The organism is Arthrobacter sp. Bi26 (assembly GCF_918697925.1).
In the GTDB taxonomy this organism is placed as follows: domain Bacteria; phylum Actinomycetota; class Actinomycetes; order Actinomycetales; family Micrococcaceae; genus Arthrobacter.
On record NZ_CAKKMF010000042.1, the window covers coordinates 1 to 40389 of the forward strand.

Sequence of the window (40389 nt, forward strand, 5' to 3'; positions counted from 1 at the left end):
GGGAAAGGGAAGGTTAACCCAAGGTGATAGGCCCAGCGAGCGGCGGCCATGGTGAGTGTCGTTTGTCCCACACGGGGCGCACCGAAGGTGAGCCGGCCGCAGGACCGCAATCGCCGCTTTGCAAAGGAGCGCACCGAACGTGAGCCGACCGCAAGGCCGACGCCGGTGCTTTGCGAAGGAGCGCATCGCCGACTGAGGCCGCCCGCGGCCGAAGGAGGTGTCTAAGCGACGGCAAAGCAGCGGTGGCGGGCGAAGCCCGGAAGAACTTGCGGGAGCGTCGCAGCGGGAACCGCGAAAAGTGCAGGAGCGTCGCAGTGGGAACCGCAGAACCTGCGGGAGCGTCGGTTTACAGCTCGGCCTTGCCCTGCCGCCAGTACCCCATGAACGCAACCTGCTTCCGGTCGATCCCCACGTCCCGCACAAGGTACCGGCGCAGCTCCTTGACGGTGCCCGCTTCGCCGGCAATCCAGGCGTAGAACGGCAGGGCGCCGGCGGGCTTGTCAGGGTTTTTGCTGGCTCCGATCGCCGCGGCGTCCATCCGGGCGGGGGTCTCCCAAAGGATGTCCCGGTCCACGTTGACGTCATCGGGCTCCGGCCCGGCCCCGCCGGCGGCGGCCTTGATGCCCACCCAGCCGGGTTCGGGAACAGCGGCGCGGACGGCTTCCTGCAGGAGTTCGCCGTGCGGGCGTGAGCGGCCAATCGAGGCGCCGCGTGCCAGCCAGGTGATTTCGACGTCCGCGTCCGACAACAGATCCAGGAAGTCGCCGGCCTCGGGGACTTCAAGGAACGCCTGCCCGCTCATGTACGACGGGAGGCTTTCCAGGATGGCGCTGATGGCCGGAACGGCGGTCTCGTCACCTGCAAGCAGTACCCGCTGGGCCAGGCCCGGCCGCCATTCGATGCCGGAGTAGGTCTCCGCCGTGACACAGTGCGCGGCCCGGTTGTTGGGTCCGATGATGGTGAGGGCGTCCCCCGGCTTGGCGTTCAGGGCCCAGTTCGCGGCGGGTCCGCCGTTGCCGGCGGCATCGAAGTGCAGCACGAAGTCGACGTCGATCTCCGGGTAGACGGCGTCGAGGCGTTCCTGCCGCACGGTGTAGGTGCGCATGGAGCCGCGGATCGCGGGATCCATGGCCAGCCATTCCTGGTACCAGCCGGACTGCTCCATCGCGAACACCGGCAGCGGCAGCGCCGTGCCGTCCCCGGCGAGGGACGGGATCATCAGCTTCACGCGTAGGTCCAGGGTTCCCCCGTGGACGCCGAAGTCACGCAGCGAGTACCCACCGAAGGTGACGCGGCGGAAATTGGGGCTGAGCTGCTGCACCGCGGCGACCGTCACGTCGAACGCCAGGGTCATCGGCTGGGTGGCCGGTTGGTCCCTGACCGCCGAAGGCGCGCGGCGTGCCCGCGCCTGGTTGAGGTCTACTGTCGTGCCGTCCGTTGCACTGCTGTTTGTTGCAGTGCTGCTAACTGCCCTCATGGGACCAACTCCAGGGTTGCTGTTTCGGCTTGTGGGAAATCGGTGTGGTGCCGGCCGAGCGGAATGATCAGCGGCGTGCCGGAAATGGGATCGGGCAGCACCCGCGAGTCCAGGCCGAAGACGTCACGGACCAGGTCCTCGGTGACCACGTCGGCGGCGGTGCCCTCGGCCACGATCCTGCCGGCCTTCATGGCGATCACGTGGTCCGCGTACCGGGCCGCCAGGTTCAGGTCGTGCAGGACGATTGCCACGGTGGTGCCGCGCTGCCGGTTCAGGTCGGTGACCAGGTCCAGGACCTCCACTTGGTGGGCCAGATCCAGGTAGGTGGTGGGCTCGTCGAGCAGGAGCACCTCGGTTTCCTGGGCAAGCGCCATCGCGATCCACACGCGCTGGCGTTGCCCGCCCGAGAGTTCGTCGACGTTCCGCTCGGAGAGTTCCAGCGTTTCGGTGGTTTCGAGCGCCCGCTGCACGGCTAGATCGTCGGCTGCGCTCCAGCTGCGGAAGAAGCCCTGGTGCGGGTAGCGGCCGCGGCCCACGAGGTCCCGGACCAGAATGCCGTCCGGGGCGGTGGGGTGCTGCGGGAGCAGGCCGAGGATGCGGGCGAGTTCCCTGGCAGGGCGGGAATGAATGTCCTTGCCGTCGAGGGTCACGGTACCGCGGGCTGGCTTCAGCAGCCTGGACAGGCCGCGCAGGAGCGTGGATTTTCCGCAGGCGTTGGCGCCCACGATCATCGTCACTTTGCCCTCGGGGATCTCCGCCGTGAGGTCTTCCACCACCCGGCGCTGGTCGTACTGCAGCGTCAGGTTCTTGGCGTTGAGAACTGCCATGTCAGGCGTCCTTTCGGTTGGCTGTGACCAGGAGCCACAGCAGGAACGGTGCACCGAGCGCGCCTGTGACCACGCCGACCGGAAGGACGGTGCCGTCCAGCAGCAGGGGGGCGATGTTGGCGGCAAAGTAGTCCGCGGCGAGGACAATCAGGGCGCCGACGAACGCGCCGGCCGGGAGACTCGACTTGCCGGTGAAGCGGCGCGCGATGGGCCCCGCCAGGAAAGCCACGAAGGCCACGGGCCCGGCTGCTGCCGTGGCGACGGCGGCCAGGGCGACGGCAGCGGCCACCACGCCGAGCCGGGTGATGCCAACCCGGATGCCGAGTCCGGCGGCGGCATCGTCACCCAGTTCCAGGATCCGGAGGGGGCCGGCGAGGACGGCGACGGCGGGCACCAGGGCCAGCAGCGCCAGGCCCAGCACGCCGGCGCGGTCCCAGCTGGCGGAGTTCAGGGATCCGTTCAGCCAGATCAGGACTTCGGCCGCGGTGCGGATGTCGGCCCGCGTCATGAGGAAATTGACCACGGCGTTCAGTGCCGCGGCGATGCCGATGCCGGCAAGGATCAGCCGGCCCCCGGCTGCGTTGCCACGGTTGCCGCCGCCTGATCCGAGGGAACCGCTCCGGGAGATTGTGTAGATCAGGACGGCTACTGCCATGGCCCCGCACAGCGCCGCGCCGGAAACGGCGGCGTCGGAGGCCCCGAAGACGACGATGGCGGTGACGGCGGCCGCACTGGCCCCGTAGCTGATGCCGATGACGTCGGGACTGGCCAGCGGGTTTCGCAGCATGGTCTGGAACAAGGTTCCCGAGAGCCCGAAGGCAACCCCGATCATGGTGCCGACGACTGCCCTCGGGAGCTTGTTCTCCATCACGATGAAGCTGGCGCCGGGGATTTTCCCGCCACCGGTGAGGTGGGCCGTGAGGATCCTGAAGAAGTCCGGGATGGTGACGGTGTAACTGCCCAGCAGGATGCTGACGGCGAGGAGCACCACGACGGCGAAGGCGAGGAGGGCCGTGCGGCTCATGAACCGGGCATTGCCTGCCAGTTGGCGCTCCGCGGGGGCGTTGTCTCCCAGCTCGTGCCTGACGTTGGCGAGGTCTGCCCTGCTCACAGCCCTGCCCCCTTCCCGCGGCGGACCAGCCACACGAAGACGGGCGCACCCACCAGGGCTGTCATGATGCCCGCGGGGACTTCGCCGGGCAGCAGGATGACACGGCCCACCACGTCCGAGAGCAGGAGCAGCACGGGCGCCAGGACCAGCGAGAAGAGCAGGATCCAGCGGTAGTCCGGGCCGGTCAGGAAGCGGACGGCGTGCGGAACCACCAGGCCGACGAATCCGATCGGGCCGGCCAGTGCCGTGGCCGAACCGCAAAGCAGCACAATGCCCAGCGCGGTGACGCCACGGGCCAGGCCGACGCGCTGGCCCAGGCCGCGGGCAATGTCGTCCCCGAGGGCGAGGCTGTTCAGGATCCGCCCGGTGAACAGGACGATCAGTGCCCCGGCGGCCAGGAACGGCAGCCCCGGCAGGACCACCGACCAGTCCCGGCCGGCGATCCCGCCGACCTGCCAGAAACGGAACCGGTCCAGGGTGTCCTGGCTGGAGACCAGGACGACGTTCATCAGCGAATACAGCCCCGCACTCAGGGCCGCGCCGGCCAGTGCCAGCTTGACCGGCGTCGCCCCGTCGCGTCCCATGGACGCGATCAGATAGACGACGATGGCGGCGGCTGCCGAGCCGATGAACGCGAACCAGATGTAGCCGGTCAGGGACGAAACGCCGAAGACGTAGATCCCGGTGACCACGGCGAGGGCGGCGCCGGCGTTGACGCCGATGATGCCGGGGTCGGCGAGCGGGTTGCGGGCCACCCCCTGCATGGCCGCGCCCGCCAGCCCGAGTGCGCCGCCGGCGAGCAGACCCAGCACGGTGCGCGGGATGCGGGCGTGGATGACGGCGTGGTTGCCGTCGGTGGGGTTGAACTGCGTCAGCGCCTGCCAGACCGTCCCGAAGGGAACCCCGCGGGCCCCGACAGCCAGCGACGCTGCACAAACCAGAACAAGTACGACGACGGCGGCCAGCAGCCAGGCGGCCTGCTTTGCGGGGGCTTTCTTCCCGGTGGGGGCCGGCGGTGCGCCGGGCGCACTGGCGGCGGGCGCCGTCGTCGTACTGTTCGTCATGGGGAGGGTGTTACTTCGCTGCGGTGACTTTGTCCGCTGCGGTGGCCAGTTGCGGCAGGAACGTATCCAGTGACCACGGCAGGCTCAGCGGCGAGGAAGCGGAGATGGACAGCGTCAGGGTGTTGTCCGAGTCGGCAACCAGGGCGCCGCTCTTGATGGCCGGGATCTGGCCCAGCAGCGGGTCGGCCTTGATGGCGCCGGTGGTGGCCGCATCCGGCACCCAGGTCACGAAGATATCCGAGTTGAGTTCGTTGGCCTTTTCGGCGGACCACGGGATGAAGAATTCCTTGGAACCCTTGGAGTTGTCCTCCACAACGGATGCGAGCTTCATGCCAATTTCGCTGAGGAAGCGCGGGCGGTTGTCGTTGGCCGTGTAGACGTTGACGCCGTCGCTCTTGTCCGGCTCCAGGTTGCCGTAGATGAAGGATTTTCCGGCGATCTGCGGGTACTTGGAGACCTTGTCCTTGATGGTGGCCTCGGTGTCGGAGACCAGCTTGGCGGCGTCGGCTTCCTTGCCGAGGGCCTTCCCGATGATGGTGGTGGAATCCTGCCAGGAGGTGCCATAGGCGACCTCCGGCTGGGCCACGACCGGTGCGATTTCGCTGAGCTTCTTGAAGTCCTCCTCCGTCAGGCCGGAGTAGGCGCCGAGGATGACGTCCGGATTGAGCTTGGCGATCTCGGTGAAGTTGATGCCGTCGGCCTCGGAGAACTGGACGGGGGCCTTCGCCGAGCCGAAGCCTGCGCCGAGCTTCTCCAGCGCGGCGTCCTTCCACGGTGTGGAGCCCTTGTCGTTGCCGCCCCATTCGTTCTCGGGGACGCCAACGGGAACCACTCCGAGGGCGATGGCAACGTCGTCGTTGACCCAGGAAACGGTAACCACGCGCCTGGGCTGTTCCTTGATGGTGGTCTCGCCGAAGAGGTGCTTGATGCTGACCGGGAAGGCGATGCTGACCGGCTCGCTGGGGGCGTCCGCCGCCGTCGAACTTGCCGGCCCGGTGGAGCAGGCGGTCAGGGTCAGCGCGACGGCGGCCAGAAGAACCGCGGCCCGCCCTGCGGTCTTGCGGAGGCGGCGGCCGGCCGGGCGGCCGGCGGAACGGGGGAAGACGGCGGAAGCCACGGAACTCCTTAGGTAAGTGATGCAAACCTAAGTAAGGCTAGCCTATCCTTTGAGCAATTAGGAAAGGTTTGAGTAACGTAATTGTCTCAATCGTTGGTGCGGCACCAGATCCAGCCGCCAAAAAGGCAACGCGGGGAGGGTTGTGTCAGCGCAGGACGATGTCCACGGGGTTCGCCTCGGACCGCCAGGAGCCCTCCATGCCTTGACGTGGGGCAATCACCGGGGCGGTCAGGACGCCGGAGCGGTTGGTGCGCTTGTCCCGCAGGATCTCCGTCACCGACCCCAGGTGCCGGGAGAGGTCAATCACGTTCTCCGGCGCGGCCAGCAGCAGCTGGAAGCCGAACTCGTGCAGCGCCTTGATGCCGGCGCCGGCGAATTCCTCGGAGGCGAGCACGAAGGCTTCGTCCATCATCACGGTGCCGTAGGTAGTGAAGCCCTGTTCGGCGATGCCCAGCTGGTAGCTCAGCGCCGCCGCCATAATGAACGCGGTGAAGCGCTGCCGCTCGCCGCCGGACATGGAGCCGGTGTCCGCGTGCATGTAGACCTCGGTCTTCTTCGCACCCTTCCCCGCCCCCTTGGGGCCGGCGCCCTGGGCACCGGTACCCTGCACGTCGCGGTGCTCCTTGCACTGGATGAACAGATGGCCGCGGACGTCCAGCACCTCGGCACGCCAGCGCCGGTCCTCGGGAGTCTGCGAGCCGAGCCGCTTCACGAGCGTTTCGAGCGACTTGTAGCGGGTGGTGAGCTCGGCGTCGGCGTCCGTCTCCGCCCCGGACACGGCGGCGGACGCCGCATTGACCGGCTTGCCCGGCCTGGTGTGCCGGACCTTGAGCGCGTTCTGAATGGCGTCCTTGAACTGCTTCGCCGTCGCCGGCAGCGTCTGTTTGATGTCGAGTTCCAGGAAGCTGCCCTCGTGGAAGTTGACCTCGGACAGGATCCCGTTCAGCGGCAGAATGCGGCTGGTGATGGCGCGGCGCTCCTCGTCCAGAAGGTGCAGCAGGGTGGAAAAGGATTCGTGGGTCCGCTGGTTGAAGAACTGCCGGAACTCGGCCTCCTGTGCGGGCAGCCCGTCGCTGACAATCGCGTGGTAACGGGATTCGAACTCCCCCGCGGCGCCGATTGACGTGCCGTGGTCCGCGGAAATCGCCGTGCCCCATTCGCGGACGAAGCCCTCGAAAATCCGGGTGAGGCGCTCCGAGGTGGCCTGCCCGCGGGACTCGGCCCCATGCAGTTCTGCAAGGAGCCGGGTGCGGACCTGGTTGGCGAGGTTGTCGAGCTCGTGCATCTCCAGGACGTCGCCGAAACCGGTGAAGTACGGTTCCAGGGCGGCGACGCCGGCGTCCGACGGCGGCGCCTGCCCCAGCCGGTTCCGTGCCGCGTCGAGCAGCGAATCAGCGGCGGTCATGCGCGCATCGAGGGCCTTGTACTCGCTCTGCAGCACGGCCGCGGCCTCAGTGCTGGACTGGTGCTTGTGCCGCGCGGCTTCGATGCTGGCGCGCAGCGGTTCGAGGTCCGCCTGTGCGGCGAGGGCATCCTTGAGGCGCTGCTCGATCCGGGCGAGCTCCTCCGCGGCCACCGCTGCCGAGACCTGCTCCCAGGGCCGGTGGTCGTCGGCCACACGGCGCAGGGCATCGAGCTGCCGGGTCATGCCCTGGTGTGACTCTTCCCGGGTTTGCGCCAGTTCGGCAGCCTTGGCAAGTTCCTGTTGCAGGTCCTCCACCTGGGCCGCCACGAGTTCAAGCTTGGCGGCGTTGTCGAACCCGAGGACGTAGTCCTGCCGTGACGTGAAGCGGTCATCCTTTTCCACCGTGTGGCGGTTGCGCTTGACCACGCCGCCCAGGCTCAGGCCCTTCTCCAGGCCGGCGAGCTGGTCCGGGTCTTCCACGCACGGGTAGGCGAAGTCGAGCGCAATCCGTTCGCGGAGCCAGGCACTGGCCTGCGCAAGCGCCTCCGAGTGGGGTCCGGCGTCGGTGAGGAAACTGAGCTTGGTCAGCAGATCGCCATCGGCCACGTCCTCGACGGCCAGCGCGCCGCCGGCCAGGGGCCGCGAGACGTCCACGGCACGCAGCGCACCGCGCACGGAGTGGTCGTTGAGGAACCGGGTGACTGCCGCGAAGTGCTCTCCCGGGACCAGCAGCGTGGTGGCCAGGCTCCGCAGCGCGCGCTCGGCGGCCGGGCGCCACTGTTCCTGGCCCTCGGCGAGGTCGATCAGCTCGCCGCCGAAGGGCATCTGCTCCTCGGGCACGCCTGTGGCGGCCGCAATGGCGCTGCGGTTTTCAATGCTCGACGGCGGCAGCAGCGACTTGCGCGTCTTCAGCGAGACAAGCTCCTGCTGGGCCGCGGCAAGTTCGCGCTTCCTGGTGGCGTGGCCGTCAAAGGCCTCGAAGCGCAGTTCCTTGAGCGCCTCGGAATCGTCCTGGAGCTCGGCCGAGCGTGCCGCGGCGTGCTCATGGGCCTGTTCCCAGCCGGCGGCCGACCACTGGAGTTCGAGCCCGGCGTCGGTCAGCGCCTTGCGGGTCGCTTCCTCCACCTCCTGCCGGAGCTTGAGCCCCACCCGGGCGTTCTCCCGGGACTGCTCTATCGCGGCAATCGCATTGCCGCCCTGGTTGTTGTACTCCCCCTCCAGCTGGCGCAGTTCCTTGGCGAAGCCATCGCGGACAGCACGTTCGGCGGCAAGGTCACTGGCCTTCGCCTGGGCGAGCTCTTTCAACCGGGCCAGGGTCTTCTCACGGACCGTGACAGCGAGCTGCTGCTTATAGGCCTCGAATTCCTCGCCGGACAGGTCCCGCAGCCGGTTCGCGTCCAGCAGCGCCTGCGCGTATTCCTTGTTCAGCCCGGGGACGGGAGCCAGCTGGTCACGCTGCTGCCGGACGTCCTCGAGGCGCTGCCGGATGGACATGAGGTTGCTGAATTCCTCCACGACGTCGTCCGCTGCGGCGAGTGTGGCGGGGGCATCGAGAACCTGGTCGCGGAAGAAAGTGTTGACGCTGCCGCCGAGTCCCTTGCCGGCCTGGATGACGCGCAGCAGCGGGAGGGCCTGATCCGAGTTGATGCCGAGAAGCCGGCGGAAGCGTTCGGCGAAGGCCTTGTGGACGTCGAAGATCTGGGCGTCCGGGAAGATCGCGTCGAGCGCGGACTTGGTGAACCGCTTCTCCGCGATGCCCTCGATCGCCGCGAGGTCCAGCGGCTTGTTGTCGATCACGTAGTACCGGCCGACGCTGGACTCCGTGCCGTTCTTGGGCAGGTCGAACAGCGCCGAGACCGTCACCCGGGTGCCGGCGGCGTTGTCGAAGGTGAGCGCGACGGCGGACCAGGTGGCGCCGGGGCGCTGGAACGCACTCGCCGAGCCCTCGCCCACGGCCTTGTCGCCCACCTTGCCGCGCATGTACGTGAACGTGGTGCGCTTGTCCTCGACAGCGCCTCCGGCCCGCTGCGCCGCGGCTTCGTTGGAGCGGGGACGGGCGTCGAAGACCCGAAGCATGGCGTCGAACAGCGTGGACTTCCCGACGCCCGAATTGCCGGTCAGCAGTGTGCCGTTGCGGTCCACGTGCATTGTGTGGGCGCCATGGAATGTGCCCCAGTTGACCACCTGGACGAGGACCAGGCGCATCTGGCCGGGGTTGGTGAGCTCGCCCATCGGCAGCATGGTTGCGATGCTCACTTGGCTCCTTCGTTCGTGGTTGCGGTGGACGCCGACGGCGATGCCGCCCCCGCCCCTTCGCCGGACGGCTCTGCTGCAAGCAGCAGGCCGTCCGGCTCCGACAGGCCCGATGCCACTCCCGGGGCGGCATCGGCGTCGTCGTCGCTGGTCGGGTCACCGGCGGGGGCGGCATCGGCGTCGTCGTCCGAGTCATCCTCCACAGTCGCAGGGGTGTCGGCGTCGAGCTCCAGCAGGGGTTCTGTTCCTGACTGGTCTGTGCTGGCCGCGACCAGGGCTTCGATTTGGGCCGGGATGTCGCCGATGTTTTCGAACGGGAGGGCCAGGGGGAGGGCATTGGAGATGGTGTAGACGTCGTCCAGGCCCGTGGTGAGGAGGAGTTGGCGGGCCAGGAGCTTGGTGATGGCGCGGTTGACGACGTCGGCATCGCGCAGGGCGTCCTGCTGGCCGGTGGGCTGATAGTGGGCCACGAGTTCGGCGATTTCCTCGCGCGTGATCGTGGGGTCCGTCTGGGCGGTGACGTGCCGGTCCAGGAGCAGGCGCAGGCGGAGCAGGACGATGGTTTCGACCCGGCTCAGTGCCCGCTGCTGGCGCAGGATGCTGGAACGGGTGCTGCCGCCGATCGCTTCGGGATCTACGGGGCGCAGGACGGCGACCTTACGTTCGTGGTCCAGCTGCAGCGTGAGGAAGAGTTCGGAGAGGCGGCTGCGCAGGATCAGCTGGTTGTCCAGGAGCGTGGTCCAGAGTTTTTCGTCGCGGCCGCCGTCGATGTACGGGCCCTTGAGCAGCTTCACGAGCGCCTGCCGGACTTTCATCGGGAGCACGCCGGTGTCGCCCGGGAAGAGGGCGGCGCCGTCGACGAACGTGTCCCGGGGGGTGACTGTGAAGGAGTCGCTCCGGACGCGGCCGCCGTCGTTGTCCGCTGGCGCTGGTGCGGGCTGCAGGTCCGTTGTCACGGTCTCTGTCACGGTCTCTTCAGTCATGGTCAATGTCGCGGTCTCTTCAGTCATGGTCAATCCTTCGCGAGCGTGACGACGGGCAGGTAGGCGGTGCGGGTGGTGCCGTCGATTTGTTCGAATTCGATGGGACCCCAGGCCCCGCGGTCGAAGCCGGCGCCTTCGTGCAGGGTCTGCGACAGCAGGGCCCGGATGGAGTTGATGTGGCGTTCCCCGGCCGGGAGCTGCGCCCATGCCTCGGTCAGGGTTGAGGCCCCTGCGAGCGCGGCGCGGATGGCTTCCGGTTTGGCCTTGGCGGTCCGGGGCGAGCGCGCACGGTCCGAGTCGGAGAACGCGATGGGATCGGCCAGCTTGGGCGGAGCCGCGAATTCGTCCGGGTCGAAGAGCTTGACCATGGCCAGGGACTCAAAGCCGGCACTGAACAACACCGGACCGCGGACCAGGCCGGGCCGTTCGCGCTCGTAGGGCAGGGAGCGGATGGCCTGCTCGGCCTCCCGCAGGACCTTGCGGAGCCGGACCGACTGCCGGAAGTCGTCACTTTGGACGTAGGTGTTGAGGCTCTCGCTGAGCTTGCCGTAAATCCTCTGGATCTGGCTGTGCTGGCTACGGAGTTCGGCCACGAGGTTCTTGAGGGTCTCGCGTTCGTCGTGGCTGAGCTCGTCCGCGAACTGCCGGCTCAGCACCTCGCCGATCGCCGACCGGAACCTCAGCTGCTGTTGCGGGTCCTCCAGGAACGCGGTGAAGGAGCGGAACGTCCGGCCTTCGGGGCTCTGCCGCAGCCGCTTGTCGGCCTCGAGCACCTGGGCCATGGTGGCGCCTTTGCTGAGGGATTCCTCGATGATCTGGTTCCGCAGCTCCCCCACGAGCTCTTCGATCCGGTCACGCATTTTCTTGTAGTCAGCGGGCAGGCTCGCGGCGAGATCGAGGATGTTGCCGGCGGCCTCCACAGCCTCGTCGTCGTCGAGCAGCCCGTCGAAGGCCCCGGAGCTGATGTCCTCCATCAGCTGGCGGCGCTCGTCGATCTCCTCTTCGAGGGATTCAATCCGTGCGCTCTGGTCCGGGTTGGTCTCGTTGGCGAGTTTCTCCACATCGCCGAGCAGTGTGCCGAGCCGGGAGCCGTTCAGGGTGGACCGCTCGCTCGAGAGGCTGTCCAGGAAAGCCAGGACGCGGGCAGCAGGCTCGGTGACTTCGTACACGATCTGGCCCGACTGGTTCCGGCGGGTCAGGAAGTTTTTGCGGGTCCACTCGTCCGCATATTTCTTTCCGGAAAGTGCGCCGTTGGCCGAGCCACTGTGCTGCTCTCCCGTGCCCGGGGCCTGCCGGCGGAGCTGCTCGAGGAAGGCGTCGACGTCGGCGTGGAACTGTTCCAGAGGCAGCTGGGCGCGGGTGCGGGTGAAGGAGGCCTGGAGCACGGCGATCACCCACGGCGCCGAGCGCGTCAGCGCCCAGGCAGGTCCTTTGGTGAGGAGCTCGAGGTCCCGGAGCCGGGCGCTGATGGCGTCGGCTGATGACACGGCGGAGCGGGACACGCACTCTCCTTCAGCTGCCAAGGATGGTTTGGGGTGGTACTGCGGGGCAGCGGATTCGAAAAACTGCCAGCTACAAGGTTAACGCAGGGCTCCGGCCGAATTTCATCGTTGTCTGCTCCCGGAAGTCGGCGCACACTTGAATGACCAGCTGAAAGGAGACCACCATGCGGAAGAGAACGATGTGGATCACGGGGGCAGCCTCTGCAGCGGTGGTGCTGGGGGGAGCGTCAATCGCGGTCGCGGCGACCCAGCAGGGCAGGGATCTCCAGGCCGAGCGCATGAGCGCCCTCGCAGTCAGCATTGGAAACCTTGAGTTGGGCGACGATTCCGACGGGCCGGCCCTCACCGACGCCGACCGCGCGATGGCAAGCAGCGCCGCCTTGGCGAAGGTAGGCCAGGGCAGTGTCACCGAAGTGGAGCGGGCCGACGACGGCGCGTCCGGCTATGAGGTGGAAGTGCGCCTGACTGACGGATCCGAGGTCGAAGTCGCCCTCGGCGCGGACTTCCAGGTCCTGAACCAGAGCGCCCCGGAACACGACGACGACGACGACTGAGCCGTCGACGGGTCCCGACAAGAACAACCGGCGTAACGCCTGATACTGGTGGGGCTGCCGCGACCGGGCCGTGACCTACGCCCGGGTAGCATTTCGATCCCGCATCAAGAGGCCGGGAACGTCCAAAGGACCCTAGTTCAGCACGTCTCCGGCACTCTACGCTCGGGCTACTGATTCAACCGAAGCAATGGTGCAGGGGGAAGAATGCAGTTCGACCTAAGCGCAGTGGAGACGGGCACGATGGTGGTGATCGGAACCCTCGTGTTCGCCCTGATGATCGGCGCCTTCATGATGGTGTCCGCGTTCGCGGCCATGGTTCTGGTCGGCGTGGGCCGGCTCGCCTGGTATCTCGTGGCCGGCGCGGTGGTTGGCCTGGTCCACGGCATCAACCACGGCTGGGACCGGCTGGTCCACCACGCCTCAACCGTGGAGTTGCCCGCCGATTTCCAGGTCGACTTCGGCACGGACCTCCGGCCCGACTATCCGGGCCAGGCCTCCCCTAGCACAGGCACTTACCCGCGAGTAGTATTGCGGGACAGCTGAAGGGTCCTCCACCCGCGGCGGATCCAGGGCTCAAGCCGGCCACCCGGTTAGAGGAGATGCCCCGTGAGCTCCGCCATTGAAGACCCCGCCACCGCATCCGACGTTCCAACACCAGGCACTGCTACACCCGGCGCCCCGGCGCAGGAGACCGCCGGGGCGCCGGACCACATCGGCCCCGACGCGACTGCCGCCGACGCCCGGGCCATTGCCGAGGCCGCCCGCGAGACCAGCTGGAACCAGCCCAGCTTCGCGAAGGGCCTCTACCTCGGCAGCTTCGATTTGAGCCTGATCCACCCGTGGCCCGAGGCCCCCGCTGACGACGTCGAACGCGGCGAAGCCTTCATGGCCCGGCTGACCGACTATTGCCGCACGATGTCCGGGCGCGACATCGAGCGCGATGACCGGATCCCCGACGACTATCTCAAGGGGCTTGCCGAGCTCGGCGCGTTCGGAATGAAGATTCCCCGCGAATACGGCGGGCTGGGCCTCACCCTCGTGTACTACGGCCGCGCACTGGCCCTGCTTGGCTCGGTTCACCCAAGCCTCGGCGCCCTGTTCTCCGCGCACCAGTCGATCGGCGTCCCCGAGCCGGTCAAGGTCTTCGGCACCCCGGCCCAGAAGCGGGAATATCTGCCCCGCTGCGCCGCAGGAGCCATCACCGCGTTCCTGCTGACCGAGCCTGACGTCGGCAGCGACCCGGCCCGGATGGGCAGCACGGCCGTCCTCTCCGACGACGGCGAGTCGTACGTCCTGGACGGCGTCAAGCTGTGGACCACCAACGGCGTCATCGCCGAACTCGTCGTGGTGATGGCCCTCGTGCCGCCGCACACCGATGCGGACGGCACCGCCCACAAAGGCGGCATTAGCGCGTTCGTAGTGGAAATGGACTCCCCCGGCATCACCGTGGAAAACCGCAACACCTTTATGGGGCTCCGCGGGATCGAAAACGGCGTCACCCGCTTCCATCAGGTCCGGGTCCCCGCCGCCAACCGGCTGGGCCGGGAAGGACAGGGCCTGAAGATCGCCCTCACCACACTCAACACGGGCCGGCTCTCAATCCCCGCGCTGTGCGTCGCCACGGGCCGGTGGAGCCTGAAGATCGCCCGCGAATGGTCCAACGCCCGCACGCAGTGGGGTCGGCCGATCGGCCAGCACGAGGCCGTGGGCAAGAAAATCGCCTTCATCGCGGCCAGCGCCTTCGCCCTGGATGCCGTGTTCGAACTCTCCGCGGAAATGGCCGACGCCGGGCAGAAGGACATCCGGATCGAGGCGGCCCTGGCCAAGCTGTGGTCCACGGAGATCAGCTGTCTCATCGCGGACGAACTCGTGCAAATCCGCGGCGGCCGGGGCTTTGAAACGGCGGACTCGCTCGAGGCCCGCGGCGAGCGCGCCGTTGCCGCGGAACAGCAGCTCCGCGACATGAGGATCAACCGGATCTTCGAGGGGTCCTCGGAAATCATGAAGTTGCTGATCGCCCGCGAAGCCGTGGACGCGCACCTGGCGGCCGCGGGAGACCTCGCCTCGGAGGACGCCCGGCTGTCGGACAAGGCCAAGGCCGCCGTCGGCGCCTCCGGCTTCTACGCGAAGTGGCTGCCCAAACTCGTGGCCGGCGCGGGCATGGATCCGCGGTCCTACAGCGACTTCGGCCGGCTGGCCAAACAGCTGCGCTACGTGGAGCGCTCCTCCCGGCGCCTGGCGCGGCAGACCTTCTACGGGATGGGCCGTTGGCAGGCGAAGCTTGAGCACAAGCAGGCGTTCCTGGGCCGGATCGTGGACATCGGTGCGGAGCTGTTTGCCATGGCGGCCTGCTGTTCCCGCGCCGAGATGCTGCTGCGGACGCAGCCGGAACGCGGCGCCTCGGCCTACGAACTCGCGGAGGCCTACTGCGAACAGGCCCGTGTTCGCGTCGACGAATATTTCGACCGGCTGTGGCGGAACACCGACGACGCCGACCACGCCCTGGCCCGCAAGACCCTGGCCGGCGACTACGCCTGGCTGGAGGCCGGGGTCCTTGACCAGTCCGAAGGGACCGGTCCGTGGATCGCGGACGCCAGCCGGCGCGCCTCGGTCCGGGAAGACCTGCACCGCAAGTACCGCTGAACCTCCCACGACGGATAGTAAGCATCCTTGCTAACCGGATTCCGCCGTGGTTAGGTGGATGCCAGACTGTCACCCCTACGGTGCCCGGTCATTCAGCGAAAGTGAGCAGCCCTCATGAGCAGCACGGCAGGCCCCGACGACAAGACGACACGCCACACCACGCAGGACGACGCCACGGCCGCGCCGGTTACAGCGGTCCGCCACGACGACCCCGTCCGTGACTCACACCATCACGACGCACCCCTCCACGAAACCGTCGTCGAAGAGGTCCCCACCCGCGCAACTGTCGTGGCCCGCGAGAAGGAACAGTTCGGCGGCATCCAAGTCGGCTCGGCATTCTTCGGCTGGCTGGCGGCCACTGGTACGGCCGTGCTGCTCACCGCGTTGGTCGCGGCCGGCGGCACCGCCGTCGGACTGGCCACCAACACCGATGTGAACGATGCCGTAGACCAGGCCTCCAACAACCAGACGGTCGGGCTGGCCGGCATCATCGTGCTGCTCGTGATCCTCCTGATCGCCTACTACTGCGGCGGGTATGTGGCCGGGCGGATGGCCCGCTTCAACGGCGCCAGGCAAGGCTTCATGGTCTGGATCTGGGCCCTGATCGCCGCGATCGTGGTCGCCGTGCTGGGCCTGGTCGCCGGGCAGCGCTTCAACATCCTGGCAAACCTGAACAGCTTCCCGCGGATCCCGATCAACGAGGGCCAGCTGAACACCCTGAGCATCATCGCGGCGATTGTCGTGGCCCTGGTGGCTTTGGTGGGCGCGGTGCTGGGCGGCCTCGCGGGCATGCATTTTCACCGCAAGGTGGATCGGGCCGGCTTCAGCCCGGCGGCGGTCGAGGAGCACTCTGTCAGTGACTCCCCAGCCGGGGACTCCTCATCTGCGCGCCGCTAGCCTGGCGCCGCTAGCCCGGAGGCGTCAGCCGGACACGACGCCGGACAGGTAATACCAGCGCCCGCCCACCCGGACAAAACGGCTGGTTTCGCGCTGCACAGCGCGTTCGCCCTCGTGCCGGTAGTGCGCGGCGAATTCCACCACGCCTTCACTGTCCAGCGGGCCGCCCCGGCTGGTGGAGAGGATGTCGAGGCGGCGCCACTGCATGCCGGCATCAAACTCCATCTCCGCGGGCCGCGTGTCCGGGTGCCAGGTCCGGAGCAAGTAACCTGCGTCCCGGACCACGAAGGCGCTGTACCGGGAGCGCATGAGCTGCTCCGCCGTCGCCGCCTCGGCATCTCCGCGATGGAACCGCCCGCAGCAGTGCACATACTGTTCGCCGGACAGGCACGGGCAGTTCCCCTCATACAGCGCGGCCGGACGGTTCACGGACCGGTCCGCGCCAGACGCGCCGGCGCGCTCGGAATCGGCTGCTGCGGCGTGCGTCACAAGGTGTCCTTCCGGCGGGCCGGACGACGCCGGCGGGGCTGTCTTTGACTATAGACGCCGGGGCGGCAGGGCCGTGCCCCGCCCGCGGATAACGGCTTCGACACATCTTCGCCGGGACCGCCCGGGGCGGCACGGAGCCGGCGAAAAGTACGTATTGTTAAGGGGGCTCCTGCCTGCCACGTGCTTGCGGCAGGGACCACGCTGCAGCAGGCCGGCAAGGAGAGGTGACATGGAAGATCCAACAACCATTGCGCTGAACCTGACTTTTTTCGGGACCCTCGGCGTGGCGTTCTTCATGTTCCTCGGTCTCTTCATGGTCTTCGCCGCCACCCTCGTGCTCGCAGGCATCGGCCGGCTGGCTGCTGTCGTGGTCCTGGCCGCCGCCGGGCTCCTCCGCGGAATCCCCGCAGCACGGGAACATGCAGTACGGGAAGAGCGGATTCGTAACGAGCCGGCCAAGACCGCAAAGCCCGCGCGCCCGGCCGCGACGATGAAACCGCGCCGCCCTGCCCGGAATACAGGCAAGAAGGAGCCGGCGTTGTCGCCGGAGTGGGCGGCCGCCGTGGCCCGGGCAGATGCCCGCGCCGCCGCAAGGGCCAGGGCCGAAGCCGGCCCGGCCGTCCGTGTCACCGTCCGGGACCTGCCCAACCCCATGGCACCGGCACGGGACATCAAGGAAGTCTCAGCCCTCGTGCAGTCGGCCACGGACACCAATGGAACGCTTGGCGTCGTCCCGCGGGCGTTCAAAAAGCCGCCCATGCCCGCGGCGAAGTCTCTACTGGATACCGGCTCCCTGGTGTCGTTGCGCGGCACTCTTCCGGCCGGGAAGGCTAAACAGCCGGCCCAGGAGCGCAAGGCCGGCTGAGCCCTTACCCCGGGCAGGCAAGTCCGCTACGTTGGAACCCATGGAATTCAGATACCTCGGGAACAGCGGCTTCAAGATTTCAGAAATTACGTTTGGCAACTGGCTGACCCATGGCTCCCAGGTGGAGAACGACGTCGCCACCCAGTGCGTGCGGGCGGCGCTCGACGCCGGTATCAGCACCTTCGACACGGCCGACGTCTACGCCAACACCGCGGCGGAGACGGTCCTCGGCGCAGCCTTGAAGGACGAGCGCCGGGAGTCGCTGGAAGTCTTCACGAAGGTGTTCGGCCCCACCGGGCCCAAGGGCCACAACGATCTTGGCCTGTCCCGCAAGCACATCATGGAATCCATCAACGGCTCCCTCAGGCGGCTGCAGACCGACTACGTGGACCTCTACCAGGCCCACCGCTACGACTACGAGACGCCGCTGGAAGAGACCATGCAGGCCTTCGCGGACATCGTGCGGCAGGGCAAGGCCCTGTACATCGGGGTCAGCGAGTGGACGGCCAACCAGATCCGCGACGGCCATGCCCTCGCCAAGGAACTGGGCTTCCAGCTGATCTCCAACCAGCCGCAGTACTCCATGCTGTGGCGGGTGATCGAGGCCGAGGTGATTCCGGCGTCGGCCGAGCTGGGCCTGTCCCAGATCGTCTGGTCCCCGATCGCGCAGGGCGTGCTGAGCGGCAAGTACCACCCCGGCAGGCCGGCCCCCGAGGGCAGCCGCGCCACGGATTCAAAGGGCGGTTCGCGGATGATCGAGCGCTGGATGTCCAACGAGGTCCTCACCGGCGTCCAGCAGCTCAAACCGATCGCGGAGGAGGCCGGGCTGACCATGGCGCAGCTCAGCATCGCCTGGGTGCTGCAGAACAAGAACGTGGCCTCGGCGATCATGGGCGCGTCCCGGCCGGAGCAGATCGCGAAAAACGTGGCCGCCGCGGGCGTGAAGCTGGACCCGGTGATCATGGACAAGATCGACGCCGTCATCGGCCCGCTGGCCGAACGCGACCCCGCGCAGACCAAATCACCCGCATCCCGCGAGGCCTAGGCCATGCCCAACGCGCCCGAACTCGCCGTCACCGGGTCCACCGGCCACCTGGGCGGCCTGGTGGCCAGGCTGCTGGCCGCGGCCGGAAGCCGACAACGGCTCCTGGTGCGGGACTCCGCCCGGGCGCCTGACCTCGAAGGTGCCGTCCCCTTTGTGACCACCTACGCCGATCAGGAGCGGACGAAGGCGGCGCTGGTCGGGGCGACAACGCTGTTCATGGTCTCCGCCGCCGAGGCCGAGGACCGGCTGCAGCAGCACTACGCTTTCGTCGACGCAGCGGCCGCGGCGGGCGTCCGGCACATCGTGTACACCTCGTTCTTCGGCGCGGCGCCGGACTCCACGTTCACGCTGGGCCGGGACCACTTCGCGACGGAGGAGCGCATCAAGGCCTCCGGTATGGACTACACGTTCCTGCGGGACAACTTCTATCTGGACTTCCTGCCCCTGCTGGCCGGGGAAGACGGCGTCATCCGCGGCCCGGCCGGGGATGGCGTGATGGCGGCCGTGGCGCGGGCGGACGTTGCCCGCTCGGCCGTCACCGTGCTGCGGGACCCGGCCCTGCACGTGCGACGGACCTATGATCTGACGGGCCCGGAGAACATCTCGCTGGCCCGCGGCGCGGAACTGCTGACCGCCGGAACCGGCCGGGCCATCACGTTCCACAACGAGACCCTCGAGGAGGCTTACGCGTCGCGCGCCTCCTTCGGTGCGCCGCCGTGGCAGGTGGACGCCTGGGTGAGCACGTACACGGCCATCGCGGCCGGAGAGCTGGCGGGCCCGACGTCGGCAGTGCATGAGCTGACGGGGCGGGAACCGCTGAGCCTGGAACAGTTCCTGGCCGAGGCGCACACGCTGTAGCCCGGTGTTGACGGTTTCCGGGCTGCGGCGTAGACCTGATTTCAGGTGACATCGGCCAGAAACGGGCCGGTGCGGAGAAGAATCGCAACGCCATGCCAAAGCAAATGTCCAGACGCTCCGGCGTCCTGAAGAGTCCGCGACGGCAGGACCGGAGACTCGCGCCGCATTCCGGCGAGCCCAGCCACGGCCCGCTGACAGCGGACGAGCTACAGCTCGCCGTGCGGAATCATTCCATGCCGCTCGAGGCCCTGCAGATCGACACCACTCCGCCCGGGCTGCACTATGTGCTCACGCACTTCGACATCCCGTTCATCGACGTCGAGCACTGGCATCTGCAGATCGGCGGCGCGGTGCAGCGGGCCGTGGAGCTGAGCATGCGGGCCCTGCGCCGGGCACCGAGCATTACCCTCCCGGTCACCCTGGAGTGCGCCGGCAACGGCCGGTCCCTGCTGCGGCCCCGCCCGTTGAGCCAGCCGTGGGTCCTGGAAGGTGTCGGCACCGCGGCGTGGACCGGCGTCCCGCTCGCCTACCTCCTGACCCAGGCCGGCGTGGAGGACGACGCCGTCGAGGTGCTCTTCACGGGGGCAGACAGCGGCATCCAGGGCGGCGTCGCCCAGCAGTTCGCCCGGAGCCTGCCGATCGACGAGGCCCTGCGGCCCGACGTCGTGCTCGCCTACCGGATGAACGGCGCGGACCTGCCGCCGCAGCACGGCTATCCGCTCCGGCTGGTGGTGCCCGGCTGGTACGGCATGGCGAGCGTGAAGTGGCTGTCCTCGATCAGGGTACTGACCAAGCCCTACGACGGTTTCCAGCAGTCCGTGGCCTACCGCTACCAGCAGGATGCTGACGATCCCGGCACCCCGGTCACGTGGATAAAGGTCCGCTCGCTCATGGTTCCCCCGGGCGTCCCGGATTTCTTCACCCGGCGCCGGGTCCTGCCCCGCGGACCGGTGATGCTGACCGGCCGGGCGTGGTCCGGGGAGGGCGCCGTGCAGCGCGTCGACGTCGGGATCGACGGGAAGTGGGCCGCGGCCCATCTGGAGCACCCGGCCGCGCCGTTCGCCTGGTGCGCGTGGTCGATGCCGTGGGTGGCTGATCCCGGCGAACATGAGCTCTCCTGCCGTGCCACCGACGCCAGCGGCGCGGTGCAGCCGCTGGAACCGGCGTGGAACTACCAGGGCATGGGCAACAACGTGGTGCAGCGGATCATGGTCAGTGTGGACTAGCCGGGGTTCAGCAGCCCTCGAAGTCCGTGAGCACCTTGACTTTATCCGCGGAGGCGGACGAGGGATCGAAGCTGTAGCCGATCCATTCCCGCGCGAGCCGCCGCGCCAGCTCCAGCCCCACAACGCGCTGGCCCATCGTGAGGACCTGGCAGTCGTTGGAGAGCACGGAGCGTTCCACGCTGAAGGAGTCATGGGCGGTCGCAGCCCGGATGCCGTCCACCTTGTTGGCGGCAATGGCGACGCCGATCCCGGTACCGCAGAACAGGATGGCCCGGTCCGCCTGCCCGTCCCGGATCAGTTCCCCCGCGGCGATGCCCACGTACGGGTAAGGCTTGGCGAAGTGCTCCGGGGCGTCGCCACGGTTGACCCCAATGTCGATGACTTTCGCGACCCTCGGATCCGCCCGGAGGTCCGCCAGGATCTGGTCCTTGTAGTCCACACCGGCTTCGTCCGCGCCCACAATGAGCCGGAGCCCAGCCCCCGGGCTCACGGGCGTGCCCCCGCGGGCTGCCGTACACCGGCAAGGTGTGGACCGAACACATTGAACACCATCGCCAGGGACGTGGCTCCGGGGTCAGGTGTGCCGATGCTCTTTTCCGCCAGGGGCCGCGCCCGTCCCTTCAGTGGACGCAGGGCCGCGGTGGCCTGCGCCGCGGAGGCAGCCTCGCTCGCCGCTTCCGCCCAGCCGGCATCCGCCCCCGCCCCTTCGCTGGCGAGCCGGCTGAAGGTCTCGGCAAACGGGACTAGCGCGTCCACCATGGTCTTGTCGCCGACGTCGGCCTTGCCGAGCTCGGCGATCCGGGCGGCAAAGGCAGTCACGGCCGCCGCCAGTTCGGCCGCTCCGGGCACGTGGTCGTCGCCGAGGGACTCGCCGAAGGCCCGCAGGCCGGCGCCCCACAGCACGCCGGAGGTGCCACCGGCGTTGTCCGCCCAGGCGTCGCCAGCGGTGACCAGGACGGCCCCGGCACCGGCGCCGCGGGACGCGGCCCCGGTGGCGGCGGCCCAGGCCGCATCAATGCCGCGGACCATGCCCCGTCCGTGGTCGCCGTCGCCGGCGATGGCGTCGAGGTCGCCGAGGGTTTTCTCGGCGTCGTGGAGTGCCTCGCGGGCCGCCAGCAGGGCAGCGACACATTGCCCGGCGTACTCACGTGAAGGGTTTGCCGCGGCGAAGGCCTCCGGCACCGCAGTGTCCTCGGCCGGCGTCGACTCGTCGGCCTCGCCGTCGGGGAGGGCGGCATTCCCCCGCCGGTAGGCGGGGGTCTCGGCGGGAGCGGTCCAGAGCGGCTCAAGTTCGTCATCGAGCCACGTCACGGTCAAGGAAACGCCGGCCATGTCCAGGCTTGTGACGAGTTCGCCGACTTCCGGCATCACCAGCGTGTAGCCGGCGGCGCGAAGCAGCGGTGCGACGCTGAGCCACAGAACGAACAGCTCTTCCTGTTTCGTGGAGCCGAGCCCGTTCAGGAGCACGGCGATCCGCCGGCCGGCACCATGGGGCGTCTCCGCCAGCACACGGGCTACGAGTTCCTGTCCCAGCTTCCGCGCGGGCGGCAGCTCGGTGTCGAACAGTCCGGGCTCGCCGTGGATGCCCAGGCCGAGCCCCATCATCTTGTCCCCGAGCGTGAACAGCGGAGCGTCGGCGCCGGGAAAGGTGCAGCCGCTGAAGGCGCTGCCGATGCTGCGGGTCAAATCGTTGGCCTTCCGGCCCAGGCGAACCACCTCGGGCAGTGTCTCGCCGGCCTCGGCGGCCGCGCCCATGATCTTGAAGACGGTGAAGTCACCGGCGATGCCGCGGCGCTTGCCGGCTTCCGACGGCGGTGCGCTGGCGATGTCGTCCATCACCAGCACGTTGTCCACCTGGATCCCCTCGGCGGCCAGCCGCTCGCTGGCCAGGCCGAAGTTCATGACGTCGCCGGCGTAGTTGCCATAGGCGAAGACCACTCCGGCGCCGCTGTCCGCGGCCTTCGCAACGGAGTACGCCTGCTGCGCGGACGGCGAGGTAAAGATATTTCCGACGACGGCGCCGTCGGCCAGTCCGGTGCCGATGAGCCCGGCGAAGGCCGGGTAATGCCCCGAGCCGCCGCCAGCCAGCACGGCCACCTTCGGTTGGCGGGGCCGGCGCCGGCGGACGGCGCCGCCGGGCACCTGGCGCACCAGGTTCGCATGGACGTCGCAGAAGCCGGCGAGGGCTTCCTCGGCGAAATCGGACGGGTCGTTGAATATTCTGGTCATCGTGGGCTCTTTCAGCTGCTCTCGGTCTTCTAAGCGGCGAGACTGCTAGTGGATGTGGCTTCCGCCGTTGATATCGATGGTGGTTCCGGTGAGGTAGGCGGATTCCTCGGAGGACAGGAACGTGATGACGGCCGCGATTTCCTCGGTACTGGCGTTGCGCCCCAGCGGAATACCGGCGTTGATGGCGGCTTCCTGCTCCTCGGTGCTGCCCACGCGGATGTTCGTGTCCACGGCGCCGGGGGTGATGGCATTGACGGTCACGCCGGTGCTGCCGATTTCGCGGGCCAGGGCCTTGGTGAAGCCCAGGATGGCCGCCTTGGCTGCGGAGTACGGGACCTTGCCGAAGACGCCGCCGCCGCGCTGTGCGGAGACGGAGGACATGTTAACGATCCGGCCCCAGCCGCTGGCGATCATATCCGGCAGGAACGCCTTGGTGACCAGGTACGTGCCGGTCGAGTTCACGGCCATGACCTTGTTCCACAGCTCCAGCGTGGTCTCCAGGAACGGCACCGGCGAGGTGATGCCGGCGATGTTCGCCAAAGCACCGACGGCGGGGAGGTTGCCGGAGCGGACCTCGGCCGCCACAGCCTGGTAGGCGGCGATGACGGAGTCCTCGCTGGCTACGTCGACCTCGTAGCCAAACGCGGGAACGTTGAACTCGTTGCCGATCTCCGTAGCGACCTTGGCGGACTTCTCGCCGTCGAGGTCCAGGATCACCACGGCCCAGCCCCGGCTGGCGTAGCGGCGTGCGGTGGTGATGCCGATGCCTCGGTCCGAGGTTGCCCCGGTGAGGACGGCGGTGCGCTGGATGGTGCTCATAATGCTCCTTGATTGCTTGGTTGTGTCTGTGGATGGAATCGATTGCTCCACAAGCGCCGTTTTGAGGGTCCAAAAGGGCCGTTACGGAGCAATCGACGGTCAGAGAAGGTCTGTGATGAAGCTGGCGGCCTTGGCGGCCGCGGCCGGGCGTTCCCCGTGGGTGACGTCCCGGGTCTCCAACTCCAGGGAGAAGTGGCCGGTGTAGCCAACGGCTGCGAGGGCGCCCAGGCCGGCGGCGAAATCGGCCTGGCCGTTGCCGATGCTGAGGTTAATGTTCCCCGGCACGGCATCGCGCAGGTGAACGTGGGCGATCCGGCCCTGATGGCGCTTGAGGTAGTCCAGCGGGTCCTCGCCGGCGGCCACGATATGGCTGAAGTCCATGACGATCCCGACGCCGGAGTCGGCCAGCCGCCGGGCCAGCAGTTCCGCGCGCTCCAGGTTCCAGCAGAACCGCAGGAAGTGGAGTGACTCGGTCCAGAGTTCGACGCCGAACCCGTCCGCCCGCCGCCTGGCCCCGATGAGTTGAGCTGCAATGGTGTCCAGGTCCTCGTCGAGACTGCGGACGGGCTCGTGGCCGAGGGCGCCGCAGGGCAGGACCAGGGCCTTGGCGCCGGTGCCGGCTGCCAAGGTGAGGAGCGCGTCAAGGTGCCGGTTCCGGGCGGACTGTGCGTCGGCGTCGAGCACGGCGTTCAGGTCCCCAATGTCCCCGTTGACCGACCGGACACGCAGCCCGGAGGCAACGACCTCGGCCGTCACGGCGGTTACGGCCTCGGCATCGAGGGCGTAGGGAACGTGGTCGCACACTCCGGGGAGGGCGCCGAGATCTATTTCCTCGAAGCCGAGGCATGCGATGGTGCGCAGGGCCTCAGGCAGGTCCTGGTGGCGGAAGCTGATGGACGAGCAGCCGAGTCGGGAATTGAACATCGTTGTTGATCCTCTGGTCGCGCCCTGAGGCGGTGGTGATATGGACCACACTACAAATTTGACTGTCAACAGTCAACCTTTGAAGTTGACTGTTGACATTCCTTATGGCGCGGGTCACACTGGCATATCATCTGTTAACAGTCGACAGTGTCGGTGCGTAAGCGTCGGCAGCTCTCTTCGAAAGGGATTGACATGAGCAACGAAGCTCTCACCATGCGGGGCCCGGTGCACGGCACGAAGGAAGCCCGGCGCGTCGCGATCGGCTCCGGCGTCGGCGCCGTCATCGAAACTTATGACTTCATTGGTTTCGGTACGGCTGCCGCCCTGTACTTCGGCACGGCGTTCTTCCCCACCGGCGATCCGGTGACGGGAACACTGGCCGCGTTCGCCACACTTGGCGTGGGGTTTGCGGCCCGCCCGATCGGCGGCATCATCGGCGGCCACCTCGGCGACAAGCTCGGCCGCAAGCCCGTCCTCGTGGCCTCGCTGATCCTGATGGGCGTCGCCACCTTCCTGATCGGCCTGCTCCCCACCTACAGCCAGGTCGGCCTCCTCGCACCCGCTTTGCTCGTGTTCGTCCGCATTGTCCAGGGCCTGGCTTTCGGCGCGGAATGGGGCGGCGCGATCCTGATGAGCTACGAGCACGCACCCTGGAAGTCAAAGGGCAAATACACCGGCATCGTGCAGGCCGGCTTCCCGGTGGGGCTCCTGCTGGCCAACCTGGTGTTCCTCGTCAGCGTCCAGCTCGGCGGCGAACTCGCCTGGCGCATTCCCTTCCTTGCCAGCATCGTGCTGGTGATCGTCGGCCTGATCATCCGGTCCAAGGTTCCCGAGTCCCCCGTCTTTGACGAAGTCAAGGACAGCGGCTCCATCGTGAAGTCACCTATCACCGAGGTCCTCAAGACCGACTGGCGCAATATCGTGAAAGGCATCGGCCTCCGCATCGCCGAGACCGCAGGCTACGCCGTGTCAGTCACGTACATGATTTCGTACCTGAACAGCCAGCACCTGGCCGACAAGACCCAGACGCTCGTGGCCTTGTGCATCGCCTCCGCCATCGGCATCTTCGCCACCCAGGCCTGGGCACGGCTGACGGACAGGATCGGCCGCCGGCCGCTCTACATCTGGTCCTGCGCCTTCGCCGTGCTGTTCGCCGTCCCGATGTTCCTGCTGGTCAACACCGGCCTGTTCATCTTCATCATCGCCACCCTCGTGATCTCCTACGCCGTCTGCCAGAACTCCCTGGCCGGCGCCCAGGGCGCCTGGTTCCCGGAGCTCTTCCAGGCCAAGACCCGCGCCTCCGGCGCCTCGCTGGCCTACCAGATCTCGGCCATGGTTTCCGGCTTCACCCCGTTCATCACCACGCTGCTGTTCGTCAGTTTCGGCTGGATGGGCCCGGCGCTGCTCTTCAGCACGTACGCCGCCATCGGCCTGTGGGCCGCCGTCGCCACCCGCGAAACCTGGGGCAAGCGCGAGCGCAAGCTCGCGGACGAGGCCACCAAAAACACTGCGCAGGCGGTGAACGCGTGATGGCCTCCGTCGACGAACTGCTGCACCAGCCCGGCAAGATCTCCGGGGAATCAACATCGGAGCGGACCGCACGGGTCCAGGCGGCAGCGTTCCGGATCCGGCACCATGCCCTGAACATGGGCGAGGTCCAGGGCCAGGGCTATGTGGGACAGGCCCTCGGCGCAGCCGATATGTTCGCCGCGGTCTACGCGGACCAGCTCCGGTTCCGCGCCGACGACCCTGCGTGGGAGGAACGCGACCGGTTCCTGCTCTCCACCGGCCACTACGCGATCGGCCACTACGCGGCTCTCGCCGAGGCCGGGATCATCCCGGTCACGGAACTGGAGACCTACGGCTCGGACAATTCGCGGCTGCCGATGTCCGGGATGTCAACCTACACGCCCGGGATGGAGATCTCCGGCGGCTCCCTCGGCCACGGCCTCTCCATCGCCGTCGGTGCCGCCCTGGGCCTGCGGTACCAGGGATCGGACGCCCGGGTCTACAACTTCCTCTCCGACGGCGAACTCGACGAAGGCTCCACTTGGGAGGCCGCGATGGGCGCGCACCACCACCAGCTCGGCAACCTCACCGCCATGGTGGACATCAACGCCCTGCAGGCCGACGGGAAGACCGTCACCGTGCTGCGCACTGAGCCCGTCACCGAAAAGTGGGAAGCCTTCGGCTGGTACACCCAGCGCGTGGACGGGAACGACGTCGGCGCGCTGCTGGCCGCGTTCGACAACGCGGCCGCCCAGGCCGCCGCCGTCGGACGTCCCTCCGTGGTCCTGTGCGACACGAAGGTGGGCCGCGGTGTTCCGCTCCTCGAGGACCGCGAAAAGGCGCACTTCATGCGCATCGAAGAACACGAATGGCAGCTCTGCCGCGAGCAGCTGACCGCAGGATTCGAAGGAAAGGCCGCCCGATGAGCACCGCCACGACACCCAAGCTGAAGACGTCGGCCATGATCGCGTCCTTCGCGGATCCGGGCCAGAAGACCAAGTCCGCGCCGTTCGGGCACGCCCTGGTCAAGGCCGCGCAGGACAACGACAAGATCGTGGGACTGACCGCGGACCTGGGCAAGTACACGGACATGCACATCTTCGCCCAGGCCTTCCCGGAACGCTTCTTCCAGATGGGCATGGCCGAGCAGCTGCTCTTCGGCGCCGCGGCCGGCCTGGCGGAGACGGGCCTGGTCCCGTTCGCTTCCACGTACTCGGTGTTCGCCGCCCGGCGCGCCTACGACTTCCTGTGCCTGGACGCCGCCGAGCCGAACCTCAATGTCAACATCGTCGGCGGCCTCCCTGGACTGACCACCGGCTACGGCCCCAGCCACCAGGCGACGGAGGACATGGCGATCTTCCGGGGCATGCCCAACCTGACCATCGTGGACCCCTGCGACTCCCTGGACATCGAGCAGGCCGTCCCGCAACTGGCGGCCAGCGAGGGGCCCACATACCTGCGGCTGCTGCGCGGCAACGTCCCCACCGTGCTGGACGAATACGACTACACGTTCGAACTCGGCAGGGCCAAAGTTCTGCGCGGGGGCAATGACGTCGTCTTCATCGCCAGCGGGCTCATGACCATGCGGGCGCTTCAGGCGGCCGAGGCGCTGGCGGCACACCACGTGGATGTCGCCGTCGTCCATGCCCCCACCATCAAGCCGTTCGACACCGCAACGGTCCTCGCCGAGCTGAACACCGACCGCCTCGCGGTCACGCTGGAGAACCACAGCATGGTGGGAGGCCTCTTCGAGACCGTCGCCTCGGCCGTGGTCACGGCCGGACTCGGCAAGCGGGTGGTGCCGGTGGCGCTGCCGGACGAGTTCCTCGACGCCGGCGCGCTGCCCACCCTGCACGAACGGTACGGGCTCTCGGTGCAGAGGATCGTCGCCCAGGTGCTCGCCGAGCTTGCCTGAGGATGCGCGGGGCCGGCAACTGCCGGTCCCGCGTCCGTGCCGTACCATCAACTGTTAACACACCAACTGTAGACAGTTGACCACTGACAGTGAGGACACACCATGGCCGGAGCAACAGCCCCGCTTCTCGGACTGGAAAAGAAGAGCCTCCGCGAGCAGGCGCTATCCGCCCTGCGCACGGCCATCACGAGCGGTGAACTGGAGCCCGGCCGGCATCTGGTGGAGACCGAACTTTCCGACATGCTCCAGATCAGCCGGGGAACACTGCGTGAGGCCCTGCGCCAGCTGGAACAGGAAGGACTGCTGTCGGCAGGACCGCGCGGCCGGCTGTCCGTGCGGCACCTGGACGGCAAGGAAATCCGGGACATCTTCGCCGTCCGGGCGGCGCTCGAATCGCTGGCGGTCCGGACGCTGTGTGAATTGCCGGACCGGGCCTCGGTGATTGCATCCCTGCGCTCGGCCGTGGATGCCATGGCCGCGGCCGCCGAGGCGGGCCTGGAGGAAAGGATTGAATCCGATCTCGAGTTCCACCGGACACTGTGCCGGCTTACCGGAAACGAGACCCTGCTGCACTCCTGGGAGTCGCTTGAGGGCTCCATTCGGATGTCCATCATGTTTGCCGGGATCGAGCGGGCCGTCAAGAACATGAGCGTGGACCGGCACCACGACATCGTCGCGGCCATCGAGACGGGCAACGCGACGCTGGCCCGCACCACGGTCCTCGAACACATGGATGTCGCCGCAGCCAACCTGGTGGCTTAGCCGGCGTCAGTAGTCCACGATCGCGCCGGCGGAGATGTTGACGGTCGCGTCCGTGATGGCCGCGGCCTTGTCCGAGACGATGAAGGAAGCCACGTTTCCGACGTCCGTCAGCGTGGCCGTGCGGTTCAAGTGCGCGGCCTTGGCAATCTCCACCACGATCTCCTCGCGGCCCTCGGCCTGCCAGGGGATGGTTTCGATAATGCCGCCGGTGACCATGGTGACCACCCTGATGCCGTGTTTTCCCAGCTCGAGGGCCCACTGCCGGCGCAGCCCCTCCATGGCGTCGAGCGCCACCTTGAAGCCGCCCAGGCCGGGGATGGTCTGCGGGCCCGAGCCGCCGAACATGAGCACGACCCCGGAGCGCTGCTTGACCATGTAGGCGGCGGCCGCGCGGGTGGTAAGGAAGTGCGTACGGGCGGCCAGGGTGATGGGCCGGGTGAAGTCATCCACATCAATTTCCATGAGCGGCTCCTGCACGTCGCCGAACGAGATCACGTTGAAGGAGATGTCGATCCTCTTGCTCTTCTTCGCCACCCGGCTTACGAAGGCATCCACCTGCTCCTCGTCCAGGGCGTCGACGACGGCGGTCTCGGCCGTGCCGCCGGCCTCACGAATGTCATGGGCTACTTTTTCCAGTCGCGATTCGGTCCTCCCGGCAATGTGGACCGTGGCGCCGTCGGCCGCGAAAGCCCTCGCCACCGCCCCGCCGACCGCACCTCCGCCGCCGTAGATCAGGGCGGTCTTGCCGTGAAGCAAGCCGTTTTCCGGAATCCCGATATTCAGCATGGTCGCCTGCCTAGTGCCGCGGAGTTCGTGAATTCCCTCAACTATGTTCTTGCGGAGGGCCGGTGGCAAGAGGACCGGGAGCCGCGCGGACTGTCCCGGCCCGCGGCGTGGCGGGGCCGATTGCCACGCCGGGACCCGGCCAGGCGTCCCCCCAAAGCACACTCCTGGCCGAACCACGACGTGCCGGCGGACTGTTGCCGCCCCAGCACACAGAGAATTGGACACGTCCAATTCTCGCCCTGAGCGTACCCGGAACAGATTAGACATGTCCAATCTGCTACACTCGCAGGCGACCTGACGTTTTGTGACAAACCGCGCCTGATGAAATTTGTCCGATGAAAGAAGCCACTGTGAGCGACGACCAGCCGACCTCAGCGCCGGGTCTAGCCCTGGCCCGTAAGCTGAACATCCTCTTGGATACCGCCGAAGCCGAGGGCCGGAAAATTACCTTCAATGACGTCCGGGACGCCATGTCCGCGGCGGGGACGCCGCTCTCGCGGGCCAGGTGGCATTACATGCGATCGGGCTCGGGGCCGGCCGTCAAAAAAGTCGAACTCCTGCAGAACCTGGCCAAATTCTTCGGCGTAAACGAGAACTACCTGATCCACGGCGACGACGAACTTCCGCCCCGGGTGGAGGCGCAGCTTGATTTGCTCGCCTCCATGCGGGCGAATAAGGTGCGCAACTTCGCCGCCCGCCAACTGGACGGCCTTTCCCCGGAAACCCTGCTCCAGATCCGGGACCTGATCGACGAGCAACTCTCCCGCGGGGATTCCGGCGAGCACTGACGCCCCCGAGTCCCTAACTACGCTTTGACCTGCACTGATACGATTCTGGCGAGGCCTGGCCGTCAGGAAGTGGCGTGTCCACGCTGACGCACTATCAACAGCCAAGGACTCGGAACATGGATTACGACGCCGCCCGGTCGCGGGCACGGGAAGCAGAGGCCAGCCTCCGCCTCAGCGAGCCGGTTTCGCTGGCATCAATCCAGGCGCACCTTGAACGGCAGAGGGGCCGGAAGATCGTCATCAAGCCGATCGAAGGGGCAACCGATAAAGTCTGCGGGCTCTGGTTCGGCCTTGATCACATGGACCTCATCATGCATGCCCGGGCTGCCTCCGAAGTCCACCGGCAACAGATTGTCCTTCACGAGTTCGCCCACATGGTCCTGCGCCACGAGCAGGAGATCGTGTCCGTCGACTACGCCGGCACGTTCTTCCCGGACCTCGACCCGGAGCGCGTAGTCAAGGCGCTCAAGCGGACGGATTTCCTCGATGAGCTCGAGGTCACCGCCGAGCTCCTGGCTGACCGCCTCGCCGCGCGAATCCGCAACTCCCAGGACCGCTCCGGCGGCCAGCCGGGCAACTTCAGTTCGGTCTTCGGATGATCCAGCTCCTGATGGCGGCGGTCCTCTTCGTTCTCGCCGCGGTCCGCATCCCGGCCGTGGTCCGGAACGGCCGGGACACCGTGTTCCTTGCGGCGGTGTTCGCCGGGATCGCTTCGGTGCTGATGTCGCCGGCCGTGTACGCCACGGTCGATGCCGTCATCGGCGGCACCAACGTCGTCAAGCTGGCCCTGCACTCCTCAATGATCGTCGGACTCTGGTATCTCCGGTGCGCAGTCCTCGAGGCAATCATGCCCCCGGACACGCGGCGGGCCCTGATCCGCACGCTGCCGCTGACCGCCACCCTGATCCTGCAGCTGCTGTTCTTCGTCCTGACCGGCCCCACCACCACGACAGGCACCTGGGGCCTCTACCACGAGCGGCTGCCCGCCGCCCTGTTCTCGGCCATGCTCATCGTATTTGTCGGGTGGGTCTGCGCCGGCGTCGCGGCCACGTGCTTCCGCTACATCCCGCGGATGCGCCGGTCCTTCAGGGTCGGCTTCACCATGGTCGGCGTCGGCTGTGTCGTCGGCATGCTCGTGGTGGTCACGTTCACGATCGGGCTGCTCTCCGTCCCGATCCCGGCGCTCCTGGCCCTCCCGGTGCCATCCCAGGCGGCCATTGGAGTCTTGGAAATGGTCACCATCGTCCTGGTCGGGGCAGGCCTGACGGTACCAGCCCTGGCCGGCCGGACCGGGCGCAAACGGCGGGCCCGCTGGGAGGCCGACACGCTCGCCGGCGTCGAACCCATCAGGGAACGGATTTTGCAGGATGTTGACCCGGAACGCCTCCTCGAAAGCGACCCCGCCGCGCCAGCCCGGGACCGGCTTCACCGGATGATCGTCGAGGTCTGGGACGCTGAGCTGGCGTCCGGCGGGACCCTGACCCCGCAGGAGCGCGCCTTCCTCCTGGCTGCCGAAGAGCAGCTTGACCTGAATCGGCTCCCGTGATGGGTCCCGCTGCGGCCATCCGGACGCGCTTCACCCATCCGACCCGGCGCCCGCGGCCCGCCGGCACCGACCCGCACACGACCTACCGGGACATGGTGCTGTTCGACTTCCAGGCCGAGATCCACGCCGGGTTCTTTGTCTCCTACTACCGCAACTTCGCGGTCCCCTCGATCGCCCGGACCCTGACGGGGACAGGCGAGATGGCGGCCCGCCCGCTGAAGCGCTCCTACGACACCGGGATCGTCATCCACGAGATCATCGCCAACGGCTTTGACCACGAACGCAGCCGCGCCATGATCGGGCTGCTCCGTCGTGTCCATGCGGGCGTTCCGGGCAGCGCCGAGGACTTCGTCTACGTGCTCATGACACTTCTCGTCCTGCCGTTGAGATGGGCCGACGCCCATGGCTGGCGGCGGCTGACCGACCTCGAGAAGGAAGCCGCAACCGCCTTCTACACCGAGCTGGGCAGCCGGATGGGCCTCGGCCCTGTCCCGGCGTCCTACGAGGCCGCCTGCCGCTTCCTGGACGACTACGAGGCCCGGAATCTGGGCCCCAGCCCGGAGGGGGCAGCCCTTCTCGCCGCCACGGTTCCGGCACTGGAGAACCGGCTGCCCGCCTGGCTTCGCTGCTTTACCCCGCTCGTCCTGGCCCTGATGATGGACAGGCCCCAGGTGGCCGATGCCCTCGGGCTGAAGCGGGCACCGGCTGCCCTGAGGCTCGCGTTCAACACTGTTCTGCGCGCACGGGCCGTCGAAGTCCGGACCAGGCCGCTGCCGACGAGTCCTTCGTTTGTCCCGGGCACCGCAAACATTGCCGTCTACCCGGGCGGATACACGCTGGGCCAGATCGGACCCGAGGCCGGCCTCAACGCTGCACGACGCTAGATTCTGCACGGCCCTAGATTCTGGGCGGCCCTCCCGGGTCTCCACCGCCGGGGCTTGCCGCGGGTCCGACGGCCGGACCACCCGCAGGCCCTGCGTAAGCCGGTACCGGCAGCTCGCCCGGATCGACGGGACCCATATCGAGGTGGAACGGCGGATATTCGTCCCGCATGAGGGCAACGTAGGCGATGACGCGGTAGATCCAGCGGTTCAGACCGAGCAGGAGGTCGAAGATCCCCCGCCAGTATTGACCTGTGAACAACAGGATCACACCGGCAATGAGGACCAGCAGCCCCAGGAGGGAGATGCCCACTCCATGCTGTTCCCACTGGCCGTCACGGTACTCCCACGTCCTCGCGGTCCCCGTCAGGACACCGATGATCAGCAGATGCGGAATGGCCAGCAGCCACGATTTCACCAGCACCAGGCCGCGGGATAGCCGTTCGGGATAGTCGACGTCGAAGTCCGCCGGGTAATCCGTGCGAGCCAGCGTGAAGGGCGGATAGGCGTCCGTTCCGATCGCGCTGAAGGCGTAGAAGGCCACGCGCCAGTTCCAGCGGATCACGCCGGCATTGAAATTGAACAGCGAGCGCGGGTAGCGCGCCGTGAACAGGATCGCGAACCAAGCCACGATCGTGACCACTCCGAAGGCGAACCAGAGGAAGAACAGGATGATGCAGTGCGGGATGGCCAGGAACCACTTCACGAGCCACATCCACCGTGAGAGATTCGGGTCGAGATAGCCGTGGAGGCGCGCCGGGTAGACGTACGGGGTAGTCGCTCCCGGGGTCACCGGATACTGAGGTCCCGGCGCGGCAGCGTAGGCCGCTACAGCACCCGGCGGGGCTGCGGTGTTCTGCTGGCCGGGGGCGGCCCCGGGCGGGTAGGGTCCGGCCTGATACGGCTGGCCGGGCTGGGCTGGCAGGTAGCCGGGAGGGACTCCGCTGCCGGTCCCGCCTTGGCCCGGCCCACCACGGCCGAGTCCTGCGGCGCCCAGCACGATCAGCGGCACTCCGATCAGCAGCATCACGAGGCCGCCGATCAGCAGGCCAATGAACATCGGCAAGAACAGATCGGTGCGTGCCCCTGCCTGCAGATTCACGCTTACCGGTGAACTCGCGTCGGCGTTCATGACCACCGCGGCCCAAGCTCCGGAGCGAAGGTCCCATGTCAGTTCCTGTTCCCCCGGGCCCGTGGCAGTCGCGGCCCAGAAGTTCTGCTGCGCCGGATCGGACGGGATGCTGGCACCGTTCACTTCGCGGTACAGCGCGCGGAAGGGGTTGAAACGGACGTCGACGATTTCGGTGCGCCGGACACCGGCCAGGTATGCCGCGACGTCGGCCCGCGGGGCAATTCCGATGAAGATTTCCTTGCCGGGATCGGTGGTGGAACCGCGGAGCAGCACGCTGCCCGCAAAGTCCACCGGGACGCCGTCGTTCACGCCGCCTCCGGTCATGAGATCCAGCCGGGGGGTCGTCAGCGCGTAGGAATTGGCTGAGAACTGCTCCGACGGCGTGATGAAGTACCTGCCGTCGCGCTGCTGGTAATTGACCCAGCCCGCGAAGCCGGCGACCGCCAGCAGTCCCAGACCGACCAGCGCGCAAAGCGAGCCGATCACCAGCATGACAATCCGGCCTGCTTTCATGGCCGCCGTCCTTTCAGATGGTCCGTTTGCCACGCCCGGATGGGCAGGACTTCCGGAAGCTGGCGGCCCGGGCCGCTACCGCCCGAGCGAAGTCAGAGGAAGAACGCTTTCACGCCGTGATCACCACTTTGAGGGCCTTCGTCTCCGCGGCGTGGGCGAAGGTGTCGTACGCCTCCATGAACTCGTCGAAGATGAAGTGGTGGGTGGCGAAACTGTCTGCAGGGATTTTTTGCTGTGCCACGAGCTTGAGCAGCATGGGGGTGGTATTGGTGTTCACCAGGCCCATGCTGATGTTGATGTTCCGGATCCAGAGGTCCTCGACGTGCAGTTCCACGGCTTTGCCGTGCACGCCCACGTTGGCCACGTTGCCGCCGGGCCGCACGATATCTGTACACATCGTGAACGTGGCCGGGATGCCGACGGCCTCGATCGCGACGTCCACGCCCTGCCCGTCGGTCAGGACCATCACCTGTTCCTTCCAGTTGGCAGCGCTGGACAGGACCACATCAGTGGCGCCGAATTCGCGGGATTTTTCGAGCCGGTTCGCGTCGAGGTCGACGGCGATGATCGTCGCGGCGCCGTAAAGTCCGGCGGTACAGATCGCGGCGAGTCCGACCGGGCCTGCGCCGATCACGGCGACTGTGTCGCCGGGCTTGACCCGGCCGTACTGCACGCCGATCTCAAAGCCGGTGGGAAGGATGTCGGAGAGCATCACGGCCTGTTGGTCGCTGACTCCCTCAGGCAGGAGGTGCAGGGAGTTCTCGGCGTACGGGACGCGGACGAACTCGGCTTGGGTGCCGTCGATCAGATGCCCGAAAACCCAGCCGATGCCGGACGTGCCTTCCTCCCCAAGGCAGTGGGAGTAGAGGCCTGTCTTGCAGTTGGCGCAGTGCCCGCAGGACTTGATGCAGGAAATGATGACACGGTCCCCGACCTTGAGGCTGGTGACGGACGCGCCGATCTCCGTGATGGTGCCGACCCCCTCGTGGCCCAGGATGCGGCCCTTGGCCACGGTCGGGACGTCGCCCTTGAGGATGTGCAGATCGGTGCCGCAGATGGTTGTCGTGTCCACCTTGACGATCACATCGCTGGGGCTCTGAATGGTGGGATCGGGGACATCGGTCCACGACTTCTGTCCGGGCCCACCGTAGACGAGGGCTTTCATACGTGCTCCTTGGCTTTGAGGATGACCAGCGGGTCCACGAGGCGCAGACGGCACGGAGTCTCAGTGCCATCGATCCCCGAATACATCAACGAGGCGCGGGCGCGCTCACGGAGTTCCTCGATCGCGGCGGCCGACACGCGGGCGTGCGCGAGGTCGAGCACGAGCTCGAAACTGGGGAGCTTGCTGGTGACGCGTCGGCAAACAACGTACAGTGCCCGCACGTTGGCTACAGTCACCACGCCATGCACGTCGATTCGAGCTGTTTCGGCGTCGGCGTTCAGGCGTATGAAAACTTTGAGTTTGGGGTCCCCCGAATGGTGGTGCATAGTCATGTGGCCGTGGTCTCCTGCCTTTTCCTGCTGAAGCCGGAAAGTGCAAACGCCATTTCCTTCCCCAAGTCGCGGTGAGACCCGTGCCGCATTCCATGAAGTGGTTCCTCCCTCAACTGCGACCTCCCCCAAGTGGCCGTGCAGGAACCTCCCCACATTTAGCTTGGTGGGCACGTCTGGGAGGGGTAAGGGGCAAAAGTCCCTTGTGTGCGTTTTAGGTCCTTCTGGTTTAGGTGCTCCTCGTTAGGTTCAAGAGCGGCGCACGCCTAGCCTGTTTCTATGTCTGCTCCGCTCGATCCCTGCCTCGCGCCGGACCTCGTGCTGGCCTCGGCGCGGCAACCCGGGGACGAAATATGCTTCGACGTTCATCTACGCGGCGGTGCCGTGTCTGCGATCATCCCGTCGCGCCAGGACGCGCCAGCGGTCCCCGCCGCTACCCGTGTGGTGGACCTGGACGGCCGCTATGTCATTCCGGGGCTGTGGGATGAGCATGTCCACATGACGCAGTGGGCGCTGGCCTCCAACCGGATGGACCTTTCCGACGCCGGCTCGGCGCGCGAGGCGGCCGCCGTCGTCGGGTCCCATATCGCCGGATCCCGCGTCACCGGGGCCGGCGACGGATTCACCGGCGGCACTGGCGTCAGCAGCGGCACCGGGGCTCCGGGAGATGTACAAACGCTGGTGGGCGTCGGTTTCCGCGACGCCGTCTGGCCGGACCTGCCCAGCCTTGGCCTCCTCGACGGCGTGACGCGCGGCCGGCCGACGGCGCTGATCAGCCACGACCTCCACTGTGTCTGGCTAAACTCCGCAGCGGCCCAACGCTACGGAGTGCGGGTGGACGCGGACGGGCTGCTCCGGGAAGATCCGGCGTTTGCCCTGACCCGCGCGCTCGGCCGGCTGCCGGATGCGGTGGTGGATAAGTGGGTGCAGCAGGCGGGGCAGGCTGCCGCGGCGCGGGGCGTAGTCGGGATCGTGGACTTCGAGATGACATGGAACCGCGACGCCTGGCTGCGGCGGATCTCCGGCGGCTTCGCTGCCCTGAAGGTTGAGGCGGGGGTCTACCCGCAGGATCTGGACCGGGCCGTGGCCGAGGGCCTGCGGACAGGTTTGGCAGTGGCGGGCAGCGGCGGGCTCCTGACCGTGGGCCCGTTGAAAGTGCTGATCGACGGCTCGCTCAATACCCGCACAGCCTACTGCGTTGACCCTTATCCGAACGGCGGGCACGGCCTGCTGACGGTAAGCGAGCCGGAGTTGCTCGCCCTGCTGGTCCGGGCGCGGCAGGCAGGCTTTGTGCCGGCTGTCCACGCGATTGGCGACGCGGCCAATCGGGTCGCCTTGGATGCGTTTGAGGCGGCGGGCATTGCCGGGCGGGTGGAACATGCCCAATTTGTCCGGAGCGAGGATTTCGCCCGCTTCGGCCGGTTGGGTGTGACCGCGAGCGTCCAGCCGGCGCATGCCCTCGATGACCGGGACGCCGCCGAGGCGAACTGGCCGGGGCGCACGGACCGGTCCTTCCCGCTCCGTTCACTGTTGGCCGCCGGTGCGGCGCTGGCCCTTGGCTCCGACGCTCCGGTGTCCCTGCTGGACCCGTGGACTGCCATGTCCGCTGCCACGGCGCGGGCCCGGCAGGATGGCCGCGGGCCGTGGCATGCCGAGCAGGCGCTCACCCGGCAGGAGGCCCTGACGGCCTCGACCCGCGGCCGCGGCCGGCTCCGCGCCGGGGATCCCGCCGATATTGCAGTGCTCGACGGCGACCCGCTGACTGTTCCCGACGCGGAGTTCGCCGCGATGCCGGTAGCCGCCACACTGTTGGCGGGACGGTTCACCCACGGTGGTCAATAGCTGCCTGCTGTTTTGCCTTTGAGCTATTTGCCTTTGACTTATTTGCCTTTGACCCGGGCCTGGACGAGGTTGGCGAACGGCAGCCGGCCGTGGTCGTCGCGGAATCGGGCGTGGTATCCGGCCTCCGCTTCGTTGACTGCCTCCGCTGGGAGCTCCTTCCAGGCAATCAGGAGGGAACCGGGATCGGCGAGCTGCCAGATGAGCCTGCCGTCCCAGTGGCCAGGCGGCTTGCCCTTGCCGAAATCGATGAACTCCTGGATTTGCCGGCGAAGGCCGCGGTTGCCTTTGCTGCCGGCTCCCGCTTTGCCGAGATACACGACGTCGGCGCCGTCAATCCACTCGGCGGTCAGCGCGGGTTCCGTGACGGAAGGGTCCTTTTTCTTGAAGACCCCCGCCGTGCTCTTGGGCAGGAACCGCGGCTCATAGCCTGGGGGCTGCAGCAAGGCGAAGATCCCGGTCCGCTGCGGGATCCGGTTGATGTCCAGTGCGGCGAGAGTCCTAAAACCCGTAAACCCGTCTTCCTTGAGTGAGCGTCTGTTGATCGGCATAGGTTCCTTGGCTTGGGGGTGTTCGCCCTAGAAGCTTACGGAAGAAGCTCACGGAAGTCCGGGCTCAGCCGCGAGTGAAAGTGCCCAGTCCGGTCTGATCGTAGAAATCGAGCCTGACGCTCGACGCCGTGCCGCCGGGGGCAGCGTTCGCACCGGGGGCGAAGATTGCCCCCGCAAGGCCGTTGCCGTTCTCTCCGATGGATTCAAAGCTGAAGGTGTCGCCGTCGAAGTGCTTGAGTGCGAACCTGGTGGCCCTGCCGTCCGGGCCCAGCTCCAGGGTCAGCACGCCGCTCTCCACCGAAACTTTGAGCGGACCGTAGTAGGAGTTCGCGTAGCTTCCGGTGTAGAAATCGTTGCCGCGTGCCGGTTCGACCTGCGGCGGCACCTGGGAGTAATCGACTTTTGGCTTCTCCGCCTCATCGATCTTCTGGAAAACGCCGGCGGTGAATCCGAACCAGTCCACTGTCGGGGCGCCGTTCTGGGCCGTGTCCAGGAATGCGGCGCAGATAGCTTCGGGGATGCCCTGCGGCCGGCCGTTCGTCAGGGCCACAATGCCTAACTGCTCACCGGGGAGCAGCGAGACGGCGGTCGCGGCACCAAGGTTGAAGGCTCCCGAGTGCCCGAGCGAGAGCCGGGCGTGGTCGTCGTAGGAGACATTCCAGCCCAGGCCGTAGAAGCGGGTGCGGGCGGCCGGTGTCCCGGGAGGGCCCGATACCGCGTGCGGGACATGCGTGACACCCAGCGCGTCCGTGGCGATAACCTCGTTGCCCTCAAAACTGCCGTTGGCGAGCTGCAGGCGGATCCAGCGGGCCAGGTCATGCACGGAGGAGCTGGCCCCGCCGGCGGGTGCTTCGGCGTCGGCGTTCCGGGTGTATTTGGCCACCCAGGTCTTGTTACCAGCGGGCACGTGGATCAATGCCCTGTTCGACGCCTTTTGGTAGTCCGCGTGGCGATAGCTCGTGGATGTCATCCCCAGAGGCTTGAACAAGACTTCGTCGGCGAGGTCTGCCCAGGGCAGTTTCATGGCATCGGCAACTGCCAATGCGCCAGCCGTGTAGCCGAAGTTGCTGTAGTTATAGCTCGAGCGGAAGGAGTCCAGCGGCTCCTGGTTAAGGTGGCTGAGAATGTAGGACTGGTCGAATCCGAGGTCCTCGAGCAGATCGCCCGCCCCCGTGCTTAGGCCGCCTTGATGCGACAACAAGTCGGCGACCGTGGCGTTTCGCGTGACGTAGGGGTCTTTCAACGCAAAGCCGGGGCTGTGGTTGATCACCGGCTCCGTCCAGGAGATGGCCTTGCGGCCCACGGCCACGGCCGCCACTGTGGAGGCCAGGGGTTTGGACACCGAGGCCAACTGAAAAACGGTGTCCGCGTCCACCGTTTCGGGCCTGCCCGACTCCCGCACGCCGAAGCCCTTGGCGTACACCATCTGGTCCCTGTAGACCACGGCAACGGCGACCCCGGGAACACCGGTACTCTCCATCGCGCCCTGGACCATCCCGTCCAGCTTGGCCAAGGCGTCGTTGACCTTCTGTTGGTCCAGGAGTGGTTTGACCTGCGGTTCCGGCGCCGGAAGCAACGATGCCGACGGCGTACCGGAGGCGCCGGGGCCACTGCTTGCGGCACCGGCGGGGGCAGTTTGGGCCGTGCAGGCGGCCAGCAGCGGCATCCCCGCTATGCCCGCGGCCCCGACGCCGACCGCCTTAAGTAGCGAGCGGCGGTCCGAGGGCAGCGAGCCGACCCTCATCGCGATAGATTCCCTTTGTTTCATGGACAACCCTCCGCCCGATACCGCCTGGGGCGTCGAGCTGACGCCCTCTCCCATGATGGACCCGCGCCGGTGTTTGAGACAGGGGATGTCGGGTCCGAGGGACTATCGGGGTGCTCGGGGCGGCATCGAGGCTGGGCACGGAAGGCGGGGGCACTCGGGCCGGCCGACGGAAGGCGGGGGCACTCGGGCCGGCCGGCCGTTCTGCGGGTCTGCCAGCCCGTAGGAAACTCAGACATTTTCACCCTCGCCAGTTCCGCCGCTGGCTCTGGCTCCGGCTCCGGCTCCGGCTCTGGTTCCGCCTCTGGCTCTGGCTCTGGCTCTGGCTCTGGCTCTGGCTCTGGACTCAGCATCATTCTGGCGCCCCGCGGTGTCCCGGCATCCGCAGGACCCGCACCTCCCCACCTCGACACCCGCCCGCGAAACCACGTATGGCGCGAACCTCGCGGGCTCCTTCGGCTGTTCCATCATTACCGTCAGACCCCCTTGGGAGACTTGATTCATGGACGGCAATCAGGGGCCCGAAGTGGTTCCGGCAGACTCGGCACCGGCAAATGCTGTGACGGTCGCTGCACTGGCCCGGATCCTGGCCTTCCTCCCGGCTCCGGACAGCGCCGCCG

General features: G+C 67.6%; 36 protein-coding genes. 17 read left to right on the forward strand and 19 right to left on the reverse strand.

The genetic code is table 11. From position 1 onward, the window contains the following. Nucleotides 1–346 precede the first annotated feature (346 nt). The 8 genes from LQV16_RS12500 to LQV16_RS12535 all read right to left on the reverse strand — a co-directional run bounded on the left by LQV16_RS12500 (nucleotide 347) and on the right by LQV16_RS12535 (nucleotide 11739). Nucleotides 347–1354 (reverse strand): siderophore-interacting protein, encoded by a 1008-nt coding sequence (locus tag LQV16_RS12500; RefSeq protein WP_229994242.1) that lies wholly within the window; start codon nucleotides 1352–1354, stop codon nucleotides 347–349. Nucleotides 1355–1473: 119 nt separating this feature from the next. Then, a complete protein-coding gene (locus LQV16_RS12505) occupies nucleotides 1474–2304 on the reverse strand; it encodes an ABC transporter ATP-binding protein (protein ID WP_229994212.1) in 831 nt (276 codons plus the stop codon). Between the two features lies 1 nt (nucleotide 2305). Continuing rightward, nucleotides 2306–3328: an iron chelate uptake ABC transporter family permease subunit gene (locus LQV16_RS12510; RefSeq protein ID WP_229994243.1), complete on the reverse strand. Its 1023-nt coding sequence runs from the start codon at nucleotides 3326–3328 to the stop codon at nucleotides 2306–2308. An 83-nt stretch (nucleotides 3329–3411) separates the two neighbouring features. Beyond that, on the reverse strand, nucleotides 3412–4479 hold the full coding sequence (locus tag LQV16_RS12515) for an iron chelate uptake ABC transporter family permease subunit (RefSeq protein WP_229994213.1): 1068 nt from the start codon (nucleotides 4477–4479) through the stop codon (nucleotides 3412–3414). Nucleotides 4480–4489: 10 nt separating this feature from the next. Continuing rightward, nucleotides 4490–5596, reverse strand: a complete 1107-nt coding sequence (locus tag LQV16_RS12520; protein WP_229994214.1) for an iron-siderophore ABC transporter substrate-binding protein — start codon at nucleotides 5594–5596, stop codon at nucleotides 4490–4492. 145 nt (nucleotides 5597–5741) lie between these two features. Continuing rightward, nucleotides 5742–9257: an ATP-binding protein gene (locus LQV16_RS12525; protein ID WP_229994215.1), complete on the reverse strand. Its 3516-nt coding sequence runs from the start codon at nucleotides 9255–9257 to the stop codon at nucleotides 5742–5744. Further along, entirely contained in the window at nucleotides 9254–10264 is a 1011-nt protein-coding gene (locus LQV16_RS12530; RefSeq protein WP_229994216.1) for a DUF4194 domain-containing protein, read from the reverse strand. The genes LQV16_RS12525 and LQV16_RS12530 overlap by 4 nt, the downstream gene beginning before the upstream one ends. A 2-nt stretch (nucleotides 10265–10266) precedes the next feature. Then, the gene (locus LQV16_RS12535) at nucleotides 10267–11739 is read right to left on the reverse strand and encodes a DUF3375 family protein (RefSeq protein ID WP_229994217.1); all 1473 of its coding nucleotides are present in this window, start codon (nucleotides 11737–11739) and stop codon (nucleotides 10267–10269) included. 164 nt (nucleotides 11740–11903) lie between these two features. Between LQV16_RS12535 and LQV16_RS12540 the strand changes: the two genes are divergently transcribed. The 4 genes from LQV16_RS12540 to LQV16_RS12555 all read left to right on the forward strand — a co-directional run bounded on the left by LQV16_RS12540 (nucleotide 11904) and on the right by LQV16_RS12555 (nucleotide 15833). Continuing rightward, nucleotides 11904–12293: a hypothetical protein gene (locus LQV16_RS12540; RefSeq protein WP_229994218.1), complete on the forward strand. Its 390-nt coding sequence runs from the start codon at nucleotides 11904–11906 to the stop codon at nucleotides 12291–12293. Between the two features lie 204 nt (nucleotides 12294–12497). After that, nucleotides 12498–12836, forward strand: coding sequence for a hypothetical protein (locus LQV16_RS12545; RefSeq protein WP_229994219.1), 339 nt, complete (start codon nucleotides 12498–12500; stop codon nucleotides 12834–12836). A 168-nt stretch (nucleotides 12837–13004) separates the two neighbouring features. Beyond that, nucleotides 13005–14936 (forward strand): acyl-CoA dehydrogenase family protein, encoded by a 1932-nt coding sequence (locus LQV16_RS12550; RefSeq protein WP_229994244.1) that lies wholly within the window; start codon nucleotides 13005–13007, stop codon nucleotides 14934–14936. A gap of 114 nt (nucleotides 14937–15050) precedes the next feature. Further along, complete coding sequence (locus LQV16_RS12555) at nucleotides 15051–15833, forward strand: hypothetical protein (RefSeq protein WP_229994220.1); 783 nt, start codon at nucleotides 15051–15053, stop codon at nucleotides 15831–15833. Between the two features lie 24 nt (nucleotides 15834–15857). On the opposite strand, the gene LQV16_RS12560 is transcribed toward LQV16_RS12555, so the two are convergent. After that, on the reverse strand, nucleotides 15858–16262 hold the full coding sequence (locus LQV16_RS12560; protein WP_229994245.1) for a YchJ family protein: 405 nt from the start codon (nucleotides 16260–16262) through the stop codon (nucleotides 15858–15860). 289 nt (nucleotides 16263–16551) lie between these two features. On the opposite strand from LQV16_RS12560, the gene LQV16_RS12565 reads away from it, so the two are divergent. From LQV16_RS12565 to LQV16_RS12580, 4 genes are all read left to right on the forward strand, one after another. Then, the gene (locus LQV16_RS12565) at nucleotides 16552–17187 is read left to right on the forward strand and encodes a hypothetical protein (RefSeq protein ID WP_229994221.1); all 636 of its coding nucleotides are present in this window, start codon (nucleotides 16552–16554) and stop codon (nucleotides 17185–17187) included. A 40-nt stretch (nucleotides 17188–17227) separates the two neighbouring features. Then, nucleotides 17228–18232 carry an aldo/keto reductase family protein gene (locus tag LQV16_RS12570; protein ID WP_229994222.1) on the forward strand — a complete coding sequence of 335 codons (1005 nt, stop codon included), beginning with the start codon at nucleotides 17228–17230 and terminating at the stop codon, nucleotides 18230–18232. A gap of 3 nt (nucleotides 18233–18235) precedes the next feature. Further along, nucleotides 18236–19090 carry an SDR family oxidoreductase gene (locus LQV16_RS12575; RefSeq protein ID WP_229994223.1) on the forward strand — a complete coding sequence of 285 codons (855 nt, stop codon included), beginning with the start codon at nucleotides 18236–18238 and terminating at the stop codon, nucleotides 19088–19090. 104 nt (nucleotides 19091–19194) lie between these two features. Beyond that, nucleotides 19195–20316: a sulfite oxidase gene (locus LQV16_RS12580; protein WP_229994246.1), complete on the forward strand. Its 1122-nt coding sequence runs from the start codon at nucleotides 19195–19197 to the stop codon at nucleotides 20314–20316. Nucleotides 20317–20323: 7 nt separating this feature from the next. Here the strand turns inward: LQV16_RS12580 and LQV16_RS12585 are convergent, their stop codons facing one another. The 4 genes from LQV16_RS12585 to LQV16_RS12600 form a co-directional block, all read right to left on the reverse strand. Then, the gene (locus LQV16_RS12585) at nucleotides 20324–20806 is read right to left on the reverse strand and encodes an RpiB/LacA/LacB family sugar-phosphate isomerase (protein ID WP_229994224.1); all 483 of its coding nucleotides are present in this window, start codon (nucleotides 20804–20806) and stop codon (nucleotides 20324–20326) included. After that, nucleotides 20803–22545, reverse strand: a complete 1743-nt coding sequence (locus LQV16_RS12590; RefSeq protein WP_229994225.1) for a dihydroxyacetone kinase family protein — start codon at nucleotides 22543–22545, stop codon at nucleotides 20803–20805. The genes LQV16_RS12585 and LQV16_RS12590 overlap by 4 nt, the downstream gene beginning before the upstream one ends. 45 nt (nucleotides 22546–22590) lie before the next feature. Next, the gene (locus LQV16_RS12595; protein ID WP_229994226.1) at nucleotides 22591–23364 is read right to left on the reverse strand and encodes an SDR family NAD(P)-dependent oxidoreductase; all 774 of its coding nucleotides are present in this window, start codon (nucleotides 23362–23364) and stop codon (nucleotides 22591–22593) included. Between the two features lie 99 nt (nucleotides 23365–23463). After that, nucleotides 23464–24288 carry a sugar phosphate isomerase/epimerase gene (locus tag LQV16_RS12600; protein WP_229994227.1) on the reverse strand — a complete coding sequence of 275 codons (825 nt, stop codon included), beginning with the start codon at nucleotides 24286–24288 and terminating at the stop codon, nucleotides 23464–23466. 192 nt (nucleotides 24289–24480) lie between these two features. Between LQV16_RS12600 and LQV16_RS12605 the strand changes: the two genes are divergently transcribed. The 4 genes from LQV16_RS12605 (at nucleotide 24481) to LQV16_RS12620 (ending at nucleotide 28474) form a co-directional block, all read left to right on the forward strand. Beyond that, nucleotides 24481–25818, forward strand: coding sequence for an MFS transporter (locus LQV16_RS12605; RefSeq protein ID WP_229994228.1), 1338 nt, complete (start codon nucleotides 24481–24483; stop codon nucleotides 25816–25818). Next, on the forward strand, nucleotides 25818–26723 hold the full coding sequence (locus LQV16_RS12610; protein WP_229994247.1) for a transketolase: 906 nt from the start codon (nucleotides 25818–25820) through the stop codon (nucleotides 26721–26723). The genes LQV16_RS12605 and LQV16_RS12610 overlap by 1 nt, the downstream gene beginning before the upstream one ends. Then, nucleotides 26720–27712 carry a transketolase C-terminal domain-containing protein gene (locus tag LQV16_RS12615; protein WP_229994229.1) on the forward strand — a complete coding sequence of 331 codons (993 nt, stop codon included), beginning with the start codon at nucleotides 26720–26722 and terminating at the stop codon, nucleotides 27710–27712. The genes LQV16_RS12610 and LQV16_RS12615 overlap by 4 nt, the downstream gene beginning before the upstream one ends. Nucleotides 27713–27814: 102 nt before the next feature. Next, on the forward strand, nucleotides 27815–28474 hold the full coding sequence (locus LQV16_RS12620; RefSeq protein ID WP_229994230.1) for a GntR family transcriptional regulator: 660 nt from the start codon (nucleotides 27815–27817) through the stop codon (nucleotides 28472–28474). A gap of 6 nt (nucleotides 28475–28480) precedes the next feature. Here LQV16_RS12620 and LQV16_RS12625 read toward each other — a convergent pair whose 3' ends face one another. Then, the gene (locus LQV16_RS12625) at nucleotides 28481–29260 is read right to left on the reverse strand and encodes an SDR family oxidoreductase (RefSeq protein ID WP_229994231.1); all 780 of its coding nucleotides are present in this window, start codon (nucleotides 29258–29260) and stop codon (nucleotides 28481–28483) included. Between the two features lie 335 nt (nucleotides 29261–29595). Here LQV16_RS12625 and LQV16_RS12630 point away from each other — a divergent pair, with 335 nt between their 5' ends. From LQV16_RS12630 to LQV16_RS12645, 4 genes are all read left to right on the forward strand, one after another. After that, nucleotides 29596–30048: a hypothetical protein gene (locus tag LQV16_RS12630; RefSeq protein ID WP_229994232.1), complete on the forward strand. Its 453-nt coding sequence runs from the start codon at nucleotides 29596–29598 to the stop codon at nucleotides 30046–30048. Nucleotides 30049–30164: 116 nt separating this feature from the next. Next, complete coding sequence (locus LQV16_RS12635; RefSeq protein ID WP_229994233.1) at nucleotides 30165–30647, forward strand: hypothetical protein; 483 nt, start codon at nucleotides 30165–30167, stop codon at nucleotides 30645–30647. Then, nucleotides 30644–31594 (forward strand): hypothetical protein, encoded by a 951-nt coding sequence (locus tag LQV16_RS12640; RefSeq protein ID WP_229994234.1) that lies wholly within the window; start codon nucleotides 30644–30646, stop codon nucleotides 31592–31594. The genes LQV16_RS12635 and LQV16_RS12640 overlap by 4 nt, the downstream gene beginning before the upstream one ends. Further along, nucleotides 31594–32478 (forward strand): oxygenase MpaB family protein, encoded by an 885-nt coding sequence (locus tag LQV16_RS12645; RefSeq protein ID WP_229994235.1) that lies wholly within the window; start codon nucleotides 31594–31596, stop codon nucleotides 32476–32478. The genes LQV16_RS12640 and LQV16_RS12645 overlap by 1 nt, the downstream gene beginning before the upstream one ends. Nucleotides 32479–32491: 13 nt before the next feature. On the opposite strand, the gene LQV16_RS12650 is transcribed toward LQV16_RS12645, so the two are convergent. The 3 genes from LQV16_RS12650 to LQV16_RS12660 form a co-directional block, all read right to left on the reverse strand. After that, entirely contained in the window at nucleotides 32492–34120 is a 1629-nt protein-coding gene (locus LQV16_RS12650; RefSeq protein ID WP_229994236.1) for a DUF4389 domain-containing protein, read from the reverse strand. Nucleotides 34121–34229: 109 nt separating this feature from the next. Then, on the reverse strand, nucleotides 34230–35285 hold the full coding sequence (locus LQV16_RS12655) for a zinc-dependent alcohol dehydrogenase family protein (protein ID WP_229994237.1): 1056 nt from the start codon (nucleotides 35283–35285) through the stop codon (nucleotides 34230–34232). After that, a complete protein-coding gene (locus LQV16_RS12660) occupies nucleotides 35282–35617 on the reverse strand; it encodes a hypothetical protein (protein ID WP_229994238.1) in 336 nt (111 codons plus the stop codon). The genes LQV16_RS12655 and LQV16_RS12660 overlap by 4 nt, the downstream gene beginning before the upstream one ends. 276 nt (nucleotides 35618–35893) lie before the next feature. Between LQV16_RS12660 and LQV16_RS12665 the strand changes: the two genes are divergently transcribed. Continuing rightward, entirely contained in the window at nucleotides 35894–37456 is a 1563-nt protein-coding gene (locus tag LQV16_RS12665; RefSeq protein ID WP_229994239.1) for an amidohydrolase family protein, read from the forward strand. Nucleotides 37457–37494: 38 nt separating this feature from the next. Here the strand turns inward: LQV16_RS12665 and LQV16_RS12670 are convergent, their stop codons facing one another. Together LQV16_RS12670 and LQV16_RS12675 are read right to left on the reverse strand one after the other, a co-directional pair. After that, nucleotides 37495–38004: a hypothetical protein gene (locus LQV16_RS12670; RefSeq protein ID WP_229994240.1), complete on the reverse strand. Its 510-nt coding sequence runs from the start codon at nucleotides 38002–38004 to the stop codon at nucleotides 37495–37497. Nucleotides 38005–38068: 64 nt separating this feature from the next. Further along, nucleotides 38069–39772: a serine hydrolase gene (locus LQV16_RS12675; protein ID WP_229994241.1), complete on the reverse strand. Its 1704-nt coding sequence runs from the start codon at nucleotides 39770–39772 to the stop codon at nucleotides 38069–38071. Between the last annotated feature and the right edge of the window lie 617 nt (nucleotides 39773–40389).

Bases quoted from the DNA above. Each gene is read 5' to 3' on its own strand.
- LQV16_RS12610 (WP_229994247.1), top strand. From the start codon at position 25,818: ATGGCCTCCGTCGACGAACTGCTGCACCAGCCCGGCAAGATCTCCGGG.
- LQV16_RS12580 (WP_229994246.1), top strand. From the start codon at position 19,195: ATGTCCAGACGCTCCGGCGTCCTGAAGAGTCCGCGACGGCAGGACCGG.
- LQV16_RS12655 (WP_229994237.1), bottom strand. From the start codon at position 35,285: ATGAAAGCCCTCGTCTACGGTGGGCCCGGACAGAAGTCGTGGACCGAT.
- LQV16_RS12640 (WP_229994234.1), top strand. From the start codon at position 30,644: ATGATCCAGCTCCTGATGGCGGCGGTCCTCTTCGTTCTCGCCGCGGTC.
- LQV16_RS12505 (WP_229994212.1), bottom strand. From the start codon at position 2,304: ATGGCAGTTCTCAACGCCAAGAACCTGACGCTGCAGTACGACCAGCGC.
- LQV16_RS12670 (WP_229994240.1), bottom strand. From the start codon at position 38,004: ATGCCGATCAACAGACGCTCACTCAAGGAAGACGGGTTTACGGGTTTT.
- LQV16_RS12630 (WP_229994232.1), top strand. From the start codon at position 29,596: ATGAAAGAAGCCACTGTGAGCGACGACCAGCCGACCTCAGCGCCGGGT.
- LQV16_RS12625 (WP_229994231.1), bottom strand. From the start codon at position 29,260: ATGCTGAATATCGGGATTCCGGAAAACGGCTTGCTTCACGGCAAGACC.
- LQV16_RS12675 (WP_229994241.1), bottom strand. From the start codon at position 39,772: ATGAAACAAAGGGAATCTATCGCGATGAGGGTCGGCTCGCTGCCCTCG.
- LQV16_RS12600 (WP_229994227.1), bottom strand. From the start codon at position 24,288: ATGTTCAATTCCCGACTCGGCTGCTCGTCCATCAGCTTCCGCCACCAG.
- LQV16_RS12660 (WP_229994238.1), bottom strand. From the start codon at position 35,617: ATGACTATGCACCACCATTCGGGGGACCCCAAACTCAAAGTTTTCATA.
- LQV16_RS12645 (WP_229994235.1), top strand. From the start codon at position 31,594: ATGGGTCCCGCTGCGGCCATCCGGACGCGCTTCACCCATCCGACCCGG.
- LQV16_RS12615 (WP_229994229.1), top strand. From the start codon at position 26,720: ATGAGCACCGCCACGACACCCAAGCTGAAGACGTCGGCCATGATCGCG.
- LQV16_RS12620 (WP_229994230.1), top strand. From the start codon at position 27,815: ATGGCCGGAGCAACAGCCCCGCTTCTCGGACTGGAAAAGAAGAGCCTC.
- LQV16_RS12540 (WP_229994218.1), top strand. From the start codon at position 11,904: ATGCGGAAGAGAACGATGTGGATCACGGGGGCAGCCTCTGCAGCGGTG.
- LQV16_RS12575 (WP_229994223.1), top strand. From the start codon at position 18,236: ATGCCCAACGCGCCCGAACTCGCCGTCACCGGGTCCACCGGCCACCTG.
- LQV16_RS12530 (WP_229994216.1), bottom strand. From the start codon at position 10,264: ATGACTGAAGAGACCGCGACATTGACCATGACTGAAGAGACCGTGACA.
- LQV16_RS12510 (WP_229994243.1), bottom strand. From the start codon at position 3,328: ATGAGCCGCACGGCCCTCCTCGCCTTCGCCGTCGTGGTGCTCCTCGCC.
- LQV16_RS12500 (WP_229994242.1), bottom strand. From the start codon at position 1,354: ATGACCCTGGCGTTCGACGTGACGGTCGCCGCGGTGCAGCAGCTCAGC.
- LQV16_RS12555 (WP_229994220.1), top strand. From the start codon at position 15,051: ATGAGCAGCACGGCAGGCCCCGACGACAAGACGACACGCCACACCACG.
- LQV16_RS12545 (WP_229994219.1), top strand. From the start codon at position 12,498: ATGCAGTTCGACCTAAGCGCAGTGGAGACGGGCACGATGGTGGTGATC.
- LQV16_RS12650 (WP_229994236.1), bottom strand. From the start codon at position 34,120: ATGAAAGCAGGCCGGATTGTCATGCTGGTGATCGGCTCGCTTTGCGCG.
- LQV16_RS12570 (WP_229994222.1), top strand. From the start codon at position 17,228: ATGGAATTCAGATACCTCGGGAACAGCGGCTTCAAGATTTCAGAAATT.
- LQV16_RS12515 (WP_229994213.1), bottom strand. From the start codon at position 4,479: ATGACGAACAGTACGACGACGGCGCCCGCCGCCAGTGCGCCCGGCGCA.
- LQV16_RS12595 (WP_229994226.1), bottom strand. From the start codon at position 23,364: ATGAGCACCATCCAGCGCACCGCCGTCCTCACCGGGGCAACCTCGGAC.
- LQV16_RS12590 (WP_229994225.1), bottom strand. From the start codon at position 22,545: ATGACCAGAATATTCAACGACCCGTCCGATTTCGCCGAGGAAGCCCTC.
- LQV16_RS12635 (WP_229994233.1), top strand. From the start codon at position 30,165: ATGGATTACGACGCCGCCCGGTCGCGGGCACGGGAAGCAGAGGCCAGC.
- LQV16_RS12605 (WP_229994228.1), top strand. From the start codon at position 24,481: ATGAGCAACGAAGCTCTCACCATGCGGGGCCCGGTGCACGGCACGAAG.
- LQV16_RS12665 (WP_229994239.1), top strand. From the start codon at position 35,894: ATGTCTGCTCCGCTCGATCCCTGCCTCGCGCCGGACCTCGTGCTGGCC.
- LQV16_RS12565 (WP_229994221.1), top strand. From the start codon at position 16,552: ATGGAAGATCCAACAACCATTGCGCTGAACCTGACTTTTTTCGGGACC.